This window comes from Streptomyces sp. NPDC006372 (assembly GCF_040612515.1).
Classification (GTDB): Bacteria; Actinomycetota; Actinomycetes; order Streptomycetales; family Streptomycetaceae; genus Streptomyces.
Genome location: NZ_JBEXQJ010000009.1, coordinates 57,672 through 115,342, shown reverse-complemented (window position 1 = coordinate 115,342; position 57,671 = coordinate 57,672). Strand labels below are relative to the sequence as shown.

At 70.9% G+C, this 57,671-nt stretch carries 49 protein-coding genes and 1 pseudogene (2 of these 50 cut by a window edge); 32 read left to right on the top strand and 18 right to left on the bottom strand.

Annotated elements, in window-relative coordinates; all coding sequences use genetic code 11:
- Nucleotides 1–64, bottom strand: partial view of a choline dehydrogenase gene (betA, locus tag ABZ016_RS16970; RefSeq protein WP_356917397.1) — the beginning only. Its footprint begins 1,598 nt before the window's first position; 64 of the gene's 1,662 nt are visible here — the first part of the coding sequence; it begins with the start codon at nt 62–64; its stop codon lies off the left edge, out of view.
- A 209-nt stretch (nt 65–273) separates the two neighbouring features.
- Between betA and ABZ016_RS16965 the strand changes: the two genes are divergently transcribed.
- A complete protein-coding gene (locus ABZ016_RS16965; RefSeq protein ID WP_356917511.1) occupies nt 274–1,020 on the top strand; it encodes an IclR family transcriptional regulator in 747 nt (248 codons plus the stop codon).
- A gap of 61 nt (nt 1,021–1,081) precedes the next feature.
- Here ABZ016_RS16965 and ABZ016_RS16960 read toward each other — a convergent pair whose 3' ends face one another.
- The 6 genes from ABZ016_RS16960 to ABZ016_RS16935 form a co-directional block, all read right to left on the bottom strand.
- Complete coding sequence (locus ABZ016_RS16960) at nt 1,082–2,212, bottom strand: aromatic ring-hydroxylating dioxygenase subunit alpha (RefSeq protein WP_356917396.1); 1,131 nt, start codon at nt 2,210–2,212, stop codon at nt 1,082–1,084.
- 154 nt (nt 2,213–2,366) lie between these two features.
- A complete protein-coding gene (locus tag ABZ016_RS16955) occupies nt 2,367–3,530 on the bottom strand; it encodes an FAD-dependent oxidoreductase (RefSeq protein ID WP_356917395.1) in 1,164 nt (387 codons plus the stop codon).
- Nucleotides 3,527–3,889, bottom strand: coding sequence for a bifunctional 3-phenylpropionate/cinnamic acid dioxygenase ferredoxin subunit (locus tag ABZ016_RS16950; protein WP_039934293.1), 363 nt, complete (start codon nt 3,887–3,889; stop codon nt 3,527–3,529). Before ABZ016_RS16950 ends, ABZ016_RS16955 begins: the two co-directional genes overlap by 4 nt.
- Before the next feature lie 409 nt (nt 3,890–4,298).
- Nucleotides 4,299–4,934 carry an MBL fold metallo-hydrolase gene (locus tag ABZ016_RS16945; RefSeq protein ID WP_356917394.1) on the bottom strand — a complete coding sequence of 212 codons (636 nt, stop codon included), beginning with the start codon at nt 4,932–4,934 and terminating at the stop codon, nt 4,299–4,301.
- Nucleotides 4,934–6,019: an S-(hydroxymethyl)mycothiol dehydrogenase gene (locus tag ABZ016_RS16940; protein ID WP_356917393.1), complete on the bottom strand. Its 1,086-nt coding sequence runs from the start codon at nt 6,017–6,019 to the stop codon at nt 4,934–4,936. The genes ABZ016_RS16945 and ABZ016_RS16940 overlap by 1 nt, the downstream gene beginning before the upstream one ends.
- A 280-nt stretch (nt 6,020–6,299) precedes the next feature.
- Nucleotides 6,300–7,283, bottom strand: coding sequence for an EamA family transporter (locus ABZ016_RS16935; RefSeq protein ID WP_356917392.1), 984 nt, complete (start codon nt 7,281–7,283; stop codon nt 6,300–6,302).
- A gap of 68 nt (nt 7,284–7,351) precedes the next feature.
- On the opposite strand from ABZ016_RS16935, the gene ABZ016_RS16930 reads away from it, so the two are divergent.
- On the top strand, nt 7,352–8,206 hold the full coding sequence (locus ABZ016_RS16930) for a LysR family transcriptional regulator (protein ID WP_356917391.1): 855 nt from the start codon (nt 7,352–7,354) through the stop codon (nt 8,204–8,206).
- Nucleotides 8,207–8,282: 76 nt separating this feature from the next.
- Here the strand turns inward: ABZ016_RS16930 and ABZ016_RS16925 are convergent.
- Nucleotides 8,283–8,579: pseudogene (locus tag ABZ016_RS16925) on the bottom strand (hemerythrin domain-containing protein); the annotation flags it as partial.
- A 294-nt stretch (nt 8,580–8,873) separates the two neighbouring features.
- Here ABZ016_RS16925 and ctaD point away from each other — a divergent pair.
- Together ctaD and ABZ016_RS16915 are read left to right on the top strand one after the other, a co-directional pair.
- The gene (gene ctaD / locus ABZ016_RS16920; protein ID WP_356917390.1) at nt 8,874–10,592 is read left to right on the top strand and encodes a cytochrome c oxidase subunit I; all 1,719 of its coding nucleotides are present in this window, start codon (nt 8,874–8,876) and stop codon (nt 10,590–10,592) included.
- Nucleotides 10,589–10,963 (top strand): hypothetical protein, encoded by a 375-nt coding sequence (locus tag ABZ016_RS16915; RefSeq protein ID WP_356917389.1) that lies wholly within the window; start codon nt 10,589–10,591, stop codon nt 10,961–10,963. The genes ctaD and ABZ016_RS16915 overlap by 4 nt, the downstream gene beginning before the upstream one ends.
- A gap of 24 nt (nt 10,964–10,987) precedes the next feature.
- Here ABZ016_RS16915 and ABZ016_RS16910 read toward each other — a convergent pair whose 3' ends face one another.
- From ABZ016_RS16910 to ABZ016_RS16900, 3 genes are all read right to left on the bottom strand, one after another.
- On the bottom strand, nt 10,988–11,530 hold the full coding sequence (locus ABZ016_RS16910; RefSeq protein WP_356917510.1) for a DUF1360 domain-containing protein: 543 nt from the start codon (nt 11,528–11,530) through the stop codon (nt 10,988–10,990).
- A 19-nt stretch (nt 11,531–11,549) separates the two neighbouring features.
- A complete protein-coding gene (locus tag ABZ016_RS16905) occupies nt 11,550–12,491 on the bottom strand; it encodes a Rieske (2Fe-2S) protein (RefSeq protein WP_356917388.1) in 942 nt (313 codons plus the stop codon).
- Nucleotides 12,492–12,617: 126 nt separating this feature from the next.
- Complete coding sequence (locus ABZ016_RS16900) at nt 12,618–13,592, bottom strand: WYL domain-containing protein (protein ID WP_356917387.1); 975 nt, start codon at nt 13,590–13,592, stop codon at nt 12,618–12,620.
- Nucleotides 13,593–13,733: 141 nt separating this feature from the next.
- Here ABZ016_RS16900 and ABZ016_RS16895 point away from each other — a divergent pair, with 141 nt between their 5' ends.
- The 3 genes from ABZ016_RS16895 to ABZ016_RS16885 all read left to right on the top strand — a co-directional run bounded on the left by ABZ016_RS16895 (nt 13,734) and on the right by ABZ016_RS16885 (nt 15,922).
- Nucleotides 13,734–14,129 (top strand): RidA family protein, encoded by a 396-nt coding sequence (locus ABZ016_RS16895; protein ID WP_356917509.1) that lies wholly within the window; start codon nt 13,734–13,736, stop codon nt 14,127–14,129.
- Between the two features lie 249 nt (nt 14,130–14,378).
- Nucleotides 14,379–15,173, top strand: a complete 795-nt coding sequence (locus ABZ016_RS16890) for a ribonuclease BN (RefSeq protein ID WP_356917386.1) — start codon at nt 14,379–14,381, stop codon at nt 15,171–15,173.
- 74 nt (nt 15,174–15,247) lie between these two features.
- The gene (locus ABZ016_RS16885) at nt 15,248–15,922 is read left to right on the top strand and encodes a M15 family metallopeptidase (protein WP_356917385.1); all 675 of its coding nucleotides are present in this window, start codon (nt 15,248–15,250) and stop codon (nt 15,920–15,922) included.
- Here ABZ016_RS16885 and ABZ016_RS16880 read toward each other — a convergent pair.
- Entirely contained in the window at nt 15,912–16,322 is a 411-nt protein-coding gene (locus ABZ016_RS16880; protein WP_356917384.1) for an MmpS family transport accessory protein, read from the bottom strand. The genes ABZ016_RS16885 and ABZ016_RS16880 overlap by 11 nt on opposite strands.
- A 137-nt stretch (nt 16,323–16,459) precedes the next feature.
- Here ABZ016_RS16880 and ABZ016_RS16875 point away from each other — a divergent pair, with 137 nt between their 5' ends.
- Complete coding sequence (locus tag ABZ016_RS16875) at nt 16,460–17,407, top strand: hypothetical protein (RefSeq protein WP_356917383.1); 948 nt, start codon at nt 16,460–16,462, stop codon at nt 17,405–17,407.
- A gap of 154 nt (nt 17,408–17,561) precedes the next feature.
- Nucleotides 17,562–18,059 (top strand): DUF4396 domain-containing protein, encoded by a 498-nt coding sequence (locus ABZ016_RS16870; protein WP_356917382.1) that lies wholly within the window; start codon nt 17,562–17,564, stop codon nt 18,057–18,059.
- A gap of 6 nt (nt 18,060–18,065) precedes the next feature.
- Here the strand turns inward: ABZ016_RS16870 and ABZ016_RS16865 are convergent, their stop codons facing one another.
- The 5 genes from ABZ016_RS16865 to ABZ016_RS16845 form a co-directional block, all read right to left on the bottom strand.
- Nucleotides 18,066–19,076, bottom strand: a complete 1,011-nt coding sequence (locus tag ABZ016_RS16865) for a HEAT repeat domain-containing protein (protein WP_356917381.1) — start codon at nt 19,074–19,076, stop codon at nt 18,066–18,068.
- A gap of 3 nt (nt 19,077–19,079) precedes the next feature.
- Nucleotides 19,080–19,751: a HEAT repeat domain-containing protein gene (locus ABZ016_RS16860; RefSeq protein ID WP_356917380.1), complete on the bottom strand. Its 672-nt coding sequence runs from the start codon at nt 19,749–19,751 to the stop codon at nt 19,080–19,082.
- Between the two features lie 85 nt (nt 19,752–19,836).
- The gene (locus tag ABZ016_RS16855) at nt 19,837–23,046 is read right to left on the bottom strand and encodes a glycoside hydrolase N-terminal domain-containing protein (protein ID WP_356917379.1); all 3,210 of its coding nucleotides are present in this window, start codon (nt 23,044–23,046) and stop codon (nt 19,837–19,839) included.
- 204 nt (nt 23,047–23,250) lie between these two features.
- Nucleotides 23,251–24,669 (bottom strand): cation:dicarboxylase symporter family transporter, encoded by a 1,419-nt coding sequence (locus ABZ016_RS16850; protein ID WP_356917378.1) that lies wholly within the window; start codon nt 24,667–24,669, stop codon nt 23,251–23,253.
- Nucleotides 24,670–24,811: 142 nt separating this feature from the next.
- On the bottom strand, nt 24,812–25,420 hold the full coding sequence (locus ABZ016_RS16845) for a TetR/AcrR family transcriptional regulator (RefSeq protein WP_356917377.1): 609 nt from the start codon (nt 25,418–25,420) through the stop codon (nt 24,812–24,814).
- 176 nt (nt 25,421–25,596) lie between these two features.
- On the opposite strand from ABZ016_RS16845, the gene ABZ016_RS16840 reads away from it, so the two are divergent.
- Nucleotides 25,597–26,487, top strand: a complete 891-nt coding sequence (locus ABZ016_RS16840; protein ID WP_356917376.1) for an NAD(P)-dependent oxidoreductase — start codon at nt 25,597–25,599, stop codon at nt 26,485–26,487.
- 147 nt (nt 26,488–26,634) lie between these two features.
- On the opposite strand, the gene ABZ016_RS16835 is transcribed toward ABZ016_RS16840, so the two are convergent.
- Nucleotides 26,635–27,669: a LacI family DNA-binding transcriptional regulator gene (locus tag ABZ016_RS16835; RefSeq protein ID WP_356917375.1), complete on the bottom strand. Its 1,035-nt coding sequence runs from the start codon at nt 27,667–27,669 to the stop codon at nt 26,635–26,637.
- A gap of 187 nt (nt 27,670–27,856) precedes the next feature.
- On the opposite strand from ABZ016_RS16835, the gene ABZ016_RS16830 reads away from it, so the two are divergent.
- The 22 genes from ABZ016_RS16830 to ABZ016_RS16725 form a co-directional block, all read left to right on the top strand.
- A complete protein-coding gene (locus ABZ016_RS16830) occupies nt 27,857–28,876 on the top strand; it encodes a sugar ABC transporter substrate-binding protein (RefSeq protein WP_356917374.1) in 1,020 nt (339 codons plus the stop codon).
- Between the two features lie 79 nt (nt 28,877–28,955).
- On the top strand, nt 28,956–29,813 hold the full coding sequence (locus tag ABZ016_RS16825) for a sugar phosphate isomerase/epimerase (RefSeq protein WP_356917373.1): 858 nt from the start codon (nt 28,956–28,958) through the stop codon (nt 29,811–29,813).
- A 158-nt stretch (nt 29,814–29,971) separates the two neighbouring features.
- Nucleotides 29,972–31,414 carry a sugar porter family MFS transporter gene (locus ABZ016_RS16820; RefSeq protein WP_356917372.1) on the top strand — a complete coding sequence of 481 codons (1,443 nt, stop codon included), beginning with the start codon at nt 29,972–29,974 and terminating at the stop codon, nt 31,412–31,414.
- Nucleotides 31,415–31,534: 120 nt separating this feature from the next.
- Nucleotides 31,535–32,731: a Gfo/Idh/MocA family oxidoreductase gene (locus ABZ016_RS16815; RefSeq protein WP_356917371.1), complete on the top strand. Its 1,197-nt coding sequence runs from the start codon at nt 31,535–31,537 to the stop codon at nt 32,729–32,731.
- Nucleotides 32,732–32,757: 26 nt separating this feature from the next.
- The gene (locus ABZ016_RS16810; RefSeq protein WP_356917370.1) at nt 32,758–33,756 is read left to right on the top strand and encodes a sugar phosphate isomerase/epimerase; all 999 of its coding nucleotides are present in this window, start codon (nt 32,758–32,760) and stop codon (nt 33,754–33,756) included.
- Between the two features lie 519 nt (nt 33,757–34,275).
- Nucleotides 34,276–35,754 carry a sugar transferase gene (locus ABZ016_RS16805; protein WP_356917369.1) on the top strand — a complete coding sequence of 493 codons (1,479 nt, stop codon included), beginning with the start codon at nt 34,276–34,278 and terminating at the stop codon, nt 35,752–35,754.
- Nucleotides 35,755–35,827: 73 nt separating this feature from the next.
- Entirely contained in the window at nt 35,828–37,144 is a 1,317-nt protein-coding gene (locus tag ABZ016_RS16800; protein ID WP_356917368.1) for a nucleotide sugar dehydrogenase, read from the top strand.
- Nucleotides 37,134–38,399 (top strand): glycosyltransferase family 4 protein, encoded by a 1,266-nt coding sequence (locus ABZ016_RS16795; RefSeq protein ID WP_356917367.1) that lies wholly within the window; start codon nt 37,134–37,136, stop codon nt 38,397–38,399. The genes ABZ016_RS16800 and ABZ016_RS16795 overlap by 11 nt, the downstream gene beginning before the upstream one ends.
- Nucleotides 38,396–39,793 (top strand): Wzz/FepE/Etk N-terminal domain-containing protein, encoded by a 1,398-nt coding sequence (locus tag ABZ016_RS16790; protein ID WP_356917366.1) that lies wholly within the window; start codon nt 38,396–38,398, stop codon nt 39,791–39,793. Before ABZ016_RS16795 ends, ABZ016_RS16790 begins: the two co-directional genes overlap by 4 nt.
- A complete protein-coding gene (locus ABZ016_RS16785; protein ID WP_356917365.1) occupies nt 39,790–41,352 on the top strand; it encodes a Wzz/FepE/Etk N-terminal domain-containing protein in 1,563 nt (520 codons plus the stop codon). Before ABZ016_RS16790 ends, ABZ016_RS16785 begins: the two co-directional genes overlap by 4 nt.
- Nucleotides 41,353–41,355: 3 nt before the next feature.
- Complete coding sequence (gene asnB, locus ABZ016_RS16780; protein ID WP_356917364.1) at nt 41,356–43,311, top strand: asparagine synthase (glutamine-hydrolyzing); 1,956 nt, start codon at nt 41,356–41,358, stop codon at nt 43,309–43,311.
- On the top strand, nt 43,308–45,479 hold the full coding sequence (locus ABZ016_RS16775) for a bi-domain-containing oxidoreductase (protein ID WP_356917363.1): 2,172 nt from the start codon (nt 43,308–43,310) through the stop codon (nt 45,477–45,479). Before asnB ends, ABZ016_RS16775 begins: the two co-directional genes overlap by 4 nt.
- Nucleotides 45,476–47,428, top strand: coding sequence for an alginate lyase family protein (locus ABZ016_RS16770; RefSeq protein ID WP_356917362.1), 1,953 nt, complete (start codon nt 45,476–45,478; stop codon nt 47,426–47,428). The genes ABZ016_RS16775 and ABZ016_RS16770 overlap by 4 nt, the downstream gene beginning before the upstream one ends.
- A gap of 9 nt (nt 47,429–47,437) precedes the next feature.
- Nucleotides 47,438–48,958 (top strand): right-handed parallel beta-helix repeat-containing protein, encoded by a 1,521-nt coding sequence (locus tag ABZ016_RS16765; RefSeq protein ID WP_356917361.1) that lies wholly within the window; start codon nt 47,438–47,440, stop codon nt 48,956–48,958.
- Between the two features lies 1 nt (nt 48,959).
- On the top strand, nt 48,960–50,204 hold the full coding sequence (locus ABZ016_RS16760; RefSeq protein ID WP_356917360.1) for an O-antigen ligase domain-containing protein: 1,245 nt from the start codon (nt 48,960–48,962) through the stop codon (nt 50,202–50,204).
- Between the two features lie 2 nt (nt 50,205–50,206).
- Nucleotides 50,207–51,415 (top strand): glycosyltransferase, encoded by a 1,209-nt coding sequence (locus ABZ016_RS16755; protein WP_356917359.1) that lies wholly within the window; start codon nt 50,207–50,209, stop codon nt 51,413–51,415.
- Nucleotides 51,412–52,647, top strand: a complete 1,236-nt coding sequence (locus ABZ016_RS16750; protein WP_356917358.1) for a class I SAM-dependent methyltransferase — start codon at nt 51,412–51,414, stop codon at nt 52,645–52,647. The genes ABZ016_RS16755 and ABZ016_RS16750 overlap by 4 nt, the downstream gene beginning before the upstream one ends.
- Complete coding sequence (locus ABZ016_RS16745) at nt 52,644–53,438, top strand: glucose-1-phosphate cytidylyltransferase (RefSeq protein ID WP_356917357.1); 795 nt, start codon at nt 52,644–52,646, stop codon at nt 53,436–53,438. The genes ABZ016_RS16750 and ABZ016_RS16745 overlap by 4 nt, the downstream gene beginning before the upstream one ends.
- Complete coding sequence (locus tag ABZ016_RS16740; RefSeq protein ID WP_356917356.1) at nt 53,435–54,082, top strand: PIG-L deacetylase family protein; 648 nt, start codon at nt 53,435–53,437, stop codon at nt 54,080–54,082. The genes ABZ016_RS16745 and ABZ016_RS16740 overlap by 4 nt, the downstream gene beginning before the upstream one ends.
- Nucleotides 54,083–54,085: 3 nt before the next feature.
- On the top strand, nt 54,086–55,111 hold the full coding sequence (locus ABZ016_RS16735; protein ID WP_356917355.1) for an NAD-dependent epimerase/dehydratase family protein: 1,026 nt from the start codon (nt 54,086–54,088) through the stop codon (nt 55,109–55,111).
- A 32-nt stretch (nt 55,112–55,143) separates the two neighbouring features.
- The gene (locus ABZ016_RS16730; RefSeq protein ID WP_356917508.1) at nt 55,144–56,397 is read left to right on the top strand and encodes a DUF4910 domain-containing protein; all 1,254 of its coding nucleotides are present in this window, start codon (nt 55,144–55,146) and stop codon (nt 56,395–56,397) included.
- A gap of 5 nt (nt 56,398–56,402) precedes the next feature.
- On the top strand, nt 56,403–57,671 hold the 5' portion of the coding sequence (locus ABZ016_RS16725) for a hypothetical protein (RefSeq protein WP_356917507.1). The gene runs 21 nt beyond the window's last position; 1,269 of the gene's 1,290 nt are visible here — the first part of the coding sequence; the start codon lies at nt 56,403–56,405; its stop codon lies off the right edge, out of view.

Here is a 57,671-nt window from a genome sequence, read left to right as displayed (position 1 = left end):
TGGCCAGTGCGCTGCCGGCCGATCCACCACCTACGATGACGAAGTCGTACTGCAACTGAGCCATGAGGCCTCGTCTCGCTAGCGCCGTTGAGAATGCGCGGCATGCTAGTACCGGCATCTTCATGCGCACCAGGTTGCGAACAGCGCAACTTCTCGATTGTCTGTGCCAACCCCATGACCTGCACCGCTGTCGGCTATGTTTATCGGCCGTATAGTTGCGCCGTGAGCAACTACCATCCGGATAACGAAACGACAAGTGCGCCGACCGGTGGGGTGCAGTCCGTCGACCGCGCCATCACCGTGCTGGAGATCCTGGCCCGGCGCGGTGAGGCCGGCGTCAGCGAGGTGGCCGCCGAGATCGGTGTCCACAAGTCCACCGCGTTCCGGCTGCTCGGCGCTCTGGAGGTACGTGGTCTGGTGGAGCAGGCGGGCGAACGCGGCAAGTACCGCCTCGGTTTCGGCATCGTGCGGCTCGCCGGCGCGGTCACGGGACGTATCGACATCACCCAGCAGAGCCGCCCGGTCTGCGAGCGTCTCGCCGAGGAGATCGGCGAGACCGTGAACCTCGCCGTGATGCAGGAGCAGTACGCGATCAACCTGTTCCAGGTGCGCGGTCCCGGTGCCGTCACCGCGTTCAACTGGGTCGGCCAGCTGACGCCGCTGCACGCCACGTCCAGCGGCAAGATCCTGCTGGCCCACATGCCGCCGAAGGAGCGTGCCGCGCTGCTGTCGGTGGCAGGTCTGAAGAAGATGACGCCCCGCACGCTGACCGCGAAGACGAAGCTCGAGAAGAACCTCGCCGAGGCGCTGGAGCGTGGCTACTCCTGGACCCTGGAGGAGTTCGAGGCGGGGCTGCACGCCATGGCCGCTCCGGTTCGGAACAGGGACGGAGAGGTCATCGCGGCGATCAGCGCCTCGGGACCCGCGTACCGGCTCACCGAGGACCGTATGCACGACCTCGCCCCGGTCCTGGTCAAGGGCGCGGACGAGATCAGCCATCGGATGGGCTACCTGGGCTGACCCCGCCGCTCCCTCCTCGACGCCCGCCCCGTAGGCCGGGCACATAGCCCGCCGGACGCCGTTACCGCGGCCGGCCCGCGTCCAGCCGCTCCTGGACGAAGGCGTGGAACTCGCCTATGTGGTGCTCGCTGGGCACGAGCACGCCGCCCTTGGCGTACAGCCGGGAACTCATGGCGGGCTGACAGCGCTCGCACGCGTCGAAGTCCTGCCGGTTGACCCGGTCGAAGAGCTCCACCGACCGGCTGACGTCCTTGCCGCTCTCGACGACGTGCTTGAGGTAGAGCCAGTCGCACTCGACGACGGTGCGATCCGCGGCGACCGGATACATCCGGTGGAAGATCACATGGTCGGGCACGAGGTTGATGAACACCTGCGGCCGGACGGTGATCGCGTAGTAACGGCGGTCCTGGTCCTCGGTGACGCCGGGGAGACGGTCGAGACCTTCCGAGCCGTCGACGGTGAAGCCCTTGACCTCGGAGCCGAACTCCGCACCGTGTCCCACGTAGTACTGGGCGGCGTACCCGTCGGCGAACTCCGGGAGCACCTCGGTGAGCTCGGGGTGGATGGTCGCGCAGTGGTAGCACTCCATGAAGTTCTCGACGATGAGCTTCCAGTTCGCCTGGACGTCGTAGACGATGCGTCTGCCGATGTCCAGATCCTCGATGCCGTAGTGCTCGATCGACTCCGTGTCGCCGAGACGCGCGGCCACGTCCCGCAGGACCTCGTCGAAGGGGGGTGGGTCCTCGGCGAGGCACACCCACACATAGCCGAGCCATTCGTGGGTGGCCACGGCTGCCAGGCCGTACTCGGTGCGGCCGATGTCGGGCATCTTGGTGAGGTTGGGCGCCGCGACGAGTTTGCCCGTCAGGTCGTACGTCCAGGCGTGGTAGGGGCATTGGAAGGCGCGCTTGACCTCGCCGGTCCGAGCCGTGCAGAGCTTGGCTCCGCGGTGCCGACAGACGTTGAGGAAGGCGCGTACGGAGTTGTCCCGTGCCCGGGTGACGAGGATGCTCTCGCGGCCCACCTCCACGGTGCGGTAGGCACCGGGCCTGGCGAGGTCGGCGGAGCGCACGGCGCAGAACCACATCGCCTCGAAGATGTGTTCCTGCTCCTGGGCGAAGATCTCCGGGTCCGTGTAGGAGGAGCCGGAGAGGGTGGCGATCAGGCTTTCCGGCAGACCGGTCGAGGTCACATGCACTCCTCGGGGAAACGTCGTGGATCGGGGCATGCACGCGCCGGGAAGGGCGACACCGGACGTCGTCGAGCAAGGAGCACCGCTGCTGCCGTGCGCGACAGCGGCTGTGAAGGCGAGGTCTACGAACCTGCCGGGGCACCGACGGTCCCTGTCAGGTCGCCTTGGCCGCGAGCTGCTTGCGCCAGCGCATGAACAGCCGCGGCTGGTTCATCCCGAGGACGGCGACCGGATGTCCGGCACGGCGGTAGACGGCCAGGATGTCGCGGTCGTCCGCGGTGCCTTCCTCGATGCTCACGCTGTCGGCGCGGGCGGCGTTGCCGGCGAACTGGATCTTCACGCCGTACTGGTCGGACCAGAAGTACGGCGGCCGGGGTATGCCCGGTTCGGACTCGCCCCAGGACAGCAGTGCGGCCACGGCCGCGTCGGGGCGTTCCCGGGCGCCGGTCCAGTGCTCGACGCGGCGGTGGGTGCCCGCACGCGGGTCGTACCAGGAGGCGCAGTCGCCGACCGCGACCACCCCGGCGAGGCTGGTCCGGCCGTCCGCACCGCACTTGACGCCGTCGTCGAGCTCGACGCCGGAGCCGTGCAGCCAGTCGACGCAGGGACGGGCCCCGACACCCACGACGACGATGTCGGCGGGGATGCTGCGGCCGTCCTCCAGCAGGACGGCGTCGACGCGGGTCTCACCGCTCAGCCCCTTGACGCCCACGCCGCACAACAGGCGTACCCCGTGGTCCGCGTGGAGGGCGGAGACGATGCTCCCCATGGTCGCGCCGAGCGGTCCGGCCAGGGGGGTGGGCGCCGCCTCGACGATGGTCGCGTCGAGGCCGAGAGCGTAGGCGGTGGAGGCGACCTCGGCGCCGATGAAGCCGCCGCCGATCACGACCAGGCGTCCGCCCCGGGCGAGTTCGTCCCGCAGGGCGCGGGCGTCGTCCAGGGTGCGCAGGGTGTGCACACCGGCCAGTCCGTCCATGCCGGGCAGGGTCCGGGCGGAGGCGCCGGTGGCGATGACGACGCCGTCGGCCCGCACCTCCCTGCCGTCGGTGAGCCGCACGGTGCGGGGCGCGCTGTCGAGCCCGGCGGCGCGGGCTCCGAGCAGCCACTCCGCCTGCAGATCCTCGTCGTCCGGCTCCAGTGCGAGATCGGCTTCGCCGATACCACCGGCCAGGAACTCCTTGGACAGGGGCGGACGGTCGTACGGGCGATGGATCTCGTCGCCGATGACGACGAGCCGTCCGTCGTATCCCTGTTTGCGCAACGAGCGCGCCGCTGACAGACCGGCCAGCGACGCGCCCACCACGGCCACTGTCCTCACGCGACGCCCCCGGCCAGCCGGGCGGCGATGCAGGGGGGCAGGTTCGGGGCTGACGTGGACAGCCGGACGTAGATCATGCCGTCCTCGACGAAGACCTCGTGTGTGCGCACCGGGAGCTTGGCCGGCGGGGCGTCCACGGCTCCGGTCTTGAGGTTGAACTTCGAGGCGTGCAGCGGGCATTCGACCTCGCATCCCTCCAGCCAGCCGTCGGCGAGCGAGGCGTCCTGGTGGGTGCATGTGTCGTCGATGGCGAAGAGTTCGCCGTCATCGGTGTGGAACACCGAGACCGGCGGGTCGATGTCGAGCCTGTGGGCCTCGCCTCGGGGCAGATCCACGAGACGGCACGCGGGAATCATCATGACACCTCGGTGCGTATAGCGGAACGGATTGCGGTGAACGCAACGCCAGTTTGGAGGCGCTCACAAACCCTTGTCAAGGAGTTCACGGGACACCCGGCGGCCTATTTTGCGTTGCGCTGGACGCAACGACCTGCACTATGAGAAACGCAGGTCAGGAGGGGTCAACACGTCAGAACCGGGACGTCGGCAGCGCCGGCGTGTCGGATTCGAGACGGCGAGCCAGGGGCCGACACGGCGGATGCCCCTCACAGGGGGTGTGGTCGAGGCTCGGCAGTCGTCGCGAGGACGGGGCGACGAACCCGCCGGAGCGGGCCGTCGCGGCCGGGGTGGGTCGTGTCCGCGGGTCTCGCTCTGCAGGAGGAGAGCCCTGGGCCTTCGGCCACCCCGGCCGGGTGCGGCGGCGCCCGTGTCACCAGCCGCGGGCGGCCCACTCCTCCAGGTGCGGGGCTTCCGCCTCGACGGTGGTCGTGGCGCCGTGTCCGGTGTGGACGACCGTCTGCCCCGGGAGCGTCAGCAGGCGCTCACCGATCGAGGTGATGATGGTGCCGAAGTCGCTGTAGGAGCGTCCGGTCGCGCCGGGCCCGCCCGCGAACAGCGTGTCGCCGCTGAACAGTGCCCCGAGGTCGGGGGCGTACAGACACACGGCCCCCGGCGCGTGTCCGGGTGTGTGCAGGACACGCAGGCCGATGCCCGCCACGACGAGTTCGTCGCCGTCGGCGAGCGGGCCGTCGGGGCGCCGGTTCGGGTGCGCCGTCTTCCACAGCACCTGGTCGTCGGGGTGCAGGAGGACGGGGGCGCCGGTGGCGAGAGCGACGTCCGGCGCCGCCCGCACATGGTCGTCATGGGCGTGGGTGCACACGACGGCCGACAGGCGCCGGTCACCGACCGCCTCCAGGACGGCGTCGGAGTCGTGCGCCGCGTCGATGACGACCACCTCGTCGTCGTCACCGACGATCCAGACGTTGTTGTCGACCTCCCAGGTGCCGCCGTCGAGGCTGAAGGTACCGCTCGTGACGAGGTGTTCGATGCGGGGTGCGCCTGCCATCACAGCACCACCACGGAGCGCAGCACGTCGCCGCGGTGCATCTTCTCGAAGGCCTCCTCCACGTCCCCGAGGCCGATCGTCTCGGAGACGAAGGCGTCCAGGTCGAACCGGCCTCCCAGGTACAGGTCGATGAGGGCCGGGAAGTCGCGCGAGGGCAGGCAGTCTCCGTACCAGCTGGACTTCAGCGAGCCGCCCCGTCCGAAGACGTCGAGCAGCGGCAGCTCCACCTTCATCTCCGGGGTGGGCACCCCGACCAGCACGACCGTGCCGGCCAGGTCCCGGGCGTAGAAGGCCTGCCGGTAGGTCTCGGGGCGGCCGACCGCCTCGACGACGACGTCCGCGCCGAAGCCTCCGGTGAGTTCGCGCACCGCCTCCACGACGTCGCCCTTGGCCCCGTCGACCGTGTGGGTGGCTCCCATGGTCATGGCCCGGTCCAGCTTGCGCCGGTCGATGTCGACGGCGATGACCTTGGACGCGCCGGCGAGCCGGGCGCCCGCGACGGCGGCCATTCCCACACCGCCGCAGCCGATGACGGCGACGGAGTCCCCCCGGCCGACGGCACCGGTGTTCACGGCTGCGCCGAAGCCCGCCATGACACCGCAGCCGAGCAGCCCGGCCGCCGCTGCCGGGGCAGCCGGGTCCACCTTGGTGCACTGTCCGGCCGCGACCAGCGTCTTCTCCGCGAAGGCACCGATGCCGAGGGCGGGTGAGAGCGGGGTGCCGTCGAGCAGCGTCATCGGCTTCGTCGCGTTGTGGGTGGCGAAGCAGTACCAGGGCTTGCCCTTGCTGCACGCCCGGCACTGGCCGCAGACGGCCCGCCAGTTGAGGATGACGAAGTCACCGGGCTCGACGCCGGTGACGCCCTCACCCACCGCCTCGACGCGACCGGCCGCCTCGTGCCCCAGGAGGAAGGGGAACTCGTCGTTGATCCCGCCCTCGCGGTAGTGGAGGTCGGTATGGCAGACGCCGCACGCCTCGACCTCGACCAGCGCCTCACCCGGACCGGGATCGGGGACGACGATCGTCTCGACGGAAACCGGTGCGCCCTTCTTCCGGGCGACGACGGCACGAACCTCGTGAGCCATGAGCTGCTCCTCAGACGGGAAACACGCGCGGGCGCCTCGCTCCATGAGTTGCCCCATCAGATACACGCACCGCTATACGCAACCGAGCATCGGGGAGGAGGTCGCCGGGGGTCAAGGGGTCGGCCGGAACCGGACGGAGTCGGCCGGATCCGTCGGCCGGACGTCGCCCGGCCCGCGCGTACATGAGGGCCGCATCCCTCGGACACACCCGCGACGCGGCCCCTCACGTGTGTCTGGTTCCGGCCGCGCCGGGGCCTCCGGCGCGGCCGGTCCGGGCAGCTCAGCCCGCGGGGTGCGAGTCCGCGACAGCTTCGACCGGCCGTGCGCCGACGCCCGGCTGCGGCTCCGGTGCGTCAACCCCCGTACACCGACGGTTCCCGGCGAGCATGCTGACGGCGTTGGCGGCGACGACGGCCCCGACGGCCGCCCATTCCAGGCCGCCCAGCCCCTGCCCGAGTCCGATCCAGCCCACGAGGGCGGCGAGGAGCGGGTTGACGCTCATGAAGAGGCCGAACGCCTGCGCGGGCACTCGGCGCAGGGTGAACAGGTCGGCGAGATAGGGCACGGCCGAGGAGAGCACACCGGCGGCGACGGCGCAGCCGACCGCGCCGACGCTCGGAGGATGCCGGAGGACGACGGCGACACCGACGGGCAGGAACATCACGGCGGACACGAGAGCGGCCGCCGCGGACCCCCGCGCGCCGGGAACGCGGCGGCCCACGGCCCGGTTGAGCAGGATGTACGAGGCCCAGCAGCACGCGGCCAGCAGACCCAGCCCGAGGCCCAGGTAGTCGGTCGAGGGCCGCGGGCGCATCAGCGTGACGGCGCCCGCCGCGGCGATCACCCCGCACAGCGCGTCGACCCGGCGGCGCGCTCCGCCCAGGGCGATGGCCAGCGGCCCCAGGAACTCCAGAGTCACCGCGAGGCCGAGTCCGATCCGGTCGATGGCGGTGTACAGGGACAGGTTCATCGTCCCGAACACCACGGCCAGTCCCAGCACCGGCCGCCACTGCCACCCGGTGAGGCTGCGCAGCCCGGGGCGTGCGACGGCCGTCAGCACGACGGCCGCGACGTACTGGCGGACGGCGACGACGCCGACCGGTCCGAGGACGGGGAAGGCCAAGGAACCGATCGCGGCGCCGGTCTGGTTGGACAGACCGCTGCCGATCATGGTGGCCACCCCGGCCAGACGTCCTCGGGACGGGTCGGGAGGCAAGGGCGCGGCGGTACGTCCCGTGGGGACGGAAGGGGCATCGGCTCTCATGTGCCGATCGTGTGGAACGACCTCGCCTTCACAAAATGCATCAGTGCCGCCATCTATACGCTGCACTCATGGATCTGGAGCTCCGGCACCTGCGCTGCCTCGTCGCCATCGTGGACGAGGGCACCTTCACCGACGCTGCCATCGCGCTCGGCGTCTCCCAGGCCGCCGTGTCCCGGACCCTGGCCTCGCTCGAACGGGCCCTGGGCGTCAGGGTGTTGCGCCGCACCTCGCGGGAGGTGACGCCGACGGCGGCCGGGCTGAGGGTGGTCGCACAGGCCAGGCGGGTGCTGACCGAGGCGGATCACCTGGTCCGGGAGGCCGCCTCGGGCCACACGAGCCTGCGGGTCGGCTACGCCTGGTCGGCCGTGGGCCGGCACACGTCCGCCTTCCAGCGCCGCTGGACGAAGGCACACCCCGCCACGGATCTGCACCTGATCCGGTCCAACTCCGCCACCGCCGGTCTCGGGGAAGGCGCGTGCGACCTCGCGGTGGTCCGCAGGCCCTTGGACGACCGGCGATTCGACTCGGCCATCGTGGGGCTGGAGCGGCGCGTGGCCGCCGTCTCCGCCGACGATCCCCTCGCCTCGAGCAGCTCGGTCCGGCTGTCCGATCTCGCGGAGCGCACCCTGCTGGTAGACCGCCGGACCGGGACGACCACCCCGGAGCTCTGGCCGCCGGACTCGCGTCCGGCGACCGAGGAGACCCACGACGTCGACGACTGGCTCACCGTCATCTCGAGCGGCCGGTGCGTGGGCATGACCGCGGAGTCCACCGCCCACCAGTACCCGAGGCCGGGCGTCGCCTACCTGCCGGTCCTCGACGCCGAGCCGATCGTCGTACGCCTCGCCTGGTGGCGGGACGATCCGCACCCCGCCACCCAGTCCGCGGTCGAACTGCTCACGGCCCTGTACCGCACCGGCTGAGCGGCTCGCGCGCGGCGCGCGCCACGTATGCGTACCTCCCCTCGCATCACTCGGGCGCTCGCGTGGCCGACGGGACGTCGGTGCTGCGGCGGATGTGGGTGAACTCGTAGCGCTCCTCGGCACGCGCGTGCTCCTGCACGTCCTTGCGGAGCTTCATCAGCTGGAGCATGAACTTCGGGTCGTCGGTGTCCAGCTCGTCCAGCGCGGCGAGGGTCTCCTTGGCGGCCCGTTCCTCGGCGAGACGGTCCTCAACGACTTGCTCACCGCCCGGCAGGGCCCTCCGGGCGAAGGGGTGGACGACCTCCTCCTCGGCCGTCTCATGCACGGTCAGCAGCCGCACCAGACGCCGGAACGCCTCCCGGCGCTCGTCGCCTTCCACTGGGTCGCATTCCGGCCACCGCTCGCTCACGGGGCCGTACAGGTTCACCCGGCTGCGCCAGCTGCACCCGCGGCCGACTCGTCCCCCTTGGAACGGGCCACAGCGGCTTCGATCGGGCCGGGCCTCACGATGAAGACAGGGCATCGCCCGTAGGAACGAATCATTCGGCCGTTCGGCTCAGCGGAGGGCGAGGCCACGCGAGGGGACGAATCGGCACGACTAGCTTCCTCCGTGCTGAGCATCCCGCTTCACCCGTCCCCCGCACCACCGCTGTCGATCGAGGAGCCCATGGCGACACACACCGAACCGGCCACTCCAGTACCGGCGGCCGAGCGTCGGGTCCGGGGCCCGGGCCGAGTGATCGTCTCCTGGCTGACCACGACGGACCACAAGAAGATCGGGCACCTGTATCTGATCACGTCGTTCGGCTTCTTCCTGATCGCCGGGGCCCTGGCGATGGCGATCCGGGCCGAGTTGGCACGGCCAGGGCTGCAACTGCTGTCCCACGAGCAGTACAACCAGGCGTTCACCATGCACGGCACGATCATGCTGCTGCTGTTCGCGACGCCGACGTTCGCCGGATTCGCCAACGCGGTCATGCCCTTGCAGATCGGTTCTCCGGACGTGGCCTTCCCGCGGCTGAACATGCTGTCCTACTGGCTGTTCCTCTTCGGCGGCCTGATCGTGCTGGCCAGTCTGCTCACCCCCCAGGGAGCCGCCGACTTCGGCTGGACCGCCTACACCCCGCTCAGCGGGGGCGAACGCACCCCCTACGTCGGCGGCGACATGTGGATCATGGGCCTGGCCCTGTCCGGGTTCGGCACCATCCTCGGCTCCGTCAACTTCATCACCACCATCATCTGCATGCGCGCCCCCGGCATGACCATGTTCCGCATGCCGATCTTCACCTGGAACGTGCTGCTCACCTCGGTGCTGGTGCTGCTGGCGTTCCCGGTCCTGGCGGCGGCCCTGCTCGTGCTGGAGGCCGACCGCCGCTTCGGGGCGCAGGTGTTCAACGCGGAGAACGGGGGCGCGGTCCTCTGGCAACACCTGTTCTGGTTCTTCGGGCACCCCGAGGTGTACATCCTGGCGCTGCCGTTCTTCGGTGTGATCACCGAGATCATCCCCGTCTTCGCCCGTAAGCCGATCTTCGGCTACACGGGTCTGATCGGCGCGACGATCGCCATCGGCGGGCTGTCGGTGACGGTGTGGGCTCACCACATGTTCGCCACCGGCGCGGTGCTGCTGCCGTTCTTCTCCTTCATGACGTACCTGATCGCCGTACCGACGGGGGTGAAGTTCTTCAACTGGATCGGCACCATGTGGCGGGGTTCGCTGTCGTTCGAACCTCCCATGCTGTGGGCCATCGGCTTCCTGGTCACGTTCCTCTTCGGTGGCCTGACCGGCGTCATCCTCGGCTCCCCGCCGATGGACTGGCACGTCACGGACTCGTACTTCGTGGTCGCGCACTTCCACTACGTGCTGTTCGGCACGATCGTGTTCGCGATGTTCGGCGGCTTCAGCTTCTGGTGGCCGAAGATGACGGGCACGATGCTGGACCACCGCATCGAGAAGATCCACTTCTGGACGCTGTTCGTCGGCTTCCACACCACGTTCCTGGTGCAGCACTGGCTCGGTGCCGAGGGCATGCCCCGCCGGTACGCCGACTACCTCGCCGCGGACGGCTTCACCACGCTCAACACCGTCTCCTCGATCGGCGCGTTCCTGCTGGGCCTGTCCACACTGCCGTTCCTGTACAACGTGTGGAAGACCGCCCAGCAGGGCGAACGTATTCCGGTCGACGACCCCTGGGGGTACGGGCGTTCACTGGAGTGGGCGACCTCGTGCCCGCCGCCGCGGCACAACTTCGTCACCCTGCCGCGCGTCCGCTCCGAGTCCCCCGCCTTCGATCTGCACCACCCCGACGTGGCCGCGCTGGACGAGTCCGAGAACACCGGCAAACGCGACGCCGTCGACGCCGAGGGGCACAAGGGCACACGGCCATGAGACGTGACCGACTTGGGGCGCCGGCCGGGGAGCCGCACAGCAATCTGGCCGACGAGGCCGAGGGCTACCTGCTGGCTCACGCCCATCACGCCCAGGCGCGGCGCGAGGCGGAAGACCTCTGCGCGGTGATGCCCTGGCTGACCACCGCACAAGCGGAGGAAGTCGCCGGCCACTACGTCCGCCGGCGCCTCGACGTCACCCGTCAGCTGCTGCTCGCCACGGCCCGGCGGGCCGAACAGCTGTGCCAGGAGTACGAGGCCCGCTACAGCACGCTCCGCCGCGCCCTCCTCAGACGTCACGCGGCGGTCGCCTGCGCCCTCCTCCCCTGCGCTGTCGGCGCGGGCACTCTGGCCTGCCTGCTCACCCGCTGACCGGGCGGCGCCGCCGCTGCCCGGTCAGTCGCCGGTCGTCCGCCGCATGAGAACGCCGTACGCCAGTTGCAGGGCGTCGGCCCCGGCCAGGGCGGTGAGCGTGCCCATGGCGGTTCGGGTCGCACGGGGCCACAGGAGCCGGCCGGCGGTCAGGGCCGAGGCGACCCAGACGCTCATGCAGAACGGGCAGGTGGCGAGTTCGCCGACGGTGTGCCTGCCCTGCTCGGGCTGCGCCTCCTCGTGCAGTTCGGCCGGGCCCTGCGGTCCGACGTACCGAGTGAACGGGGCACGCAGCGGGCTGGTCACCGATGCCTTGCTGAGCAACCTGCTGAGGCGGAACGTGGCCACCGAGGTCAGGACGACGTCCCAGGGTTCCGGGCGGTCGGGCAGCGGGCGGCCGTGGCGCCGGACAGCCGTGGTCCAGGCCGCCGTGAACGCCGCGAAGCCCGCCATGGCCCCGAGATATCCGCCGAGCGGCCGGTCGTGCCCTGCCGAATAGCTCCGTTCGGTGCGCCGCAGGAATCCGCGCAGCTTCCGTACCGGACGGCCGTCGACCACTGTGGTCATGTCCATGAACGGCACCTGCTCACGTTCCGCTCCCCTGCCCGGCCGGCTCCCGGTCCCGCTCCGCACGCCGTCCGCCGTCCTGGTGGCGCAGGCGGACCTCCACGTGGCCGTCGGTGATCCTGGTCTCGAAGGAGGGCTGGGGTGCGGTGGCGGGGCCCCGTACGTTCCAGCCGTCGGAGAGGCGGAAGACGCTGCCGTGCCACGGGCACCGGACGCACCCGTCGGCGACGGTGCCTTCGGCCAGCGGTCCCGCGAGGTGGCTGCACCGCTCGGCCAGGGCGTGGATCTCACCACCGGTCTCGCGCACCACCAGCACGGGCACGTCGTCCACGTTGCGCCGCACCGGCTGACCGGACGGGAACTCGTCGACACCTCCGATCCGGTGCCAGCCCTCCGAGACGACGTGCGGAACCTCCTCGGCGTGGTTGACGCCCGAACCCTGCCGGTAGGCCAGGTGTCCGCCCAGCATGCCTCCGAGTCCGACCGCGGCGAAGCCCAGGAAGCCGTAGGCACGGCCCGCTCCCTCGCGCCCCGCGGCGCGGCAGGCGAGGGAGGTGGCGTACAGGCCGACAGCGGCCGTGTTGGACAGGGCGTGCACCAGCCCGACGCGCTGCTGCTCCGGGCGCAGTTCCGCCCAGTCCACCCAGCCCGTCACGGCCGCGGGAGCAGCGGCTGCCAGCCCTGTCCCGATCAGCAGTTTCGACTCGCGGGAGCGGCCGGGCCGCAGGTCGAGAACCGCCGCCGACAGCCAGCTTCCGATCGGCACCTGCACCATCAGCGGATGCACCGGGTGCCCCAGCCACCGGCCGTGCAGCAGGTCCCGGCCGCGGCCCAGCGGCAGGGCACGGACAGCTCCGCGGAGTGTGTCGATCACCGCGTCGGCCCTGGACTCGCGCTCCAGGCGGTCCAGGAACCGCAGGACCTGGTTCTGCCGCCGCAGGCGGCGTGGCGCTGTGCTCATGCTCCGCCGGGTTTCCACCGCGACCGTCGGCAAACGGACCGGGACACCGCGGCGGCCCCTGGTCAGCCGCCTGGCCGGAACGACCGCGCGGACTGTTTCCCGCCCGACACGGAGCCGTACCAGTCCTCAGGACGATGATCCGTAGCGGTCGGCGATCGCGGAGGCGCGGTTGTGCAGGGAGGTGCGCAACCACTGCGGGGCGAGGGCTTCCGCGTCCGTGGTGAGCTGCCACAGCGCCCATTCGGCGTGTCTCGAGTCCTGGAAGGTCACCTCCAGCCTCGACCAGCCGTCCGGGTCGATCTTCTCGCCGCGGACGGCCAGCGCGGTGCCCACCAGTTCCTCGCGCCGCGCCGGATTCACCCGTACCCGCACGACGACTTGGTCGCCGCCGGTCCGGAACCGCGTGCTGCGTTCCTGCCAGGCCTGGTCCAGATCGACCTGCTCCGGTCGCTGTGCGGGCCGGTCGAGTTCCTCAGCGGCCAGCACCCGGGCCAGCCGGTAGGTGCGGTCCGCGCCGGACCTCGTGGCCAGCAAGTAACCCTGGCCACGTACGGTGACCAGGCCGATCGGGTCGACGGTGCGCCACTTCGGGGCCTGGTCCACAGCCGCGTAGTGGATGCGCAGCTTGTGCCCGGCGAGCACCGCGCGGCGTACCTCGGCGACGACGCTGTCGGGCACCTCTTCCGCGACCGCGCGGCGCGAGAGGAGGTCGGTCTCCGGGTCGATGAGCAGTCGCCGCGCCGCGCCGGCCGCGGTGTCCCGGTAGCTTTCGGGCAGCGCGTCAACCACCTTGAGCATGGCCGAGGCGAGCGCCGAGCCGAGGCCGAACACCTGCGCGCCGCGCTGTGTTCCGGCGACCAGCAGGGCGAGGGCCTCGTCGTGGTTCAGTCCGGTGAGCTCCGTCCGGAAACCGGGCAGCAACGCGAAGCCGCCGTTCCGGCCACGTTCGGCGTAGACCGGGACGCCGGCCGCGGACAGCGCCTCGATGTCCCGCAGCACGGTGCGGGTGGACACCTCCAGCTCGCGGGCCAGTGTGGCCGCGGACAGTCGACCGCGCCGGCGCAGCAGCAGCACCAGCGAGACCAATCGGTCGGCGCGCATGCGAAGACCCTACGGGAATACATGACGCAGGATGTCGTGATTCATTGAGAGGCTTCAACTCGACGTCCGGACACGGCAGTTGCCGATCCGGGGGTCCTACGTACACCCCGACCCGACGCATCGAACGGAGCTCAGATGGCAGTGGAACGAACGGCAGTCAACCCGGTCACGTGGTCGGTGGAGATGGGATTCAACCAGGGTGAGATCGTCTCCGGGCACACCCGCACCCTGTACTGCTCCGGGCAGACCGCCATGAGCGACGACGGCAAGCCCCAGCACGACGGTGACATGGCGGGCCAGTTGGCACTGAGCCTCGACAACGTGGAGGCCGTGCTCCGCGAGGCCGGCATGTCCCTGACTAACCTCGTCCGGCTCAACGTCTACACCACCGACGTCGACCTGCTCTTCCAGCACTACGGCGTACTGGCGTCCCGGTTGGGCGCCGCCGAGGTCGCGCCGACCACCACGATGCTCGGGGTGACGAGGCTGGCGATACCCGGCCAGCTGGTCGAGCTCGAGGGAACCGCCGTCGCGTGATGCTGACCTGACTCGGACGAGTGCCGACCGCCCGGGTGAAGTCCGGCGGCGAGCGTTTCGCTCCTGCCTGCGGCCTGCCCCCTGGGTGCGGCGTTTGTGACATTTCGAAACGGTCAACGAATTTCCGATGGGGACGGACAGCACACCGGGAGGCGAGCGAAGGGTGATCGGCACCGGACCGCAGACAGCGCGCGCCTTGGCGGGCCGGTGACCGGTCGCGCCCGTCGCGTGGGTGCGAGTCGGCATGCCGTGAACCGGCTCGGGCGGGCGGTGCGCCACGGGTGGGAACGGCTGGGCGCGCACACCCTCGTCCGGCAGGGGCGCGATCTGGAGTTGCTGCACCGGGCCACGGGGTTCGCCACGCTCGCGCTGGTCACACTGGCGCCGCTGCTGATCGTGGTCGCCGCCGCCGACCCTCTGGAGCGTGGCGGGTTCGCGTTGTGGCTGGCCGACGGCATGGGGCTGTCCGGGCGGTCCGCACGTCTGCTCACGGACATCATCAGCCCCCCGCGCAAGGTCATCGGCACGACCAGCGTGCTCGGCGGGGTCGCGCTCGCCGTGTTCGGCGTCGCGCTCGGGGGGAGCGTGCAGAACGGCTACGAGCGGATCTGGGGTCTGGCGGCAGGCCCCTGGCACCGCGTCTGGCGCCAAGCGGTGTGGATGGTCGCCATGACCGCGTACCTGTACCAGGAGGTACAGACACGCAGTCTTGTCTCGGGTCCCGAGCGGATCGCGCTGAGCTCGGCGTCGGGTGTGCTGTTCTTCTGGTGGGGGCAGCGCTTCCTGCTGGGCGGACAGGTCCGATGGAGCGATCTGCTCCCCGGGGCGGCGGCCACCATGCTGGGCCTGGGCGGCCTGCGCACGTTCTCCCACTTCGTCTTCACCCCCCTCATCGTCACCAACGCGATCAGCTACGGAGCGGTCGGAGTCGTCCTCGTAGTGGAGTCCTGGCTCATCGGCGTCGGCTACGTCGTCTACGGCGGCGCCCTCTTCGGCCACTGGCTCCTCGACCACCATGGCTTCCGGCGACGCTCCCGGGAGTGACGATCTTCGTCTTTCACTTCCGAACGACTCGTTTTCGCAGCCCCGCAGAGCCGGTCATCAGCGACGATCAGTGCATGAACGAGATCGTGCTGATGTCGGATCCACGGGTTGCGGCGATCCCGGTGGCCGACTGCGGCGAACCGCTCGTGGACGTCCGGCATGAGGCATCCCTCGCCGTGGACTCCCGCAAGGCGGACTCTTCAGGCGCGTTCGCCTATCTGCGCGAAGGGGTGCTGACCCGCCTTCTCCAGGCTCAGCGGCAGCTCCCGGGCGGCCTCCGGCTGTGGTTCATCGAGGGCTACCGGCCACCCGCCCTGCAGAGCCACTACTTCGAGCGGTACGCCGACGAGCTGCGAGCCGGCCATCCGCGCTGGTCGCCGACGCGGGTTCGTGAAGCGGCGAGCCGGTACGTGTCGCCACCGGAGATCGCGCCGCACAGCGCCGGAGCCGCCGTGGACCTCACCCTCGTCTCCGCCGACGGGCGGGAACTCGACATGGGAACCCGGGTGAACGCCAGCCCTGAAGAGAGTGACCGCGCGTGTTACACGGACGCCGGCCACATCAGTGCTGAAGCGCGGGCCAACCGCCGGCTGCTCCGTGACGCGCTGGCCGCTGTGGGCCCGGTGAACTACCCCACCGAGTGGTGGCACTGGTCCTTCGGCGACCGCTACTGGGCCCTGGCCACAGGAGCCGAGACCGCGCTGTACGGACCGGAGTGTCCGCAAGCGGGGTCCAGGCTTACTCCGTGACCGGGGACTCCGCGGTGCAGCCGCCGGTGGTCACCAGGTCCTTGGCGGTCTGCTCATCGAGTGCCTTGCCCTTGTAGGTGATCCTGCATGTCACCTGGGCGGCTTCGGGGTCCTCGGCGACCGGCATGACCGCCGCAGGCATGATGCCGCGCAGCGTGACCGTCTTCCTCCAGGGCAGCTCGGGGTTCGGCACCGACTCGATCTTCGGCTTCGTGGCCTTGCCCCCGCCGCCGTGGAAGTCGATCGAGTCGACGTTCTTCCCGGTGACCTCGTAGGTGACTTCGTACGTCTCGTCCACCGCCTTGTCGACCTGGTCGACCGCCTCGGAACAGGAGCTCAGGCCGAGCGCGAGACCAGTAACGGCGACGGTGAAGACGGCTGCGCGGACAGTGCGGTTCACAGGAATCCCCCCGGATCATGAAAAGGCCTGATGTGCAGCCAAGCGCAAGAGGAGAGGTATGTCGACCCCGTCGGACCGGTGCACCCGGATGCATCAGCAGACGTTCCGCGTCACAGTGGAACCAGGAGTGGAAGAGAATGAGCACCTTTCCCAAGCCCGTGACAGACGCCATGGCCGACCGGGCCATGCGTCTGCACCACATGCTGTGGCACTCCGCGCGTGACTCCTGGGCGGTTCTGACGCCGGAGGAGCGAGAGGTGTTCCGCCACCACGGCTGGGAGCCGCCGCGCCAGTCCCTGTCGGCGCCGGACCCTGTGACCGGCAGACGGTCGGTCGAGTTCGACAACGGCTCGGGCGAGGACTTCCTCTTCATGCACCGCGAGATGATCGGCACGGTCAACGAGATCCTCACCGAGTTGGGCGACCCGCAGCACCCTCGCGTGGAAGGGTGGCCGGCCGTTCCTTCTCCGGAGGACACTGAATACCCGGTCCCGGCCCCCTTCGACATCCCGGGCGACACCGGCACCAGCGACGCCATCGGAAAAGCCAAGACGCAGGCGGCGTTCAACCGGATCCGGGACTGGGAGGCCCTGTTCACGAACCCGGCGGAGCTGCGTCAGATGACACTTGGCCGCCTCGGCGCCCGTATCGAGTTCGGCATCCACAACCAGATGCATCTGCGCTGGGCGGCGGAAATGCCCTCCTACCGGCAGGGCGGGGTCGATTTCAGTGTCGACCCCCAGTGGGACGACTCCAGTTACAACTGGCTCGCCGACACCTATTCCGCCCATGTGAACCCGATCTTCTGGAAGCTTCACGGCTGGGTGGACGCACGCATCGACGACTGGATGGCCGCCAACGAGCTGACCGGGCCGGTTCCGTGGAGTTTCGATCCTCCGTGGAGCGGTCCCACGGGCGGCCACCACCATCACCCCGTGACACGGCTCGCCCTGCGTGCCCAGCCGGGCAATGCCGAGGCCGAAGCGCTGCGGTCGCGCCTCAGCCGTATGGAAACCGCGGTCGAGGACCTGAAGCGAGCAGGCGTCACCGAACCTGTCCGCTTCACCGTCCACGAAGACATCTGAGCGAGCTCGTGCGCCCTCCGGGATCCCTGCCGCACCCCTGCCCCGCACCCCTGCCCCGCACCCCACCCCTTGGCTCGATACCCCCCAGGGGTATACAGTCCTGAGGTGTGGGACTCACAGGCCGGGTCTCGCTCGACGGGATTGGGGACGGGTCATGGATCAGAGCGCTCAGCACGCCGGCACCATGCACGACCACGCGGACCAGGACGGGCACACCGGAGCGTCCTGGGGGATGGCGGTCAGGGCGACCCTGCACTGCCTGACCGGCTGTGCCATCGGCGAGATTCTGGGCATGGTCATCGGCACGGCGCTGGTGTGGGGCAACGTGCCCACCATGATCCTGGCGATCGTGCTCGCGTTCCTCTTCGGCTACTCCTTCACGCTGTTCGCGGTCCGCCGGGCCGGCCTGGATCTCAGGAGCGCTGTCAAGGTCGCACTCGCCGCCGACACCGTGTCCATCGCCGTGATGGAGATCGTGGACAACGGCATCGTCGCCCTCACCCCCGGCGCGATGGACGCCGAGTTGTCCGACGGGCTGTTCTGGGCCGCCCTGCTGGGCGGGTTCGCGGTCGCCTTCGTGATCACCACGCCGGTCAACAAGTGGATGATCGGCCGCGGCAAGGGACATGCGGTGGTTCACGCCCACCACTGACCGTCATCAGCGACCGGACTCGTCGCGCAGCCGGAGCAGGTAGGCCGCGGTCAGCGCGACGGCGCGGTCCTCGTCATGTGACAGCTCCATGAGGGCCCGGGACGCCTCGGGCCCCGGGATGCCCGCCAGCGCCTGGGTCAGCCGTCCGCGTGCGGGCGCTTCGGTGGCGCCGTGAGCGAGGCGGTCGACGAGTCCGGTCGCGATCCGGTCGGCTAGGGAGCTGTCACTCGACAGCACGCTCAGCGCGTCGGCCGCGTCGGTGTCGTTCCTTCCCTCCACGATCATGTCCAGGAGTGTCGGGACCGCATCGGCCGCACCACGTGTCCCGAGCGCCAGAGCCGCATACCCGCGGACCACGACGTCGGGGTTCGCGAGGGCGTCCCGCAGCCGCGCGGTGGCCTCACCACCGGGCATCTCGACGAGGGCCTGAACGGCACGTTCCCGCACCGCGGCCTCCGAAGAGCCGAGGCCCTCCGCCAGGAGTGCCAGGCCGCCGTCGCCCGAACGCGCCAGCGCCCAGCGAAGAGCCCCGGCGACGTTCGTATCCGTCTCGCTCAGTGCCGCCTCGACCAGGGCCTCCACGGGCACCGGAACCTCTTCGCCCGACGAAAGGGCGGCGCGCTGGCGCGCGTCGGGGCTCTTCGAACCCAGAGCCTGGAGGAGCGCGACGACCTGGAGGACGTCCTCCCAGCCGTCGGGATCCGCGGCATGGATCCGGCGCAGCCGCGTGAGCAACTCCGTCTCGGCGGCGATGCGTTCGCGCGTCTGCCGGATGAGGTCGTCGACGAGCGCCGCGGGTGCGAAGCCGGGATCGTGCAGCGCGCGTCCGATCTCACGCAACGACAAGCCCAGCGACCGCAGGCTCTCGACATGGAAGATCCGCTGGATGTCCTCCATGGCGTACTCACGGTAGCCGGAGCCGGTACGTCCCGAAGGACGCACCAGCCCGAGCGACTCGTAATGCCGGAGCATGCGGGCGCTGACCCCGGACCGTCGCGCCACCTCACCGATCAACACGCCCTATCGTCCCTCCCGGCCGGACCCGCCCAGGGCCACGACGCGCTTCGCCTCCTCGATGGCGGACTCGAATCCGGTGTCCGGGTCGAGCAGCAGCCGTTGTGTGGCGAGCGCGTGCGTGCGCACGTGCGGGTCAGCTGCCTTCGTCGCGGCGAGCAGGGCAGGCACGATCATCTCGCCCAGCGCGACCAGCGCGCGACTGAGACTCAGCTGCGTCTCCCGCCCACCGCGACCGAGCTGCGTCACCAGCACCTCCGCCAAGGCGGGCTCCTCACCTTCCGGCACGAGCACGACCGCGGCCCGCCAGGCGGTCCGCGCCACCTCGTCGTCGGCGTCGGACAGCAGCTCGGGTGTGATCACCGGCCACGCCCGCCGGTCCCCGATCTTGGACAGTGTGTGCACCGCCTGGCTCCGTGCCTGCGCGTGCCCCGAGCGGGCTTCACGGAGCAGCTCGGGGAGCGTCAGGGACACCGGGTGGCGGGTGAGCGCCCAGGTCAGCATGTCGCGGACGAAGAACTCGGGCTCGACCGCGCACCGCTCGACGAGCTTGCCCACGAACCGCGGGTCGGGCGTCGTACCCACCGCCAGAGCGGCCCGCAGCCGCACGGACGACCGGTCGTCCTCCAGCCCTTGGAGCGCTCGTAGCGCATCCGTCCCCTGCCCCGTGGTCGTCATGGAGACCACCTCCTCGGCGGACAGTGAACGCCTTGTCACCGTGTCAAGGTCAAACAGGGGCCCGTCCGGTGAGCCGGTGCTGCCGTCAGGGCTTGGCCGGCTTCACCTTCTTGTCGACGCCGTTCACCCGCACGGTGACCTTCCTCCGGTTCCGGGCCCGGTCGGCGACGATCCTGTACGACGTGACCTTCCCGTTCCGCCACGTGCAGCTGACCTCGTAGCCGCCACGGGCCCGCAGCCCGGTGAAGGAGCCCTTCGCCTTCCAGTCGTCCGGCAGTGCGGGCAGCAGATGGATGACGCCGTCGTGGCTCTGCACGAGCATCTCCGCCACGGCGCCCGTGACACCGAAGTTGCCGTCCATCTGGAAGGGCGGGTGGTTGCAGAACAGGTTGGGCAGCGTGTTGTAGGTCAGCAGTCCCCGCAGCATGATCTGGGCGCGGTGCCCGTCTCCGAGACGGGCGAAGAGGGCCGCCCTCCAGGGCCAGGTCCATGAGCGGCGGCTGTCGCCGGACATCGTCGCCGCCGTGAACGGAACACCCTCCTTCTCCCCGCACCGGGCTTTGAGCGAGACGAGGGCGGCGGCCGCGAAGTCGGGGGTCTCACGGGTGATCTGGCGGCCTGGGTAGACCGCGAAGAGGTGCGAGGTGTGGCGGTGGATGTCGGTGGGACTGTCGATGTCCTCCTGCCACTCCTGCAACTGGCCCCACCTGCCTATCTTGTTCGGTGCGAGACGTGCCTGCATGTCCGCGACCTTGGCGCGGTAGGCCGGGTCCGCCTTGAGCTCCGCCTCGCAGTCCAGGTAGTTCTGGAAGAGGTCCCAGATGATCTGCTGGTCGTACATGACGCCGTCCTCGCGAGGCCCGTGCTCGGGGGACCAGCCGTTCGGCGCTACGAGGAGTCCGTCCTCACGCTCCTTGAGATGGTCTTCCCAGAACTCGCAGATCTCCTTGATCATCGGATGGGCGACGGTGCGGAGGTAGTCCATGTCCTGCGTGAACGCCCAGTGTTCGTACAGGTGTTGTGCGTACCAGGCGCTCGCGACGGTGTTCCACTCCCACGCGTTGCCGCCGAAGATGCTCTGGCTGGTCCGGGCGGTCCAGCCGCGCGTGTCCTCGCCGAAGGCGTTGCGGGTCGCCACGCGGCTGGGCACCGCCACCTGCTCGATGAACCGGACGAGCGCCTCGTGGCACTCCGGCAGGTTCGTCGTCTCGGCGCCCCAGTAGTTCATCTGGACGTTGATGTTGGTGTGGTAGTCGGAGGCCCACGCCGGCTGGTTGCTGTCGTTCCACAGGCCCTGGAGATTCGCGGGCAGGCCGTTCGGGCGAGAGGAACTGATCAGCAGGTACCGGCCGTAGTCGAACATCGTCTGCTCGAGTGCCGGGTCCTGGCCACCGGCCGCGTACCGCGCCAGCCGGGTGTCGGTCGGCAGGGCGACGACCGCGTCGTCGGAGGTGCCCCAGGCGACCGAAACACGGTTCATCAGGGCGCGCGTCTCGGCGGTGTGCTCGTCGCGCAGTCGGCCGTAGGACCGGGCGGCCGCCTTGCGGAGCGTCCTGGCGACGACCGGCTCCGGATCGGCTCCGCGCCACCCGGCGGCGGCGTCGAGCTTGTAGTCGGTGCGGGCGTCGAGGAACAGGGTCAGGGTCGTGCAGCCGCTGAACCGGAGGATCGATCCGTCGGCGCGGAGGTCGCCGTCGGTGTGTACGGCCTGGACGGTGCACGCGTGCTTGAGGCCGTTGCCCATGACCCCGCTGAAGGCGATCCGCCCGGCGCCGGCGTCGACGGTCGTCGGGGCCTTCTCCTGTCCGGAGGTGAGGGATATCGCTCCGGAGAGTCCCTTGGCATGCTCCGACGTGTACCGGAAGACCATGACGTCCGCGGACCGGCCGGCGAAGGCCTCGCGCAGGACCCGCCGTCCCGGCGCGCCGAAGCGGGTGACGTTGACGCCGTTCACGAAGTCGAGGGTGCGCCGGTAGTCGACGACGGTCCGCTGCGTGCGGGTGTCGAAGCCCTTGCCCGCCAGCGCGATCTCCGCGATCTGGAGGGCTTTTGAGGACGCGCCGGGGGTCAGGGTGAGCCGGTAGGCGCGGTAGGCGGTGCTGTTGGTGACCCGGAAGGTCCGTCTCTCACCGCGCTCGGCGAAGGGTGTTCCGGGGTTCTGCGTGTCGAGGGTCGTCCAGGCCCGCCCGTCCTGCGACGCCTCGAGCCGCCATCGCCGGGGGTCGTCCTGCGGACGGTCCGGGGCCGCCGTCAGCGCGTACGAGGTGACGACGACCGCCTGGGTCAGATCTGCCTGCCAGACGACCGCGGGCGCGGTTGCCCCGACCCGCCAGACCGTGGCCGGATCACCGTCCACCGAGGACGAGAGGTCCGTGGCCCGGCGCCCGGTCCGGGCGCCTGCCCCCTTGGAGTGGCCGCTCGGCGAAGACAGGTACATCGCACCGCCCGCCCCGAGGTCGACACCGGACAGACCGATCTCGCTCACCTGAAAGTGGCTGACGCCTGCCTTGGGGACGAAGTCGAACCGGTAGAAGCGGTAGGCCGTGGTGCCGGCGCAGGTGAACTCCTTCGTCTGGAAGCGGCTTTCGAAGGGCGCTTCCAGGGTGCGTCTGTCCAGCGTGGTCCAGGTGGCGCCGTCGGCGGAACCGGAGAGCGTCCACTCCTGCGGGTCGCGCTGGGGTACGTCGTTGGCGCTCGTCAGAACGTAGGACGCGACCGCGACGGGTTCCGGGAGCTCGACCTGCCACTGCACCTTCGAGCCCGGCCCCTCGATGCACCACTTGGTGGCCGAATCACCGTCGTACGTCTTGTCGACGCCTTCTGTCGAGGAGCTGCTGTACGGTCCCCCCGGAGCCGTGATCTTCGGGCGCGCACGAGGAGCGAAGGTGACGTGGAGGTCACCGAAGTTCCGGTACGAGCCGAAGCCGGTCATGCCGGTGTCGAAGTCGCTGTCCGGCTTGCCCGCGAGGGCGTTGTCGTAGTCGTTGACACCGCCCCACAGGCTCTGTTCGTTGAACTGGACGCGCTCCTCGTGGGGATCGGCGAAGAGCATGGCGCCGAGTCGGCCGTTGCCGATCGGCAGGGCCTGCGACTGCCAGTCCATGGCCGGTACGGAGTATGTCAGCGCCTCGCGGGACAGGACCGGCCACACGACGCCCGTCGGTGCGTCGGTCCCTGCGGCAACGGCCTGCCCCACAGGAGCCCGGCCGGTCAGCTGGGTGATCAGAGGTGCGAAGGCGAGGCCACCGCCGAACTTGAGGATGCCCCGTCGCCGCAGCTGGGATTCATTGATCACGGTAAGTTCTCCCGGCCCTATTCATCGGCTCTTTCGCAGAGCGACTGACAGCCAGCTCGACACATGTCGAGGGCGCGAACATCGTCGCCGGGGAATAGATCCGATGTCTAGAGCCGTGCGGCGCTGACTCATCTGGTGTCGAATCGGCCGGGCCGCGATCCGCTCTCTCGACACCGGCCGCGTCGACGTCCTGGGTAGCGCCCTTCAGTCCGCGCGGGCCACCGGGGCGGCCGGGGCCGTGTCGGCCTTCAGCGCGGGGGTGGCGAGGGGGCTGCCGACGGGAGCCTCGGGCAGGGGGGTTTCCTGGTCGGTTTCCGGCGCGGAGTCGGCTCCGCCGGCCAGCACCTTCTGCGCCCGCCGGGTGTCCAGTGCGCCTTCCCAGCGGGCGACGACGAAAGCGGCCACGCAGTTCCCGAGGAGGTTGGTGGCCACCCGCATGGAGTCCATGATGCGGTCCACGCCGAGCAGCAGCGCCACGGCCCCGGCGGGGATGACACCCAGGGCGGAGGCGGTCGCCGACAGGGCGAGGAACGCCGAACCCGGCACTCCGGCCATGCCCTTGCTGGTGAGCATGAGCATCAGGACGACGGTGATCTGCTGCCCCAGGCTGAGGTCGGCACCCACGGCCTGAGCCATGAACAGCGTGGCGATCGAGAGGTAGATCGAGGCGCCGTCGAGGTTGAAGGAGTAGCCCGTGGGCAGGACCAGGCCCACCGCGTCGTCACGGCAACCGGCCCGGCGCAGTTTCTGCATCATGCGCGGCATGACGCTCTCGCTGGAGGCGGTGCCGAGCGCGAGCAGCATCTCCTCGCGGGTGAAGCGGACGAACTTCCACAGACTCAGCCCGGTGAACGCCTTGAGGGCCACCGAGAGCATGAGGAGGAAGAGCAGGGCTACCGCGTAGCAGACCCCGATGAGTTTGCCGTATGTCGACATGACGCCCAGGCCGTACTCACCGACCAGGTGCGCGGTGGCACCGAAGACGGCGAGCGGCGCGAGCCGCATGACGAACCCGACGACAGCGAAGACGACCTCCTGGGCCTGCTCGACGGCCGGGAGTATCGCGGGCACCTTGGTGTGGCCGAGGTGGAGCAGCGCCGCGCCCACCAGGCACGCCAGGACGAGCACTTGCAGGAGGGAGTTCTCGGCGAAGGCTCCGATCGCGCTGTCGGGCAGGGAGTGCAGTACGAACTCGCTGGTCGACGGCAGCGAACCACCACCGGTCTTGGCGTCGACGGCGTTCGCGTCGAGGCCGGCGGGGTCGATGTTCATGCCCGCGCCGGGCTGGGTGAGATTGCCCGCCACCAGCCCGAGGACCAGGGCGAGCGTCGTCGCCACCTCGAACCAGATCAGGGCTTTGAGGCCGATACGGCCGAACGCTCGCAGGTTGCCGGCCTTGGCTATGCCGGTGACCACCACGCAGAACACCAGTGGCGCGATGACCGCCTTGATGAGCCTGACGAACCCGTCGCCGAGGAGCTGGACGGCACTGCCCACTTCGGGCCACAGACGCCCCACGACGACTCCGAGGAGGAGAGCGCAGGCGACCTGGGTGAAGAGCGAGGTGCGCAGCAGACGTGCGGCGCGGTGCGGTAGGGACGGTGTGGACTGCTGCACTGGCATCCTCCGAGGCGGAGAATTCCGTAATGTGGAATTCAGTTTCCATTCGCGTCCGCCAACTATGAATCAAGTCACGGTTCGACAGAAGACCGCGCGGCTCACCCGTTCCAAGATTGGAGGTTCGTCCGATCAGGGCTGAGGGTGCTCAACCGTCCCTGCGCACCGCGGCGTCGAGAAGGGGTCCCAGCTCGCGGGCCACGGTCGTCAGGGCGCGGACGTCCCGCTCGGCGCGGGCGATGAGGATGGCGCCTTCCAGGGAACTGATCATGAGAGTGGCGAGCGCGCCGGTCCGCTCGTCGGGCACTCCAAGCCCCGCCAGGGCCCGGCCCACCGGCTCCGTCCAGGCGGCGAACGCGGCGGCCGCCGCCTCTCGCGTGGCCGCGGTGGACTCCGCGCAGTCCACCGTGGCCGCCGCCACCGGGCAGCCACCCGCGAACCCGGCCGTGCGGTACTCGTCGGTCCACTGGCGCACCATCTCGGCGAACAGCCCGCTGGGCGTGGGCCTGTCCAGCGCGGCGAGGAAGCGGGCGACACGGTTCGCCGCGTACCGGCCGGCCCACCCGACCGCCTCGTTGACCAGCTGCTCCTTGCCTCCGGGGAAGTAGTGCTGGAGGGAGCCCCGCGGCGCCCCGGCGTGCGCGGCGACCTCACGCATGCCGGTGGCGGCGACCCCGTCGCGCCGGATGAGCTGGGCCGCGCTGAAGACCATCCGCTCACGCGGCCCTCGTCCGGTCTCCGCCCCTGCCGCCTTCATCGTCGTCCTCCATCACCGCGAGCAGCTCCGGCCACAGCCTATGACCGCTGTCATAGCGACGGCTACTATGACCGCTGTCATAGTCGGTGGTGGTCGTGACGGCGACGGCGACGGCGTCGGCTCGCCTCCGCGCCGGCGTGGACGTCGAGGGGCTCAGCCCGGGAAGGCAGTGGAGCATGGATGTCGGTTTCGTCGGCCTCGGAGTCATGGGACAGCCCATGGCCCTCAACCTCGCCCGGGCCGGAACACCCCTGGTCGTGTGGAACCGCACCCCCGGCCGGTGCGAACCCCTGCGCACGGCGGGTGCCGAGGTCGCCGCGAGCCCGGCCGAGGTCTTCGACCGGGCCGCGACGGTGATCCTCATGCTCGCCGACGAGGCCGCCATGGACGCCGTGCTGGGGTGCGGCACTGCGGACTTCACCGCGCGAGTCGCCGGACACACCGTCGTCCACATGGGCACGACCTCGGCCGAGTACTCCGCCGGTCTGCAGGACGACGTCCGGGCCGCGGGAGGCCGCTACGTCGAGGCCCCCGTCTCCGGCTCCCGCGTACCCGCCGAGCGGGGCGCACTCGTGGGCATGCTGGCGGGTGACAGCGAGGCGGTGGCGCCCGTGCGCCCGCTGCTCACCCCCATGTGCCACGAGGTGTTCGACTGCGGTGCCGTCCCCGGCGCACTGCTGATGAAGTTCTCCGTGAACCTGTTCCTGATCACGATGGTCACCGGCCTGACCGAGGCGTTTCATTTCGCTGACCGGCAGGGGCTCGACCAAGGCCTGCTCCGGGACGTCCTGGACGCGGGCCCGATGGCCAGCGATGTGTCCCGCGTCAAGGGATCGAAGCTGCTGGCCCGCGACTTCACCGTCCAGGCGGCCGCTTCGGACGTGCTCAAGAACAACCGGCTGATCGCCGAGGCAGCACGCAAGGCCGAGGTCGCCTCACCGCTCCTCGACATCTGCCAGGCCCTGTACGGCGAAACCGTCGACCGGGGCCACGGCGCCGAGGACATGACGGCCGTGTTGCGGGCCCTGGAGGGACGAACCGACGACGCTCCCGCCCGCGCCCGCTGAAAACGCCCGTTGAAGAGACCGGGACGAGCCACCGGCGAGCGGCACCGCCACGTCGCCGGTGTCCTGATCACCGCCGTGGCCGGGAACTCCGGGCCCGCCCCGCGGGGCGGTGAACCCGGCCGTCTGTCGCGGGCACCAGCAAGTTGTTCACGCCGGGGGCAGGGCAGTGGTGCCGCGCAGGACGAGACGCGGGGTGAGGACGACCTCGCGGGGCTCGGTGCGGTGCTCGTCGAGGCGTTCGACGGCGGCGGTCACGGCGTACCGGGCCTGCTCCCGGGCACCCTGGCTGACCGTGGTGAGGTTGAAGCAGCTCAGCCGGGACAGCGTGTCGTCGTCGTACCCGACCACCGAGACCTGACCCGGGACGGGAACCCCGGCGCGGGCGAAGGCAGCCAGGACGCCGATGGCGGACTGGTCGTTGTAGGTGACCACGGCGGTGGGCAGACCACCCCCGTCGAGGAGCTTGCGGGCGGCGCGCTCACCCGCGCCCTCGGTGTGGTCGCCGTGCAGGATCCGGATGTACGCGTCCAGGCCGTGCCGGCGCATGGCCGCGCGGTAACCGCGGCGCCGGTCGGTGGCGATGACGCCCTTGCCGCCGTCGACGTAGACGATCTCGCGATGACCGAGGCCCACCAGGTGGTCGACGATCTGGCCCACGCCGTCGTCGTCCGCGGTGCGCACGACGTCGAGCGCGGCGTCGGCGATCCGGCGGCCGACGGCGATGACGGGGGCCTTGGTGTCGAGGGCGGCGAGTGTGTCCGCGGGCGAGGTCGGACCGAGCAGGATCAGCGCCTCGCTGCGGAAGGCCAGCAGGGTCTCGACTGCGGTCTGCTCGCCGCGGGTGCGGGTGAGGGTGCTCAGGACGAGGTCGTAGCCGACCTCCTCGGCCGCGGTGTGCAGATGCTCGACCAGCTCGGCGTGGAAGGGGCGGTGGACGTCGACCATGACGCCGAGCAGCCGGCTGCGCCGGCTGGCCAATGTGCTGGCGGTGCGGTCCACCTGATACCCGAGGTCGGCGGCGGCCTTGAGCACGCGCTGCCGGGTCCGCTCGCTCGGCCCGGTCACGCCGCGCAGCACCAGGGACACCGACGCCGTGGACAGTCCGACGCGCGCGGCCACGTCCTCCAGCCTGGGACGTTTGTGCGCGCCGTTCCGGCGACGCTCGGAACCGCCGTCGTCCACCTGTGCCTCCCCGCGGCAATCCTTCTTGCGCAACACCCTTGACACCCTCGCGAAGCAAGGCCGATAGTACCAGGACTTAAAGCGCTTTAAATGCGCTCCCGCCCGAGGCCTCCACGCCCTCGTCGGCTCAACGATCAGAGGGCGTGCGTTCCACCTTCCCTCCGTTGCACAGTGAGGTGCACAAGCCATGAACCAGACCTCCCGCTCCCGTACGCGCAGACTCGCCCCCGCCGTGGCCGTGGCCGCCGCGGCCACGCTGGTCCTCGCCGGCTGTTCCAGCGGCTCCGGTGGGAAGAAGGCCCAGGAGGCCGAAGGCAACGTGTCCGCGGGCAAGGCCACCACGCCCCGTATGACGATCGCGATGGTCACCCACGCGCCCTCCGGTGACACGTTCTGGGACACCATCCGCAAGGGTGCCGAGGCCGCCGCGGCCAAGGACAACGTCAAGCTGATCTACTCCAACGACGAGACCGCCGCCGACCAGGCCAACCTGGTCCAGAACGCGATCGACCAGAAGGTCGACGGCATCGCCGTGACCCTCGCCAAGCCGGACGCCATGAAGGCCGTTGTGGCCAAGGCGGTCAAGGCCGGCATCCCCGTCGTCGGCCTCAACGCCGGGCTCGACGTCTGGAAGGAACAGGGCCTGTTGTCCTTCTTCGGCCAGGACGAGGCCATCTCGGGACAGGCGCTCGGCACCCGGCTCAACGACACCGGCGGCAAGCACGCCCTGTGCGTGGTCCAGGTCCAGGGCGCCGTCAACCTGGAGCAGCGCTGCGCAGGTGTGCAGAAGGGCTTCAAGGGCAAGACGACCAAGCTGTACGTCAACGGCGCCGACATGCCGTCGGTGAAGTCGACGATCACGGCCAAGCTCAAGCAGGACTCCTCGATCGACCAGGTGGTCACCCTCGGCGCCCCCATCGCACTGACGGCCGCTCAGTCGGTCGACGAGTCGGGCAGCAAGGCGAAGATCGCCACCTTCGACCTCAACAAGGACCTCATCAAGGACATCAAGGACGACACGATCGAGTTCGCCGTCGACCAACAGCCCTACCTCCAGGGCTACCTGTCCGTCGATGCCCTGTGGCTCTACAAGAACAACGGCAACTACAGCGGCGGCGGCGAGCAGCCCGTGCTGACCGGTCCGGCCTTCGTCGACAAGTCCAACGTGGACAAGATCGAGAAGTTCGCCGCGAAGGGCACCCGGTGACGAGCGGCGACCACGCCCGAGGGCTCCAGCTGACCACTCCGTACGTTCCCCCGTCTCCTCCGACCGAAGGCATTTCCGCATGAAGATCGCGCTCGACCCCTACATGATCCGCAACGTGCCGCTGCTCGAACTCCCCGGTGTGGTGGCCGAGTTGGGCTATGAATGGATCGAACTGTCACCCCGGGAGGACTTCATCCCCTTCTTCCGGCATCCGCGCGTCGACGACGCCACCGTACGGAAGTTCCGCAAGGCGCTGGACTCGGCGGGTGTCGGCATCTCCTCACTGCTTCCGCTGTTCCGCTGGTCCGGACCGGACGAGGACGCCCGCCAGGCCGCCGTCCGCTACTGGAAGCGTTCGATCCAGATCTGCGCGGACCTCGGCGTGGACAGCATGATCTCGGAGTTCAACGGACGGCCGGAGGATCCCGACCGCAGCGAGGCGCAGTTCTGGAAGTCGATGGAGGAACTGCTGCCGGTGTTCGAACGCGAGGGCGTCCAGCTCGCGCTGGAGCCCCATCCCGACGACTTCATCGAGAACGGCCACGACGCGGTCAACCTCATCCGGGGCATCAACCACCCCAATGTGTCGTTCCTCTACTGCGCACCGCACACCTTCCACATCGGCAACGACGCCCCCGGCATCATCAAGTACGCCGGTGACCTGCTCACCCACGTGCATCTCGCGGACGCCTTCGACCACACGGCGTCCTCCGGCAACCGCTACATCCTCAATCCGCCGGGCACACCCGCCCGTATCCACCAGCACCTGGACATCGGGGAGGGCGAGGTCGACTTCGGCGAGCTCTTCCGCGAACTGCGTGCGAACGGCTTCGACGGCACGCTGACGGCCTGCGTCTTCGCCTGGGAGGAACGGGCCGAGGAGTCCTCTCGCCTCATGCGCAAGAAGATCGACGAGTACCTGGCGCAGCGACCCTGACCGAGCCCCACCGGGGCGCTACCCTCTCCGCGAGGCATTTTTAAAGCGCTTTAAGCATTGGCGGCACGGCCCCAGTCGAAGCAACAGGCCGCCGCCGGCTTCACCTTCCCGACTTCTTCCTGAGATCCCCCCACTCCACCAACCGCTAGGAGGTGGCCATGGACGTCCGGGACGACGCCCTCAAGGCCTCCACACCGAGCACCGCCGCCGCAGGCTCCGCCTCCCCCCACGTCTACCGACGGCTCCGCACCATCACCGTCATCGCCACCTTCGGCGGGCTCCTCTTCGGATACGACACCGGCGTCATCTCCGGCGCCCTGCCGTTCATGGCGCTCTCGCCCGAGGAGGGCGGGCTGGGACTCACCCCGCTGACCGAGGGGATCGTGGCTTCGTCGCTCGTGCTCGGCGCGGCGTTCGGGGCGCTGTTCGGCGGCCGGCTCTGCGACCGCCACGGACGCAGGCGAACCATTCTCGGGCTCGCTCTGCTGTTCTTCGTCGGAGCGCTCGGCACCGCGCTCGCCCCGGACGTCTGGGTGATGGTCCTCTTCCGGGTGTTGCTGGGACTCGCCGTGGGGGGCGCGTCGGCCACGGTCCCGGTGTTCATCGCCGAGTTGGCTCCGGCCGACCGCCGGGGCCGGCTGGTGACGCAGAACGAACTGATGATCGTCACCGGGCAGTTGCTGGCCTATACCTCGAACGCGGTCATCGCCGAGACCGTGGGCGAGGGCGGCGTGTGGCGCTGGATGCTCGCGATCGCCACCGCCCCGGCCGTACTGCTGTGGATCGGCATGCTGTTCGTGCCCGAGTCGCCCCGCTGGCTGGCCTCCCAGGGCCGGTTCGACGACGCGCGCGGCACACTGGCCCGGATCCGCGACGCACGGCACGTCGACGCGGAGTTCGCCGAGATCAAGCAGCGTGTCACGGCCGACGCCGACCAGCCGCGGGCGGGCCGGCGGGACCTGGGCACGCCGTGGGTGCGGCGCATCGTGGTCCTCGGGTTCGCTCTGGCGTCCCTGACGCAGCTCACCGGCGTCAACTCGATCATGTACTTCGCGCCGACCATCCTGCTGGACACCGGCCTCGGCACCCAGGCGGCGCTGACGGCCACCATCGCCAACGGCGTCGTCGCGGTCCTGGCCGTGTCGACGGGCATGTGGCTGCTGGGGCGGGTAGGCCGGCGTCCGATGCTGCTGACGGGGCAGGTCGGCGTCACCGTCTCGCTGCTGCTGATCGCCTTCTGCTTCCTGGCGCTGCCCGAGTCGGCCGCCCGCAGCTACCTGGTGCTCGCCTCGATGCTGACCTTCCTGCTGTTCATGCAGGGCTGCATCGCGACCGTGTTCTGGCTGATGCTCTCGGAGATCTTCCCGCTGCGCCTGCGCGGCTTCGCGATGGGCACTGCCGTGTTCGGCACCTGGATGTCCAACTTCGTCGTCACGTTGGTGTTCCCGCCACTGATCGACGCGCTCGGCGGGATCACGTTCCTGATCTTCGCGGCGATCAACGCAGGAACGTTCTTCTACTACCTCCGCGCCGTCCCGGAGACCAGGGGCCGCTCGATGGAGGACATCGAGGCCCACTTCCGACGACAGCTCGCCGCCTGATCACGATCCCGACCTCACCTCTCTCCAGGATTCCTGAAAGGCCATACCCAGAGCCCCTGGGTCCCGCTGATCTTACGAGTGACCAGTTCGAACCCACCATCAAGAAAGTAGGGCACCGCCATGACCTCCTCCGCCACACCCCTGTCCGTCGCGGTGATCGGCGCCGGCATGGCCGGCCGCAGCCACGCCGCCGGATATCGCAGTGTCCACACGGTCTTCGGGGCGGGCCTGCCGCCCGTACGACTGGCCGCGATCGCCGACGCGAACGTCGCTCTCGGCGAGGACGCCGCGCGTCGCTACGGGTTCGAGAAGGCCCTGCCGAGCTGGGAGGCCGTCGCCGAGGACCCCACGATCGACGCCGTCAGCATCGTCGTCGGCAATGATCTGCACCGCCCCATCGCCGAGGCGCTGGTGGCCGCCGGCAAGCACGTGCTGTGTGAGAAGCCGCTGGCCGGTTCGCTCGAGGACGCCCGTGCGATGGCCGAGTTGGAGCGGAGTACCGAGGTCGTGACGGCCGTCGGCTACACCTTCCGCCGCTCCCCCGGCATCGCCGCGATCCGCGACCACGTCCTGCGGGGCGAGCTGGGCGACCTCACTCTGTTCAGCGGCCGATACTGGTGCGACTACGCCACGGACGCGAAGGGGCCGCTGACCTGGCGGTTCAAGGGCGGACCCGGATCCGGTGCCCTCGGCGACGTCGGCTCGCACGTCATCGACGCCGCCGAGTACGTGGCGGGGCCCATCGTCTCGGTCTCGGGCGCCACCCTGTCCACGCAGATCCCCAAGCGGCCCCTGCCTCTGGGCGCGGTCGTCGGGCACAACAACGCGCCAGTCTCCGACGAACTCGGCGCGGTCGAGAACGAGGACACCGCGTCCTTCACCGCCCGCTTCGAGTCGGGCCTGGTGGGCACCTTCTCCGTCTCGCGCACCGCGTTCGGGCTGCCCAACGGTCTCGCCTTCGACGTGCTGGGCGTGGGCGGCCGGGCCGCCTTCGACCAGCACCGGCCCGCCGAGTACCTCTTCGACGACGCCCAGCCCGACCCCCGCACCCGGGGCGCGCGGCAGATCATCGCCGGTCCGAACCTGCCCTACTTCGCGGGCGGGGTCCCGATGGAGGCGCCGGGTGTGGGCGCCAGCAACGGCGACAACTTCACTTACCAGGCCCGGGCGTTCCTCGACCAGGTCGCGGGGGTCGCCGAGCCGCTGCCGGCCTGTGCCACGTTCGCCGACGCGCTGCGCACCATGGAGATCATCCGGGCCGTCGTCGAGTCCTCCGACAGGGGCGGCGCCGCCGTCGACGTCCCGCCCGCCGCCTGACCACCCGTATCCAAGGAGTACGCCCCATGGCCCTCAAGCTCGGCGCCTACACCGCCTGTCTGCACGACCGGACCCTCACCGAGGCCCTCGACATCCTCAAGGAGAACGGGCTGACCTCGGTCGAGGTGAACACCGGCGGTTTCATCCCCGCCCCGCACTGCCCGGTGGACCTGCTGCTGTCCTCGGCCACCGCCCGCGAGGAGTACCTGGCGACGTTCGCCGACCGAGGGATGGAACTGACCGGGCTCAACTGCAACGGCAACCCGCTCAACCCCCTCCCCGGCGTCGGCCCGAAGCACGCCGACGACCTGCGCCGGACCATCCGTCTCGCCGGCCTGCTCGGCGTGCGGCACGTGGTCACCATGTCCGGTACCCCGGGCTCCGACCCCGACGCCAGGTACCCCTCCTGGGTCGTCAACCCGTGGGACGGCGTCTACATGGACGTCCTGGACTACCAGTGGGGCGTGGCCGTCGAGTTCTGGAAGGAGATCGACGCGCTCGCCCGGGAGAACGACGTCCGGGTCGCCATCGAGATGCACCCGCACAACCTCGTCTTCTCCCCCGTCACCCTGAAGCGGCTCGTAGACGAGGGCGGCCTGACCAACGTCGGCGCCGAGATGGACCCTTCCCATCTGATGTGGCAGGGCATGGACGTCGTCGCCTGCGTCAGGTGGCTGGGCCCGCTGGTGTTCCACGCCGCGGCCAAGGACGCCACCCTCTGCCCGGGCGCCGACATCCGCGGTGTGCTCGACACGTCGTTCGCCCGCGTGCCCGCCGGCGCTTCCGGCAAGGTGCCCACCGGATACGGCTTCTGGTGCAACGCCTGGCCCGAGAACCCGGCGTGGAAGTTCGTCGCCGTCGGCGAGGGGCACGACGTGGCCTACTGGACCGAGTTCCTGCGCGCCCTCGCCGAGGTCGACCCGGACATGGCGGTCAACATCGAGCACGAGGACGCCGCCTACTCCCGGACCGCAGGCCTCGCCCTGGCCGCCAAGAACCTGCACGGCGCCGCCGCTGCCCTGTGACCGGCCCGTCCGAGTGAGCCGTTTCCCCGCTGCCCGGCCAGTGGGGAAACGGCTCGTGGTCGTCGCACGATCGCCACCGCCCGCCGGCATGGGCGAGGTGGCCGGCGGCTGAGTCGTGCGGCCGATGCTCGGACCGGCAGGGCCCTGAGCCGACAGGCCCGTGACCGCACCTTTCGCGCCGTCCTGGCCCGAACCGGAGGCAGTCAACCGATCAGCATCGCATACCGCTACCAGCTAGAACTCCGTTGTTGAATCAACCACCAAATCTTGAGCACAAATTCCACACATCCCTCTCTTCATACTGGCCTCGATGGTCTAGATTGACCGTGCTTCAGTGATCGAGCACCAGCCGACCATCGATGGTCCGAAGTAACTCCGAAGTAACTCAGACACAGCCGGTGTGTCGTGCGCGGGAGGCGGGGGCCTCCTGCGGGGAGGAACAGCGCGGCGCGGGGGGCGGGGGCCTCCCGGAACAGTGTTGGGCGAACACGTCGAATCACTGGGAACCTGGGGGGTTCTGTGCGGCAAGGGGGATTAGTCAGCCCGTTTCCGTCAGCACGCGGGCGTCTGACGAACGGGGCGATCGGCCGGCCCGCGATGGACTGGGAGCAGCGGTACCGCCGTACCGTGATCACCAGCGATACCGTGGCCACCTCCTTCGTGGTGGCGGCGATCGGCAACTTCTTCGGGGCCCGGGACGCGGCCAACTGGCATGAGAAGTGGGGGATCCTCGCGTTCGGCACCGAGTTGCTGGTGCTGGCGGCACTCGCGGTGAGCCGGTCGTGGGCTCCGGCCGTGCTCGGCCAGGGCGCCGAGGAATTCCGCAGGCTCGGACGCTCACTCTTCGCGGCGACCGTCGTACTGGCGCTCGGCGGCATCGCCCTCACCTCCCGCAACATCAAGCTCTGGATCTTCGTCGCGATCCCCGCGATCGCCCTCGTCACCATGACCGAGCGCTATCTGCTGCGCCTCTGGCTGCACAAACAGCGGAAGGAGGGGCGGTGCCTGAGACCGGTGCTCGCAGCCGGGAGCCCCGACACCGTGCGCGACCTGATCACCCGGACCCGGAAGTTCCCGCACCTCGGCTGGCGGGTGGACGCGGTGTGCACGACGGACGGTCTCGGGCTCGACGGTGACGAGCTGGACGGGGTGCGGGTCGTCGGCCGGCTCGAGGACGTCGCCAAGCACGTACGTCATGACGGCTACCGGGTCGTCGCGGTCACACCGGACCCGCACTGGTCACCGAGCCGGCTGCAGCGGCTGGCGTGGAACCTCGAAGGCAGCGACGCCGAGATGGTCGTGGCGCCCGTGCTGATGGAGGTGGCCGGCCCGCGGCTGCACGTCGACGCGGTGCTCGGGATCCCGCTGCTGCGGGTCAGCATGCCGGCCTTCACCGGCGGCCGCCGGGCGGTCAAGGGGGTCGTAGATCGCATAGGCGCAACGTTTCTGCTGGTGTTGTTCGCGCCGCTGATGGTCTGCGTCGGGCTGCTCGTACTGATGGACAGCCGGGGCGGGGTGTTCTACCGCCAGCGCAGGGTCGGCAAGGACGGCCGCGAGTTCACCATTCTCAAGTTCCGCACCATGGTCGCCGGGGCCCACCAGGCACGTGGTGAGCTGGCCGGCCGCAACGAGGGTGCCGGACTGCTGTTCAAGCTCCGCCGGGATCCACGGGTGACCCGGGTGGGAGCGGTGCTGCGCCGGTACTCGCTCGACGAGCTCCCGCAGCTCTTCAACGTCCTCACCGGATCGATGTCGCTCGTCGGTCCGCGGCCTCCGCTGCCGGAGGAGTGCGCCGCGTACGACCCGGACATCCGGCGTCGGCTGCTGGTCAAGCCCGGGCTCACCGGACTGTGGCAGATCAGCGGACGCAGCGACCTGTCGTGGGAGGAGGCGGTCCGGCTGGATCTGCGGTACGTGGAGGACTGGTCGCTCGCCCTGGACACAGTGATCTTGTGGAAGACGCTGCGTGCGGTGCTCCACGGCCAGGGGGCCTACTGATGTGCGGGGGCGGCCGTCCGGCCGGCGCGCGGACCGCAGGCCGTGACGGCCTGCCTGGGGGGAGGAACGGGACATGAGAGTCAGCGTCTTCGGGCTCGGCTACGTGGGCTGCGTGTCGGCCGCGTGCCTGGCCGGCATGGGGCACGAGGTCATCGGGGTGGACGTGAACCAGGTGAAGGTCGACCTGGTCAACGAAGGCAAGGCCCCGGTGGTGGAGGAGCGGATCGGCGAGCTCGTCGCCGACGTCGTGCGGACCGGAGCGTTACGCGCCACGGGCGACGTCCGTGAGGCGATCGCGGACAGCGAGGTGTCGCTGGTCTGCGTGGGCACACCGTCGGAGCCCAACGGCAGCCTGTGCACCACCTACTTGGAGCGGGTCACCGAGCAGATCGGCGCCGCTCTTGCCGAGCGGGGTGGGCGGCACACGGTCGTGTTCCGCAGCACCATGCTCCCGGGCACCTGCCTGAACCTTCTGGTACCGATCCTGGAGAAGTCCGTCGGCGGCACGGCCGGGGTGGACATCGGGGTCGCGGTCAACCCGGAGTTCCTGCGCGAGGGCACGAGCGTGCGGGACTTCTTCGACCCGCCCAAGACCGTCATCGGCGAGCTCGACCGGGCGAGCGGCGATGTGGTGATGGCGCTGTACGACGGCTTGCCCGGCGAGGTGTTCCGGGTGCCGGTCCCGACGGCCGAGGCGATCAAGTACGCGGACAACGCGTTCCACGGCCTCAAGATCGGCTTCGCGAACGAGCTGGGCGCGGTGTGCCAGGCGCTCGGAGTGGACTCGCACCAGGTGATGGACGTCTTCCTGGCCGACCGCAAGCTCAACATCAGCCCCGCCTACCTGCGGCCCGGCTTCGCCTTCGGTGGCTCCTGCCTGCCCAAGGACCTGCGCAGCCTGGTCCACGCGGCACAGCGGGCCGATGTCTCGGTGCCCATCCTCGCCCATGTGCTGCCCTCCAACTCCGACCATCTGCAGCGCGCGGTGGAGCTGGTCGAACGCACCGGCAAGCGCCGGGTGGGCCTGTTCGGGCTGTCCTTCAAACCCGGCACCGACGACCTCCGCGAGAGCCCGCTCGTCGAGCTGGCGGAGCGGCTCTTCGGCAAGGGGTACGACCTCAGGATCCACGACGCCAACGTGAGCCTCTCCCGGCTGCTCGGCGCCAACCGCGAGTACATCGAGACCCGGCTGCCGCACCTCGGCCAACTGCTCGCGGAGTCCGTCGAGGAGGTGCTCGAGCACGCCGAGGTGTGTCTGGTCGGGACCAGGGATCCGGCCGTGCTGTCGGCGCTGCCCCATGGCGACGGCCCGGTGATCGTCGACCTCGTCCGCCTTCCCGACGCCGAGTCGCGCCGGACCGAACCGGGGTACGTGGGCCTTGCTTGGTAATGCGATCAGCGGTGAGGGGTCGGGCCGGCGCGCGCTGATCCTGGTGGAGAACCTGTCGGTGCCGTTCGACCGGCGGGTGTGGCAGGAGTGCACGACGCTGCGCGACGCGGGCTGGGAGGTGCACGTCATCTGTCCCCGCGGGAGCAAGCGGGACACGGAGCCGGAGGCGGTGCTCGACGGGGTGCGGATCCACCGCTACCCGTTGCGCGCGGCCACCGGAGGGCCGGCCGGCTACCTGCGGGAGTACGGATCGGCGCTGTGGCACACGGCCCGGCTGGCCCGCAAGGTCGGCCCGGTCGACGTGGTCCACGCCTGCAACCCGCCGGACCTGCTGTTCCTTCCGGCGCTGTGGCTGAAGCGGCGCGGCGCGCGGTTCGTCTTCGACCAGCACGACCTGGTACCCGAGCTGTACCTCTCCCGGTTCGGCCGCGGCGAGGACCTGCTCTACCGCGCCGTGTGCGCGCTGGAACGGTTCACCTACCGCGCCGCGGACGTCGTGCTCGCCACGAACGAGAGCTACCGGGACGTGGCGATACGCCGTGGCGGCCGGCGCCCGGAGGACGTCTTCGTGGTGCGCAGCGCGCCCGCGACCGACCGGTTCCAACCGGTGCCGCCCGAGCCGGAGTTGAAACGCGGCAAGCCTCATCTGCTGTGCTACCTCGGCGTGATGGGCCCGCAGGACGGCGTCGACTACGCCTTGCGGGCGCTCGCGAAGCTGCGCGACGAACTCGGGCGGAGCGACTGGCACGCGGTGTTCGTCGGCTCCGGTGACGCCTTCGACGCGATGGTGGAGCTGTCCCGGCGGCTCGGGCTCTCGGAGCAGGTCCAGTTCACCGGGCGAGTCCCGGACGCCGACCTGGTGCGCTACCTGTCCACCGCGGACGTGTGCCTCTCCCCCGACCCGCGCAATCCGCTCAACGACGTGTCGACCATGAACAAGGTGCTGGAGTACATGGCGATGGGCCGGCCGATCGTCTCCTTCGACCTCCGGGAGGCGCGCGTCTCGGCCGGTGACGCCGCCGTCTACGCGCCCGCCAACGACGAGGCCGAGTTCGCCGGGCTCATCGAACAGCTCCTCGACGACCCGGGCCGGCGGGCCCGGATGGGCAAGATCGGCCAGGAGCGGGTCAGCGGGCCGCTCTCCTGGCGGAACTCTCAGACGTCGCTGCTCGCCGCCTACGCCGCCGCCTGCCGTGACCACGCTCCGGCGCCGGCGGGCAACCCGCGCCGGGAAGGGAAGAGGCCGCGTCGTTGAGCGATGACACGATACGCCTGGTCACGATCGGGCGGATGATCCGTCGGCGTCGGCGGCTGCTCCTCATCCTCGCCGTGCTGGGCGCGCTCGTCGGCTACGGCACTTCTCTGGTGTTTCCGCCGCGCTACACGGCGTCGTCATCGGTGCTGCTGCCGGGGGCATGGGAACAGCGCGAGCTGCTGACCCAGGCGGAGATCGCGACCAGTTCGGTGGTGGTCGACCGCGCGGCCGCCACGCTCGGCTGGTCCGGGGTCGGGGGCAGCGAGCTGCGGGACCGGGTGAGCGCCGAGGTTTCCGACGGGAACATCATCAAGATCTCGGGCACGGCCGACACCCCGGATCGGGCACAGCGGCTCTCCGATCAGGTGGCCCAGCAGTTCGTCACGTTCGCGGCACGGGTCTCGGGTGACGGCACCGACCCCGAAGCGGCATCGCGGCCCGAGGAACTGCGGCAGCTGGTGGTGCGGACCAGCCGCCGCATCACCGAGCTGGCCGACACGGCCGATCCGGGGCAGACCGTGGAGAGCGTGCAGACCCGCACCGAGCTCGCGAAGCTGCGTACCACGCTGCAGGAGGCCATCAACAAGCTGGACCAGGCCGACCCGGCCGCCGGCAAGGCCGACATGGTCGTCATGGGGCCGGCACCCCGGCCGGCCGGCGAGGCACCGCCGACGAGGACGCAGCTCATCGTCGCCGGGGCGCTGCTGTTCTTCCTGCTCGCGGTCATCGGCCATCTCACCGCCGCGCGGATGAGCCGCCGGCTGCGCACCGAACCGGAGATCGCCGCGGCGCTGGGCTCGGCGCTGCTGGGTACGGTCGACGTACCTGGTGAACGGCCCCCGCGGCGACCGGAGGACGCCGGCTCGTGGGCCCGGCTCCGCCGGCTGCTGGGCGTCGACGTCCGGTGGGACGTGCCGGCGCCGCAGACGTCCGGAGACGAGGCCGGCCGGCGGGTCCGCTACCGGCGGGTGTGCGCCCGGCTCCGGGAGCAGGCACCGGCCCCCCGGCGACTGCTGGTCGTCGTCCCGGACGGCGACGAGATCGCCCGCCGGGCCGCCGGGCGGCTCGTCGCCGAGGCCGAGAGCGATCGTTCCCCGAGCTCTCCGAGCAAGGGGTCTCCCGAGCTGCGGGTGGTGGAGGTTTCGGTGGCCCGGCCCCTGGTGCCGGACCGCGACAGCGAGTCCGGTGCCCTGGTGGTGCTCAGCGCGGGCAGCTGGACGGCGGGAGAGCTCGCCGGCATCGCCGAGGCGTGTGCGGACGCGGGGCATGAGGTCGTCGGCATCGTCGTCGCCGCAACGGTCCGGGCCCGTCCGACACGGTCCGTCGGCCCTTCTCCGGACGAGGGCGCTCCGGCGCTCGCGGCCGGCGGCCACGTGGCGGGAGGTTCGGTGTGACGACGGACAGGACTTCGCAGTCACAGGGCTCCGCTCCGCTGCTGGATCTGCAGGCGCTGGTGGTGGCGGTGCGCAGACGCCGCCGGCTCTGGTGCTCCCTGGCGCTGCTGGGGCTGCTGGTCGGCGTGGCGGTGGCGGTCCTGCTGCCTCCGCCGCCGACCGCGGTGACCAAGGTGCTGGTCGCGCACAAGGAGGACCAGCCGAACGACACCGGAACGCTCATCCGCACCGACGTCGCGCTGCTGCAGACCACACGGATCGCCGACAAGGCCCTGCGGTCGCTCAACTCTTCGGAGAGCCCTGCGGACTTCATGCGGGACTACCGGGGCACCGGCTTGACCAACAACCTGCTGCAGATCGATGTGACGGCTGACAGCGACGCGGAAGCGGTGGCCCGGGCCGAGGCGCTGGCCGACGCGTTCGTCTCGGACCATGTGCGGCGGATGCGGGAGACCGCGAAGGCAGAGGCCCAGGCCCTGCTGGACCAGCGTGACCGCATGCGGAAGGAACTCGCCGACGTCAACGAGGCGATCGGAGACGGACCACCGGAGAGCGACCCGAAGGCGTCGGCGAGCATGGAGTCGCTCTTCGCCCGCCGCGCCGAACTCACCTCGCGCATCAGCGACTTCGGCCAGCGCGCCGAGGAGGCGCGGATGGGCGCGCCCCAGCTCGTCGCCGGCACCCAGATCGTGGACGCCCCGCGCGCGGTGCGGCACTCCCTTCCCAGGGCCGCTGCCACCGACGCCGCGATCGGGCTCGTCCTCGGGCTCGTCCTCGGGCTCTCGGTGGCCGCGGTCGGCGCGGTGGTGGCGGACCGCCCCGTGCTGCGCCGGGAGATCGCGGCGAACCTCGGCGCCTCGGTGATCGCGGAGCTGCCCCGCGCGCCCCGGCGGCCGGCCTGGCGGTGGCAGCGCCGAAGGACCCGGACGGCACGCGAACGGCTCACCACGTCCCTGGCCCGCACCGTGCGCGACTCCGCGGAACCGGTGTCGCTGCTGGAACTGGGCTGTGCGCGCAGCACGGGCGTGATCGCCCTGAACGTCGCCAGGGCTCTGGCGGCACAGGGGCCGGTGGTCGTCATCGACGGTCTGCCCGGCCCGCAGCTCCAGAGCCGCCACCCGAAGCCGGAAGACCCCACCGTGGTCAGCGGCGAGCGGGCCGCCGAGATGCCGCACGAGGGCCACCGGCTCGGCGTCGGCTCGGTCGCGCCCGGCACGGCGTGGACCGACCTCCAGTACCTCGGCACCCGGACCGTGCTCGTCGTGCGTGCCGGGCACGGCAGCGCCGCGTGGCTGCACATCGTGGCGAGACAGCTCGCGGACCAGCGTATCGAGGTGATCGGTGTGGTGCTGATCGACCCCGATCCGCGTGACCGGACCGACGGCACCCTGTGGGACGGGCTGAACACCGCCCTGCGCGGCCGGAACGAGCGTCCGGCCCGGCAGCACGGTGGGGGTACCTCGCACGCCGTTGAGGCAGTGGGGGAAGGCCGGCGGGGGACGGAGCGGCTGCCGATGTGGGCGGCACGGGTCCCGGACAGCAACCAGGAGGCGCGGTAGGACATGTGTGGCATCGCAGGCACTTACCGCTGGCCGGACGGGAAGGTCGTGACCGACCGTCTCACCGACACCCTCGCCCACCGCGGTCCGGACGGGACGGGCCGGTACGGCCACCCCGCCGGTGACGGCGAAGTGCACCTCGGGCACCGCCGGCTGGCCATCATCGACCTGTCCGAGACCGGCGCCCAGCCGATGGTGTCGGACGGCCTCGTCCTGACGTACAACGGCGAGCTGTACAACGCGCCCGAGCTGCGTGCCGAACTGGCGGCCGCCGGGGTGCGCTTCCGCGGTACCTCCGACACGGAGGTACTGCTGGAGGCCTGGCGGCGCTGGGGTACCGACTGCCTGCCCCGGCTGCGCGGCATGTTCGCGTTCGGGATCTTCGACGAGCGGACCGGTGAACTCGTACTCGTCCGCGACCAGTTGGGCATCAAGCCGCTGTTCCTGCTGCGGCGCGGCGAGGGCCTGGTGTTCGCCTCCGAGCTGAAGGCGCTCGCCGCCGCGACCGGCGGGTCACTGGAGGTGGACCGTGCGGCGCTGGTGGCTTCGCTGCTGTACTACTGGGTCCCGGACTCGCGGTGCGCGTTCAGCGGGGCGGAGAAGCTGCCGCCGGGGAGCTGGCTGAGGTGCCGGCCCGACGGCCGGGTGGAGCGCGGCCGGTTCTGGAACCTGAAGGACGTCGCCGCCGAGGGCCGGGAGCGGGCCCGGGCCGGCGAGCAGCCGGACCTGGCAGCCGTCGTCGAGGAGTCGACCCGGCGCCACCTGCTCTCCGACGTGCCCGTGGCGACCTTCCTCTCCGGCGGCCTCGACTCCAGCTACCTGACCGCGCTGGCGGCCCGGCACCGGCCCGGGATCTCCGCTTACACCATCGGATTCCGTGCCGAGGACGCCAGGTTCGAGGCGATGCCGGACGACCTGCGCTACGCCCGGCAGGTGGCCGAGCGGTTCGGCGTCGACCTGCACGAGATCGAGATCGCCCCGAACGTGCTCGATCTGCTGCCGCGGATGACGTACCACCTGGACGAGCCGATCGGCGACCCCGCCGCGATCAACACGTTCCTGATCTGCTCGGCCGCCCGGGAGGCCGGAGTCAAGGTGATGCTGTCGGGGATGGGCGCCGACGAGCTGTTCGCCGGGTACCGCAAGCACCTGGCCAACCTGCTCGCGCTGCGCTACCAGCGCGTTCCGCGGCTCCTGCGGCGCGGGGTGTCCGAGGCCGTGAACCGGCTGCCGGTCGCCACCTCCCGCCGGGGGTACCGGTCGGTGCGCTTCGCGAAGCGGTTCCTGTCCTTCGCCGATCTGCCGGAGGAGACCGCGTTCCGGCGCAGCTACACCATGTACGACCAGGAGGAGCTGCTCGCCCTGCTCGATCCGGACCTGGCGGGGACGGTCGAGGACGTGCTGACCGAACACGCGGACGTCTACCGGGACAACGACCTCGACGACTTCGTCAACCGCATGTGCCTGACCGACGCCCGGATGTTCCTGCCGGGCCTCAACCTCACGTACACGGACCGCTCCAGCATGGCCGCGTCGACCGAGGTACGGGTGCCGTACGTGGACGTCGAGGTGGTCAAGGCGGCGTTCGCCGTGCCGGGTGATCGCAAGATCGCCGGACGGCAGGGCAAGGCCGTCCTCAAGGAGGCGGCCTGCTCGGTCCTGCCCCGGGAGATCGTGTACCGGCCCAAGGGCCTGTTCAGCGCCCCGCTGCGCGCCTGGATGAGCCGGGACCTGGCACCGCTCGTGCGCGAGGTGGTCAACGACGGCCTGCTCGTCCGTTCCGGGTTCCTGCGCCGCGACGCGCTGGCGCGGATGGTCGCCGAGGACGCCGCCGGGCAGCGGGACTTCTCCAAGCATCTGTGGCATGTGCTGACCCTCGAGTACTGGTATCGCGACGCGACCTCTGGGTCCGGCCAGAGCACTCGGCAAACGGCTTTGGAATCAGGGGAGTTCGAGTGAAACAGGTTGTGCAGAACTACAAGAGCGGTGAGCTGGCGGTGCTCGACGTGCCGGTGCCGGGGTGCAAGCCGGGCGGTGTGCTGGTCCGCAGCGCGTACTCGCTGATATCCACCGGGACCGAGCTCATGAAGGTGTCCGAGGCCGGCATGTCGATGCTGGGCAAGGCCCGTTCCCGGCCGGACCAGGTGGCCAAGGTGATGCAGAGTGTGGCCACCAACGGGGTGCCCGCCACCTATCGCAAGGTGATGGGCAAGCTGGACTCCTACACGCCGCTGGGCTACTCGCTGTGCGGGGTGGTCGAGCAGGTCGGTGCCGGGATCGACGATGTGAAGGTCGGCGACCTCGTGGCCTGCGCCGGCAACGAGCACGCGCTGCACGCCGAGCTGAACTGGGTTCCGAAGAACCTCTACGTCCCGGTGCCGGACGCGCTCGCACCACGGCACGCGGCCTTCGGCACCGTCGGGTCGATCGCGTTGCAGGGTGTCCGCCAGGGCGAGCCGCAGCTCGGCGAGGTGGCACTGGTCATCGGCCTCGGGCTGATCGGGCAGTTGGTGGTGCAGCTCCTCGCCGCCTCCGGGGTCCGCGTCGTCGGCGCCGACCCCGACCCGGAGCGCTGCGAGCTCGCCGAACGCCTGGGCGCGGCGGCCTGCGGCGATCCCGGGTCCACGGTCGTGGAGAACGCCGTCGCCGAACTCACCGGCGGTCACGGCGTGGACCAGGTGTACCTGGCCGCCGGCGGCGGCAGCAACCAGCCCGTCGAGCTGGCCGCGCGGCTCTGCCGGGACCGCGGCCGGGTCGTCGACATCGGCAAGTGCCGCCTCGACCTGCCGTGGAACGCGTACTACGAGAAGGAACTCGACGTCCGGTTCTCCCGGTCCTACGGCCCCGGTCGCTACGACCCGGAGTACGAGCTGGAGGGACGCGACTACCCGATCGGCTACGTCCGCTGGACCGAGCGCCGCAACCTGGCGTGCTTCCTCGACCTCGCCGCCCGCGGCGGCGTCGACGTGGAGCCCCTGATCTCCCATGTCGCCGACTTCGACGACGCCGTGGAGACGTACCAGAGCCTGAAGGACGGCGACCTGAAGGCCGTGGCCGTGCTGTTCCGGTACCCCGGACAAGAGGTGGAAGCAGAGGCCCCGGCGGTGGCCGTGCCCCGGGTGAGGGTGAAGCCCAGCCCGGCCCGGGCCACCAGGACGCCGGTGCGGCTGGCGTTCGTCGGCGCGGGCAACTACGCCACGTCGATGCTGTTGCCGCACCTGGCGCAGCGCGACGGCGTCGAGTTGTCCACCGTCGTCACCACGACGGCGCTGTCCGCGACCAACGCACAGCGGAAGTTCGGCTTCGCCAAGGCCACCACCGACCTCGACGCGGTACTCGGCGACACGTCCATCGACGCGGTGTTCGTGGTCACCCGGCACAGCTCGCACGCCGAACTCACCCGGAAGGCGCTGCTGGCCGGCAAGAGCGTGTTCGTGGAGAAGCCCCTGGCGCTCACCGAGGACGAGCTGGCCGGCGTACTCGCGGCGGTGGAGGAGTCCGGCAACGACCGGCTGCAGGTGGGCTTCAACCGCCGGTTCGCGCCGCTGCTGCGGGAGGCCAGGCAGCAGTTCGGCGACCGGACCGGTCCGGCGAGCCTGCGCTACCTGGTCAACGCGGGCCGACTGCAGCACGGCAGCTGGTACCTCCGGCAGGGCACCGAGGGCTCGCGGTTCGCCGGCGAGGGCGGGCACTTCATCGACACGGCGAGCTGGCTCCTCGACGCCGACCCGGTGTCGGTGTACTCGGTCGCCACCTCCGGCAACGAGGACCTTCAGGTCGTACTGCGTTACCCGGACGGGTCCACCGCCACCATCAGCTACGTCACCACCGGCGCGCCCGGCTTCCCCAAGGAGACGCTGGACCTGGTCGCGGACGGCAAGGTGCTGCGGCTCGACGACTTCGTGCGTGCCTCGGTCTACGGCCGCAAGCGGTGGGTCAGTTCGCGGCTGCCCAAGGCTCGCGACAAGGGCCAGAACGCCGAACTTGCCGCGTTCGTCAAGGCCGTGCGGACCGGCGGGCCGATGCCGGTGCCGCTGGAGTCGCTGGTCGCCACCACGGCGGCCACCCTGGCCGTGCAGTCCGGCCTGGCCGGCGGCGCTCCGGTGACGTTGGCGAGAACGCGATGAGCATGAGCGCGGGCTGGTACCTGCGGCGGCTGTCCCGGATGGGACCGCGGGAGGTCGGCGGCCGGGTGAGCGACACGGTGCGCAGACGGCGGTGGCGGTCGGCGCCGCCGGACTGCCCGGCCGTGACCGGCGCCCGGTTCACCGCGGTACTGCCCGCCGGGACGATCGCCGCCATACCTCCGGACGCCGCGAAGCATCTCGTCGCCGAGGCGGACCGGCTGATGGCCGGGCACGCCGAGTACTTCGGGGTGGTCCGCGACGACCTGGCCGAGCCGGACTGGTCGTACGACCCGAAGACCGGGCGCCGGGCCCCGTCGGGCTACGCCTTCGACGTGCCGTACCGGAACGAGGACGCGGTCGGGGACATCAAGCAGATCTGGGAGCTGTCCCGGCACCAGTACCTCACCGTGCTGGCCGCCGCCCACGCGGTCACCGGGGACGAGCGGTACGCCGAGCGGGTGGCCGAGCATCTGCGGTCGTGGTGGGCGGCGAACCCACCGCTGCGCGGCGTGCACTGGATCAGCGGAATCGAACTGGGCATCCGGCTGCTGTCATGGGTGTGGATCCGCCGGCTGCTGGACGGCTGGCCGGGCGCGGCGGGGCTGTTCGAGGGCAATCCGGTGGCGCTGAACCAGATCTGGCACCACCAGCGCTGGCTGGCCGCCTTCCCCAGCCGGGGGTCCTCGGCGAACAACCACGTGATCGCCGAGGCCGCCGGGCAGTTCGCAGCTGCCTGCGCGTTCGACTGGTTCCCCTCCTCGGCACGTTGGCGGGCCGACGCGCTGCGGTCGCTGGAGCGGCATCTGCGGGGCAACACCTTCCTCTCCGGCCTCAACCGCGAGCTGGCCACCGAGTACCACGGACTGGTGCTGGAGCTCGGTCTGGCCGCGGTCGCCGAAGCGGACGCCGCCGGCGTGCCCGTCCCCCGGTCGGTCCGGCTGGTGCTGCTGCGGATGACGGACGCGCTCGCGGCCGTCGTGGACAGCCGGTTGCGGCCGCCGCGCCAGGGGGACGCGGACGACGGGCACGGTCTGGTGGTGGACGGCGCGGGCACCGACCGCTGGGCCTCGCTGCTGGCCACCGGGGAAGCCGTGTTCGGCCGGCTCGACTGGTGGCCGGCGGTGACCGGCGCCGATGTGCGGACCCCGCTGCTGGATGCGCTCATCAAACCCACTGAACTGTCCGTGACCCGCCCGGCTAGCCGGCCGGCCCATTTCGCCGACGCGGGGCTCACCATCCTGCGCGGCCCGGAGGAGATCTGGTGCCGCTGCGACGGCGGCCCGCACGGCTTCCTGTCCATCGCGGCGCACGCTCACGCGGACGCGCTGTCCGTGGAGGTCCGGCACGACGGGGTCGACGTGCTCGCCGACCCGGGGACGTTCTGCTACCACGGGCAGCCCGAGTGGCGGCGGTACTTCCGGTCGACCCTCGGCCACAACACCCTGCAACTGGACGGCGGTGACCAGTCCGTCTCCGGCGGTCCGTTCCTGTGGACCCGGCATGCCCGCAGCCGCGTCCTGGTCGCGGACGCGTCCGGCGCCTTGGGCGGAGGTACGGCCCGCTGGTGCGCCGAGCACGACGGCTACCGGGACTCCGTGCACCGCCGCCGGGTGGAGCTGACGGCCGCCAGCCGGGAGCTGAGGGTGGTCGACGAGGTGCGCGGTCCGCGCCGGGCCGTGCGGCTGGCGTTCCACCTCGGCCCGGCGATCACCGCGGACCTGGCGGGGAACCGGGCGCTGCTCACCTGGGCCGTGGACGGCGAGGACCGCTCCGCGGCGCTCGACCTGCCCGGGCAGCTGTCCTGGCGGGCGCACCGCGGCGAGACCGGCCCGCCGCTGGGCTGGTACTCCGCCGGCTTCGGGCGCAAGGAGCCGACCACGACGCTGGTCGGCACCGGCTTCGCCGACGGCGTGCGGGGGTTCACCACCGTACTCAGGTTCCACGGCTAGGGAGGGCGCGTGCGGAACAAGTGGCGGCACCGGGCGTGGCCTGCGGCACCGCTGGCGCTGGCCCTGCTGGCGGCGACCGGCTGTGACAGCACGCCGGGCGCGGTGACGAAGCCGACCGCCGCGCCGTCCATGTCCGTGGCGCGGGTGTGCGCCGGACCCGCGCCGGGGCCGGCGAAGGCGCCGCCGGGCGCGGTGACCGTCGACCCCGCGGTCGCCGGAGACCTCGCCGCGAAGACCAAGAGCAGCCCTCCGAACACCACCTTCTGGCTTCGGCCGGGCAGGCACCGGCTCGAACCGGACCGCTACGCCCAGGTCATCCCGAAGAAGGGAGACACCTACCTCGGCGCGCCCGGTGCGGTGCTCGACGGCCGGAAGACCAACCAGTACGCGTTCGGCGGCACCGCCCGGGGCGTCACCATCCGCCACCTGACCGTGCAGAACTTCGTCGCGCCGCACGACGAGGGCGTGGTCAACCACGACTCGGCCGACGGGTGGGTGATCGAGCACGCGACGATCCAGAACAACTCAGGCGCCGGGCTGATGGCCGGTGCCCGCCAGCGGGTCCGCGCCAGCTGCCTGCGCGGCAACGGCCAGTACGGCATGAACGCGTACAAGGCCACCGGCCGTATCAGCGGCCTGGTGGTCGAGGGCAACGAGATCGTGGGCAACAACAAGGACGACTGGGAGCGGCGGCGCAAGGGCTGCGGCTGCACCGGGGGCGTCAAGTTCTGGGCCGTCGACGGCGCCGACGTGCGCGGCAACTGGGTGCACGACAACCGCGGAGCCGGGCTGTGGGCGGACACCAACAACAACGACTTCCGCATCGAGGGGAACGTGCTCGAGGCCAACGACGGTGCCGCCCTGATCTATGAGACCAGCTACAACGCGGTCATCCGGAACAACATGATCCGGCGGAACAACCGGGTCGAGGGCCGCAGGTACGCCGACCTCGGCGACACCTTCCCGTTCGCGACCGTCTACCTCTCCGAGTCCGGCGGCGAACCACGGATCCGAGCCCGCACGGACAAGATCGAGATCTACCGGAACGTGCTGGAGAACAACTGGTCCGGGATCACCCTGTGGGAGAACGCCGACCGGTTCTGCAACAGCCCGGCCAACACCTCCTCCGGTGACTGCACGTTGCTGGTGAAGAACGCCGACCGCTGTGCGCAGCCGGCGATCGCCACCGCACCGCTCTACGCCGACTGCCGTTGGAAGACCCAGCGGGTGGACATCCACGGCAATCGCTTCGTGCTGGACAAGTCCGTCGTCGGCTGCACGTCCAGGTGCGACCGCATGGCGCTGCTGGCCAACTACGGCACCTATCCGGACTGGTCGCCGTACCAGGGCGAGCGGGTGGCCGAGGCGATCACCCGCGAGCAGCACAACCGCTGGCACGACAACGTCTACGTCGGGCCATGGACGTTCGTCGCCCACGACCCGAGCCGGACACTGGACTCCGGGCAGTGGCAGGGCACGCCGTACCAGCAGGACGCGGGCAGCACCTTCCGCGCACAGGGCGGTGGTTGAGATGGCCGCGGACACGCGCGCCGACCACACGTCGAAGATCGTCGGCACGGCCTGGGGGCTGCTGATCCTCAACACGCTCGGCTCCGCCGGGGCGAAGACCATCGTCCCGCTGCCCCGCTCCCTCATCCAGATGGTCACCATGGGCGCGCTGGTCGCCGCGTTCGCGCTGGCGCTCGCGGTCAACCTCCGGCTGCGCGTCCGGGCCAGCGCCTTCCTGCTCCTGCTGACCCTGCTGCTGGTGCCGAGCGTGATCTCCAGCGCGGACCTGGAGTCCGGGTTCGGCGCGCTGTTCCGCTGCACCCGGCTGGCCCTCTTCGTCGGCACGCTGTGGCTGCTCAGCCGCTGGTGGGACGGCGGCCCGAGGTTCGTCCGGCACCACATCCGGATGTACTTCGCGGTGCTCGGGTCGGTGGCCGCCGGCCTGGTCATCTCACCGGGCGCCGCGCTGCCCGACCTCTACGGCGGGCGGCTGGTCGGCGCGTTGTGGCCGCTCACCCCGCCGCAGATCGGCCAGTACGCCGCGGTGATCATCGGGCTCAGCGTGCTGCTCGTCATGGGCCGTCGGACCGACGGGACCAGCGCGGCGGTGGTCATCGTGCCGTCACTCGTCCTGCTCGCGCTGACCCATACCCGGACGGCCACGCTCGGCCTGCTCATCGGGCTGGCGTTGGCGATCGGCTCGCTCTTCCTGACCAGCGCCGCGGCCCGCCGGTTCTTCACCTGGGCGGTGCTGTGCGCCGCCGTGGCCGCGGTGGGGTTCGGCTCCGCGCTGCGGGCGTGGTTCCTGCGGGGACAGAGCCAGGAGAACTTCACCAGCCTCACCGGCCGGGCCAAGGTCTGGGACGCCCTGCTGGCAGCGCCCCGGACGACCTCGGAGTACCTGTTCGGCGCGGGCCTGGGCGACAAGTCGTTCGGCGGGCTGCCGATCGACAACAGCTGGCTGGCCGTCTACCACGAGCAGGGTGTGACCGGCGTGGCCCTGGTGGCGGCGTTCCTCACGGTGCTGGGCGGCGTCGCGCTGCTGCGGCCGCCGTCGCTGTCGAGGGCCTGCGCGATCTTCCTGATCAGCTACTGCGCGATCGCGTCGTACACCGAGGCCGGGCTGGGCGACGCCTCGCCGTATCTGCTGCATCTGGCCGTGGCCGCCTCGCTGCTGGCGGCACCTGCCGCGGCCCCGCCCCTCGCAACGCCCGAAGCCCCACGACAACGCGCCCCGCGATGGGCCCGGAGACCGGAGGTGACCTGAGCATGCACGTCCTCGTGGTGCACAACCGTTACGCCTCGGCGCAGCCGAGCGGGGAGAACAAGGTCGTCGACCAGGAGGTGGCGCTGCTGCGCGGGGCCGGGCACCGGGTGGAGGTGTTCGAGCGGCGCAGCGACGACATCGCCGCCCGGTCCCTGCTGGGCAAGGCCGCGGTGCCGCTGCTGGTGCCGTGGAACCCGGCGGTGCGTGCGGAGCTCGCCGCCCGGCTGCGGGCCGAGCGGCCGGACGTGGTGCACGTCCACAACGTCTTCCCGCTGCTGTCGCCGGCGGTGCTGGCCGCCTGTGCGGACGCGGGTGTGCCCGCCGTCGCCACGCTGCACAACTACACCCAGGTCTGCCCGCCGGGCACGCTGCAGCGGGACGGCCGGCCGTGCACCGAGTGCGTCGGGTCCGCGCCGCTGCCCGCCGTCCGGCACGGCTGCTACCGGAACTCCCGGGCGGCGACGGTACCGCTGGCGGTCAGCCTCTCGGTCAACCGGCGGCGGTGGTGGTCCGGCGTGGAGCGGTTCTTCTGCATCTCCGCGGCGCAGCGCGACGTCCTGGTGCGGGCCGGCCTACCCGCAGAGCGGCTGGTGGTGAAGCACAACTTCGTGCCTGAACCCGGCACGGTCCGAGCGGGCGCCGGCGAGCATCTGCTCTATCTGGGCCGGCTCGCGGAGGCCAAGGGCGTACGGCTGCTCATGGCCGCCTGGGACGAGATCGCCGCCGGCGGCGGTGTGGGCGTGCCGCTCGTGGTCGCCGGCGCGGGGCCCCTGGAGCCGGAGGTGACCGCCTGGGCGGCGGGCCGGGACGACGTGCGCTACGTCGGCCTGCTGGACCCGGCCCAGTGCCGGCAGGCCGTCGCGCGGTCGGTCGCGGTGGTGGCTCCCTCGACCTGGCTGGAGGCGTTCGGCCTGGTGGTCGTGGAGGCGATGGCTGCGGGGGTCCCGGCCGTCGCCGCCGGGCACGGCGCCTTCGCCGAACTCGTCGAGGACGGGGTGACCGGGCTGCTGCACCGGCCGGGCGAGCCCGCCTCGCTCGCGTCCCGCATACGCCGGATCACGGCAGAGCCGGCCCGCAACCGGCAGATGGGGCAGGCGGCCCGACGCCGTTACGAACAGGGCTTCAGCCCGGCCGTCGGGCTGGAGCGCCTCGTGGAGGAGTACCGCACCGCGATCGCGGGTCGGTCGGAGTTAATGGGGGGCAGTAAATGACACGATGCCGACTCTGCGGCTCGGAAGCCATGGTGAGCGTTGTCGATCTCGGGGCGACACCACCCTGTGAGAGCTTTCTCGCCGCGGACCAGCTGGACCAACCTGAGCCCGCGTACCCGCTGCACCTGCGGGTCTGCACCGACTGCTGGCTGGCGCAGATCCCGCCGCTGATCACTCCGGAGGAGACGTTCAAGGAGTACGCGTACTTCTCCTCCTACTCGACCTCCTGGGTGGAGCACGCACACACCTTCGTCACGGACACCGTACAGCGCCTTGCTCTCGGCCCCGACGCCTTCGTGGTCGAGGTGGCGAGCAACGACGGGTACCTGCTGAGGCACGTGGTGGACCGCGGGATCCGCTGCCTCGGCATCGAGCCGTCGGTGAACGTCGGCGCGGCGGCGCGGGACGCGGGTGTGCCCACGCTCACGGAGTTCCTGAGCCCGGAGACCGGCTCGGCCGTCCGTGCCGAACACGGCCCGGCGGACCTGGTCGTGGCCAACAACGTGTACGCGCACATCCCCGACGTGGTCGGGTTCACCGAGGGGCTGCGCGCCCTGGTCGCCGACGACGGCTGGGTCTCCGTCGAGGTGCAGCATCTGCTGACCCTGATCGAGGAGAACCAGTACGACACGATCTACCACGAGCACTTCCAGTACTACACGGTCGCGTCCGCCGCCCGGGCGCTGGCGAGCGGCGGACTCACGCTCGTGGACGTCGAGTTGCTGCCCACGCACGGCGGCTCCATCCGGCTGTGGGCCCGGCCGGCCGAGGCGGCGGGCGAGCCCACGGCGCGCGTCGCCGATGTGCTGGCCCGGGAGAAGGCCGCCGGGTTGCAGGAGCTGTCCGGGTACACCGAGTTCTCCGCCCGGGTGGCCAAGGTGCGCCGGGACCTGCTGCGGTTCCTCATCGAGGCGGCCGAGCGCGGCGAGACGGTCGTCGGCTACGGCGCCCCGGGCAAGGGCAACACCCTGCTCAACCACTGCGGCATCCGCCCCGACCTGCTCTCTTACACGGTCGACCGCAACCCCTACAAGCACGGCAGGTTCACCCCGGGCACCCGCATCCCGATCCTGCCGCCCGAGCAGATAGCCGCCGACAGACCGGACTACGTCCTCGTCCTGCCATGGAACCTGCGGGCCGAGCTGGTCGAGCAGCTGTCCTTCGTGCACGAGTGGGGCGGCCGGCTGGTCTTCCCCATCCCGGAACTGAGCATTGTCGAGGTCAACGCATGAAGGTCGTTCTGTTCTGCGGCGGTTACGGGATGCGGATGCGCAGCGGTGCCGCGGACGACGTGCCCAAGCCGATGGCGATGGTCGGGCCGCGACCGCTGATCTGGCACGTCATGCGCTACTACGCGCACTTCGGGCACACCGAGTTCATCCTCTGCCTCGGGTACGGGGCTCATCACATCAAGGACTTCTTCCTCACCTACGAGGAGACGACGTCGAACGACTTCGTGCTGCGCGGCGGGCGGACCGAGTTGCTGTCCACCGACATCGCCGACTGGACGATCACGTTCGCGCAGACCGGCATCGAGTCACCGATCGGGGAGCGGCTGCGCCGGGTGCGGCACCACCTGGACGGCGACGAGATGTTCCTCGCCAACTACGCCGACGTGCTCACCGATGCCCCGCTGCCGGAGATGATCGAGAACTTCGCGCGGCGCGACGCCGGGGCGTCGATGATGGTGGTGCCGCCGCAGTCCTCGTTCCACTGCGTGGACCTGGGCGAGGACGGCCTGGTGGGGGGCATCACCGCGGTCAGCGAACTGCCGCTGTGGGAGAACGGCGGCTACTTCGTGCTCCGCCAGGAGGTCTTCGACCACATCCCGGAGGGCGGGGACCTCGTCGCCGATGGATGCGCCCAACTGGCCAAGCGGGGGCGGCTGGTGGCGCATCAGCACCGCGGCTTCTGGAAGCCGACCGACACCGTGAAGGAGCGGGCCGCGCTCGACGACGCCTACGCGCGGGGCGACCGGCCCTGGGCCGTGTGGGAACGGGACGGCGCCGGGGTGAACGCGTGATCGGGCTCGGGGCCGGGCCCCTGGAGCGGATCGTCGCGGTGGGCGCGCACTGCGACGACATCGCCATCGGCGCGGGCGGCACGCTGCTGACGCTGTGCCTCGCGCGGCCGGGCATCCGGGTCGACGCGCTGGTGCTCTCCGGCGGTGGCAGCGACCGGGAGCAGGAGGAGCGGGCCGCGCTCACCGCCTTCTGCCCCGGCGCCGACCTGCGGCTGACCGTGCACAAGCTGCCGGACGGCCGGTTGCCGGCGCACTGGGAGGAGGCCAAGGCCGCGGTCGAGGAACTGCGCGAACAGACCGAACCTGATCTGATCCTGGCCCCGCGTACCGATGACGCGCACCAGGACCACCGCGGTCTGGCGCAGCTGATCCCCACCGCGTTCCGCGACCACCTCGTGCTCGGCTACGAGATCGTCAAGTGGGACGGCGATCTCGGCCGTCCGGCCGCCTACCAGCCGCTGTCGCCGGAGATCGCCGAGCGGAAGGTGCGGCTGCTGCAGGAGCACTACCCCTCGCAGCGGCACCGGCCCTGGTACGACCGGGAGGCGTTCCTCGGGCTTGCGCGGATCCGTGGCATCGAATGCCACGCGCGCTACGCCGAGGCGTTCGCCGCCACCAAACTCACACTCAATCTGGGGGGATGAACCATGCGTGTACTGCTGACCGGACACCAGGGCTACCTGGGCACCGTGATGGCCCCGGTGCTCACGGCCGCCGGGCACGAGGTGGTCGGCCTCGACGCCGGCCTGTTCGCCGACTGCGTGCTGGGCCCACGGCCCGCGGACCCGACGGGGCACCGGGTGGACCTGCGCGACGTCACGGCCGAGCACGTGGCCGGGGTCGATGCCGTGATCCACCTGGCCGCGCTCTCCAACGACCCGCTGGGATCGCTGGCGCCGGAGCTCACCTACGACATCAACCACCACGCGTCCGTCCGCCTCGCCCGGCTGGCCCGCGACGCCGGAGTGGGGCGCTTCCTGTACGCGTCGACCTGCTCGGTCTACGGCGCCGCCGGGGGTGACGACCTGGTGACCGAGGACGCCCCGCTGCGCCCGGTGACGCCCTACGCGGAGTCCAAGGTGCGGGTGGAGGACGACCTGCACGCCCTCGCCGACGGCGACTTCACCCCGGTGTACATGCGCAACGCCACCGCCTTCGGCTACTCGCCCCGGCTGCGCGCCGACATCGTGCTGAACAACCTGGTGGGCCACGCGCTGCTGTCCGGCGAGGTGCTGGTGCTCTCCGACGGCACCCCCTGGCGTCCGCTGGTGCACGCCGCCGACATCGCCCGGGCCTTCACGGCCGCGCTGACCGCGCCTCGGGAAGCGGTCCACGACCGGGCGTTCAACATAGGCAGCGAGGTCAACAACGTCACGGTCGCCGAGATCGCCGAGCAGGTCGCCGAGGCGGTGTCCGACTCCAAGGTGGTGATCACCGGGGAGACCGGTGCCGATCCGCGGTCCTACCGGGTGGACTTCTCCCGGTTCCGCGCCGCGATACCCGGCTTCGACTGCGAGTGGACGGTGAAGCAGGGGGCGCTCGAACTCGCCGACGCCTACCGGAAACACGGGCTGGTCCAGGAGGACTTCGAGCAGCGCTTCACCCGACTCGCCGTGCTGCGGGCGGCGTCCGACGCCGGCGACGTCGACGCCACCCTGCGGTGGCGCCGGTGACCACGCATGTAAAAAAGGGTGTCGGCGACGAGATGTACGCCCTGGTGGAGCGGCTCTATCCGCTGTGCCGGAGCATCACCGGCGACGGTGTGCGCGCCACCCTGGACATCGTCGGCGAGTACATCCCGCTGCAGGTGCACGAGGTACCGACCGGGACGCAGGCGCTCGACTGGACGGTGCCCCAGGAGTGGAACATCCGGGACGCGTACATCGCCGACAGCGCCGGCAACCGGGTCGTCGACTTCGCCGCGTCCAGCCTGCACGTGCTGGGTTACAGCGTGCCGGTGTCGGCGACCATGCCGCTGGCCGAGCTCCGCGCCCACCTGCACACCCTGCCCGACCACCCGTCCTGGGTGCCGTACCGCACCAGCTACTACAAGCCGGACTGGGGGTTCTGCCTGGCCCAGGAGACCCTGGACGCGCTGCCGGACGGCGAGTACGAGGTGCGTATCGACTCCACCCTCGCCGACGGCCACCTCACCTACGCCGAGCACGTGGTCCCCGGCCAGGTCCCCGACGAGGTGATCGTCTCCTGCCATGTCTGCCACCCGTCGCTGGCCAACGACAACATGGCCGGCGTCGCGGTGGCCACGTTCCTGGCCCGGGAGCTGGCGAAGGAAACCCCGTACTACACCTACCGGTTCATCTTCGCGCCCGGCACCATCGGGGCGATCACCTGGCTGGCCCGCAACGCGGAGCGGGTGGACCGGGTCAAGCACGGGCTGGTGCTGGCCTGCGCCGGTGACCCGGGCTCGTTGACGTACAAGCAGAGCAGGCGCGGTGACGCGGAGATCGACCGGGTGATGCGGCACGTACTGGCCGTCTCCGAACGCCCGCACCAGGTCACCGAGTTCACTCCGTACGGCTACGACGAGCGGCAGTACTGCTCCCCCGGGTTCGATCTCGGCGTCGGCTCGCTCACCAGGACTCCGTACGCGGGCTACCCCGAGTACCACACCTCCGCGGACAACCTGGACTTCGTCTCCCCGGAGGCGATGGCGGACACGCTCTCCGTCTGCCGCGAGGCGTTCGCCGTCCTGGACCGCAACCGGCGGTACCTCAACCTCAGCCCGTACGGCGAACCACAGCTGGGCCGGCGCGGCCTGTACGACGCGCTCGGCGGCCGCAGCGACACCAAGCAGGCCCAGATGGCCATGCTCTGGGTGCTCAACCTGTCCGACGGCGAGCACAGTCTGCTGGACGTCGCCGAGCGGTCCGGGCTGCCGTTCAGCGCCGTCGCCACCGCGGCCGGCGCCCTGCACGGCGCCGGTCTGATCAAGGCATGACGCGGATGACCACCGAGGAGGAGAAGACGAAGGCACCGGCCGGATCCGTCCGGCGGGCCTTCGTCGGCCGGCTGTCCTGGGGGCTGGCCGACCAGGCGGCCTCCAGCATCAGCAACTTCGCGGTGGGGATCTACGTGGCGCGCTCGCTCGGCGTGACCGCGTTCGGCGTGTTCAGCATCGCCTGGGTGACGTACGGCGTGGTGCTCAACATCTCCCGCGGGCTTGCCACCGATCCGCTCGTGGTGCGCTTCAGCGGCGTGTCGGACGCGTCCTGGCGCGGGGCGGTGGCCCGGTCGTCGGGTACCGCGCTCGGCGTCGGTGCCGCCATCGGCGCGGTGTGCCTGGTGGTCGGCCTCGCGCTCGGCGGGCGCGTGGGGGCCGCGTTCGCCTGCCTCGGCGTCATGCTGCCGGGGCTGCTGCTCCAGGACGCCTGGCGGTTCGCGTTCTTCGCCGCAGGCGACGGACGGAAGGCGTTCGTCAACGACATCGTGTGGGGCGTCGCGCTCGTCCCGGCCATGGTGGTGGCGGCCCGCGCGGGCAGCGTGGCCGCCTTCGTGCTCGCCTGGGGTGTGTCCGCCGCGGCGGCCGCGGGGTACGGCTGCCTCCAGTCCGGCATCCTGCCCAGGACGACCCGGGCACGCGCGTGGCTGCGCGAGCAACGCGACCTCGGCCACCGGTACCTGGTCGAGAACGTCAGCCTCAGCGGCGCGAGCCAGGTGCGGGCGTACGGTCTCGGCGCGATCGCGGGGGTCGGCGCGGTGGGTGCGGTCCGGGGCACCGAGCTCCTGCTCGGGCCGTTCCTCGCCGTGCTGATGGGCCTCTCGCTGGTCACCGTCGCGGAGGCGGCGCGGGTGCTGCGGCAGGCCCCGCACCGCCTCCACACGTTCTGCCTCCTGCTGGGCGGCGGGCAGGCCGTCGCCGCGCTGCTCTGGGGCGGGGCGCTGCTGCTGATGCCGGACCGGCTCGGCGAGCTCGTGCTCGGCGACGTCTGGCACTCCGCCTCGCAGCTCATCGTGCCGGTCACCCTGGGCGTCGCGGGCGCCGGCCTCGGCACCGGCGCGGCGGCCGGGCTGCGCGCACTCGCCGCGGCCCGGCGCAGCCTGCGCTGCCAGCTGGTCGCCTCCGCCTGCTACGTCGCCGGCGGGCTCGGCGGCGCGGCCCTGGCCGGCACGGTCGGCTCGGCCTGGGGCGTCGCCGCCGCGACCCTCACCGGCTCGGCCGTGTGGTGGCTCCAGTTGAGCTCCGCCCTGCGCGAGCGCCGGAAAGAACCCATC

Coding starts and splice junctions, on each gene's coding strand:
- ABZ016_RS16940 (WP_356917393.1), bottom strand. CDS start 6,019: ATGGCTCACGAGGTTCGTGCCGTCGTCGCCCGGAAGAAGGGCGCACCG.
- asnB (WP_356917364.1), top strand. CDS start 41,356: ATGTGTGGCATCGCAGGCACTTACCGCTGGCCGGACGGGAAGGTCGTG.
- ABZ016_RS16755 (WP_356917359.1), top strand. CDS start 50,207: ATGCACGTCCTCGTGGTGCACAACCGTTACGCCTCGGCGCAGCCGAGC.
- ABZ016_RS16730 (WP_356917508.1), top strand. CDS start 55,144: ATGTACGCCCTGGTGGAGCGGCTCTATCCGCTGTGCCGGAGCATCACC.
- ABZ016_RS16875 (WP_356917383.1), top strand. CDS start 16,460: ATGAGCACCTTTCCCAAGCCCGTGACAGACGCCATGGCCGACCGGGCC.
- ABZ016_RS16885 (WP_356917385.1), top strand. CDS start 15,248: ATGAACGAGATCGTGCTGATGTCGGATCCACGGGTTGCGGCGATCCCG.
- ABZ016_RS16800 (WP_356917368.1), top strand. CDS start 35,828: ATGAGAGTCAGCGTCTTCGGGCTCGGCTACGTGGGCTGCGTGTCGGCC.
- ABZ016_RS16935 (WP_356917392.1), bottom strand. CDS start 7,283: ATGAGAGCCGATGCCCCTTCCGTCCCCACGGGACGTACCGCCGCGCCC.
- ctaD (WP_356917390.1), top strand. CDS start 8,874: ATGGCGACACACACCGAACCGGCCACTCCAGTACCGGCGGCCGAGCGT.
- ABZ016_RS16830 (WP_356917374.1), top strand. CDS start 27,857: ATGAACCAGACCTCCCGCTCCCGTACGCGCAGACTCGCCCCCGCCGTG.
- ABZ016_RS16915 (WP_356917389.1), top strand. CDS start 10,589: ATGAGACGTGACCGACTTGGGGCGCCGGCCGGGGAGCCGCACAGCAAT.
- ABZ016_RS16900 (WP_356917387.1), bottom strand. CDS start 13,592: ATGCGCGCCGACCGATTGGTCTCGCTGGTGCTGCTGCTGCGCCGGCGC.
- ABZ016_RS16770 (WP_356917362.1), top strand. CDS start 45,476: ATGAGCATGAGCGCGGGCTGGTACCTGCGGCGGCTGTCCCGGATGGGA.
- ABZ016_RS16870 (WP_356917382.1), top strand. CDS start 17,562: ATGGATCAGAGCGCTCAGCACGCCGGCACCATGCACGACCACGCGGAC.
- ABZ016_RS16750 (WP_356917358.1), top strand. CDS start 51,412: ATGACACGATGCCGACTCTGCGGCTCGGAAGCCATGGTGAGCGTTGTC.
- ABZ016_RS16905 (WP_356917388.1), bottom strand. CDS start 12,491: ATGAGCACAGCGCCACGCCGCCTGCGGCGGCAGAACCAGGTCCTGCGG.
- ABZ016_RS16825 (WP_356917373.1), top strand. CDS start 28,956: ATGAAGATCGCGCTCGACCCCTACATGATCCGCAACGTGCCGCTGCTC.
- ABZ016_RS16845 (WP_356917377.1), bottom strand. CDS start 25,420: ATGAAGGCGGCAGGGGCGGAGACCGGACGAGGGCCGCGTGAGCGGATG.
- ABZ016_RS16745 (WP_356917357.1), top strand. CDS start 52,644: ATGAAGGTCGTTCTGTTCTGCGGCGGTTACGGGATGCGGATGCGCAGC.
- ABZ016_RS16760 (WP_356917360.1), top strand. CDS start 48,960: ATGGCCGCGGACACGCGCGCCGACCACACGTCGAAGATCGTCGGCACG.
- ABZ016_RS16840 (WP_356917376.1), top strand. CDS start 25,597: ATGGATGTCGGTTTCGTCGGCCTCGGAGTCATGGGACAGCCCATGGCC.
- ABZ016_RS16815 (WP_356917371.1), top strand. CDS start 31,535: ATGACCTCCTCCGCCACACCCCTGTCCGTCGCGGTGATCGGCGCCGGC.
- ABZ016_RS16945 (WP_356917394.1), bottom strand. CDS start 4,934: ATGGCAGGCGCACCCCGCATCGAACACCTCGTCACGAGCGGTACCTTC.
- ABZ016_RS16860 (WP_356917380.1), bottom strand. CDS start 19,751: ATGACGACCACGGGGCAGGGGACGGATGCGCTACGAGCGCTCCAAGGG.
- ABZ016_RS16820 (WP_356917372.1), top strand. CDS start 29,972: ATGGACGTCCGGGACGACGCCCTCAAGGCCTCCACACCGAGCACCGCC.
- ABZ016_RS16910 (WP_356917510.1), bottom strand. CDS start 11,530: ATGACCACAGTGGTCGACGGCCGTCCGGTACGGAAGCTGCGCGGATTC.
- ABZ016_RS16950 (WP_039934293.1), bottom strand. CDS start 3,889: ATGATGATTCCCGCGTGCCGTCTCGTGGATCTGCCCCGAGGCGAGGCC.
- ABZ016_RS16850 (WP_356917378.1), bottom strand. CDS start 24,669: ATGCCAGTGCAGCAGTCCACACCGTCCCTACCGCACCGCGCCGCACGT.
- ABZ016_RS16810 (WP_356917370.1), top strand. CDS start 32,758: ATGGCCCTCAAGCTCGGCGCCTACACCGCCTGTCTGCACGACCGGACC.
- ABZ016_RS16735 (WP_356917355.1), top strand. CDS start 54,086: ATGCGTGTACTGCTGACCGGACACCAGGGCTACCTGGGCACCGTGATG.
- ABZ016_RS16930 (WP_356917391.1), top strand. CDS start 7,352: ATGGATCTGGAGCTCCGGCACCTGCGCTGCCTCGTCGCCATCGTGGAC.